This window comes from Alcanivorax sediminis, assembly GCF_009601165.1.
Classification (GTDB): domain Bacteria; phylum Pseudomonadota; class Gammaproteobacteria; order Pseudomonadales; family Alcanivoracaceae; genus Alcanivorax; species Alcanivorax sediminis.
This window is the reverse complement of the sequence record NZ_WIRE01000001.1, coordinates 460,352-517,207: the sequence shown is the minus strand read 5'-3', so window position 1 is coordinate 517,207 and position 56,856 is coordinate 460,352. Positions and strand designations below refer to the sequence as shown.

Genomic DNA, 56,856 nt, shown 5'->3' with positions numbered 1-56,856 from the left:
GTTGCTATACACCAGCTCATTGATCAGCGGATCGTCGCTGACTTCCTCACCGGTAATGCTGCCGGTGCTGCCAGTGGCCTGGTTGTTGGATTTTTTTCCTGAGTCCTGGCCGCCGCCACTGCCACCACCACCGCCGCAGGCGGTAAGCGCAGACACGAGCAAGATCGCCAGAACATAGCGAAGAGTAGACATAAGCAAGCCTCGATCCATGAGTTGATATAGCGGCCCGGCTGTTTCATGGAAAAGCACCGGGCGGTCGTTCCCCTTTGGGCCGAGAGTATAAACGGCCTGAAAAGAAATCATCAGATTTGTGACACGGTTCCGTTGTTGCTCTGTAATGTTGAGGGCTGTGCATTTGCTTTTTAGGGATAAGCTGAATTTCTTATTTTCAAGAGGGTGCCTGGAAGGGCGATAACGCCACCGCGATAAAATTAAGGCATGAAAATGTGTTCGAAGATGCAAAATGCCACTAGGTAGAAATTGCTAGCCGGGCTCCGGCGTTGCTACCTGTGTCGGGGGACAAAGCCCAATTAAGTGGTATACATAAAAATAGAAAATGTTAACTTTGGCGCCGTCGTTCGGGCCTGGATTGTCTGGCAATCCAGGCCGCTTTCGAGCCGGGCAGGAGGGTGCCAGGGGGAGAAGGCGGCACTAACGTCGTCTGTGAGGTCAGGTGCGAGACCGGTGGCGCTGCTCGACGTGCTGCTTGAAATGGTCAAGGATGCCTTGCCAACCTTGGCGCTGCTGCTCGGCAGAATGTTCATCCTCAGCCTCAAAGGTTTCACTCACTTTCACACCACTGGCGGTTTCCTCAAACGTCACCCGCACCACGCGGTCATCTCCCAGTGTGAAGTGGATGTGCTGGTGGAGGGCGATGTCCGTGAAGGTGCCTTCGAAATCAAAACCCATGGAGCCATCCCTGGCCTCCATGCGGTAATTGAAGGTGCCCCCCTTCACCAGATCCAGCGTCGCCCGAGGGCAGCACCACTCTTCAATGGCGTAGTTCCACTGGGTAATGGATTCCGGCGTCACCCAGGCGGCCCAGACGGTCGCCATCGGGGCGTGCACTTGCGTTTCGATAGTGATTTCCATGGTCTCTCCTTTTGCTTGGCCGGGTTCGCGTTGGTGCCCGGCAGAAAGCCGACGCTTCTCTGTAACGTTTCAGCCGGGTTCTGCCGGGATATCGGGCTCCACCAGGTGGGCAAGTTGCTCCAGCGCACTCTTGTCGGTAAAGGCCCGATAGGCCCACTCGGTTGGGGCGCGTAATACCCGGTGCAGCCGGACCGTCCCTGTTTGATTCGCCATCGACTTGCCCTTTCATGTTGAGATTCTCTGCGTCCTCAACCTATCGTCGAACCTGTACGCGGGAAATCGACAAGGCCACAAAAAAAATCAAGAAGCGGGGCTGAAAAGAAGAAGTCCGGAATCAGTGGGCCGGGCGAATGTTTGGAAAGAAGTGGCTCGGTGGGCTCCGCTCTGGCGCCATGAGCTGGGCGGCAGGCCCTGCCACGGCGGACCGAGGGCAGGAACCCTGGCGCGCCGAACGTTCGAAGTGATTACTGGTAGAGCTTTTCAAACCCAGAAGGGCTGAATCCATTCATGCGCTGATTGCCGACCAGAATGATGGGCACCCCTTTGCCATTCAGCTGCTTGAAGCCTCGCTTGCCCTGTTCACTGGTTTCAATATCGTAATCCGTATAGGGGATACCTTTACGGTCAAAATAGCGCTTGGCTTTGGCGCACACGCCGCACCAAACGGCGGAATACATGATCACTTTTTTGGCTCGCGTGGATTTCGGCAAGGGAATGTTGAGGCTTTCGTAGGTGACGCTCTCGTAAGTATTGATTTTCAGCTGCAGAGATTCGGATTGATGCTCTTCAGGGGCTTGGTCAGAAAAATGGACTTTCCCCTGGTCGTCGACCCACCGATAAATCTCGGACGCACCTGTGCTGATCGTCATCATTAGCAAGAAAAAGGGAAGAATAAGTTTCATAACATTACCGACGTCAAAAGTGCATTCCTGAGTGTGTCCGAGCATGTTTACAGTGGCTGGTTTTAGCTAGGAACGAGCGGAGATTTGGTCCTGCCGCTTGTTATATTTTTTGGCGGAACTCATCACCATAGATGCGCTCACCAATCATAATGAGTACTTTCTCAAGACTCTCATCCCAGTCATTCAGCAACTGGAAAATATCTGCCTGCAGCGAAAGGTGCCCGCTCACGTGGTTGGCAGAATACCCTTCGACTCGGCCAACACGCATGGCGTGTCTGGCGAGGATAAAGCTATGCTGTTCGTCCCCCCTGCCACGGTTTGGTGAGTGAGCCGAAAAGCTGTTTCTGAAATTTACGATATCTGCGGTCTTAATTGGATCCAACCCATCAGTAACACCGAGCTCTCGGCACAATACTAGAGTAGCCTGCTGTTGCATGTAACAGGCGTTGAGAAGGCCGTAGTAGAGTAGATATAACGTGCCAAAGTCTGACTTTTGAAAGTCCGAACCCTTGAAAGAAACTTTCGCTAACTGCGTGTCCTCTAACAAGTAAAAGGCATCCAGAATGAAATTGTACGACCGTGAATCCTTGACACCGACAAAGCGATACAAATCACTGTCACCTTTATCGTGATCTGTTGCGATATCAGAGAGATCTGAGCGAATCGCCTGGACAACCTTGTCGATTGTGCTCATAACTTCCCTTAAATATAACGCTGCGGACACGCGCTTGTCGCGTGCTTGCCTTGTTAAGGGTTTCCGCAGCGGTTCTTCATCTTCATGTCGTTAAAGCACTGAGCGCATATGACTTTAACAGAAGCAAAAGCTTCACTCGTGTCATTCCAATCTCCTTCTCTAAGCAAGACCTTGTCACACTCATCACACCAGGCATTCTCTACTTGGGATCGATCAGGAGAGTCATCATCAGCCGCTAAGTAATAGGTCATTGGAGCATCGGAGCTGCATTGATTTGCAAGATGCTGGCAAACCAAGGCATACCCAGATGAGCCATGAATTCTGCAATTTACTTTTTCCATGCACCATCCTTAACGTCCGCGTAATAGGCGCGAGCTTGTGAGCGTCCTAATTGACGCGTTTGTTAGCTGTTTAGTCACTGAAACTTCTCCAGAAACTCTTGCAATGCCTTTTGGGGATGATCCTCTTTTGATGTGATCATATTTATACCCCACTGATCCAAGATTGCTTCTTGGATGGGGTTTGGCCTATGAGTGAAAACATATGATCGAGGCTGGACGCCACCAACATTGTTGGTTTTCCAGAGCTTTGCCAACTTATAAAACAAGAATCGCAAGTTTACATCCGTCAAGCTATAGCCGATAAACAAAACGGATTTTCCAAGAACATCGGACCTAAGTTTTATATCCAAAGGCGTTTCGAATTCAAGCCTTTCGAAGTAGCTTGATTCATCCAAAACGATTGTATCGTCGTTATCGAAGTCACCATGAAACTTAATAATCTGCGTGACCCTATCTTTGATAAGGGGGATGTCGGAAACTCCAGCTATTTTAGTAAATCGCTTTTGATAAAGTTCAAACGACTTTTCAATCCAGCGGTCATAGTTAGTCGTGTAGATAATGGGAAACTTTGAATTTGCAATTAGCTTGTGGATTTCGGAGTCTGCAAGATTCACTTTTTCGGAATGCCAGTTTGTATCCATCCAGCTCCTGAGAGGCCCGATACTTCCTTTTTTTACACGATAGTATTCAGCTAACGCCAAGCTTTCGCCAAAAGATTTATAAATTTCCGGATCATATCCAAGCTCTTTCGCGATGTGATCTATTAACTCTGACCAAGTTGGAAGACCAAGATTCTTTGATACGCCTGCGCCGACGAACAAAATTACATTTCTTTCTCGATAGGAGGAAATCAACTCATCCATTACAAGACCTCCTTCTGCAAGAATTCTCGAAACCGATCAAAGGCGATTTTTCTCATGGATATGTTATTCTTCTCCTCGCCAAGTTCTGCGAAGGTCTTGTCATAGCCTTTGGGTATAAAAACACAATCCCATTGAAAATCTCGGTTACCTCTCGGTTCTTTAGAAATATTTCCCTCTACTTCGCCTTCAAATACATGGATTTTTTTAGAATCACAGAAGGCGATAACGGTTTTCGCCGTTAATTCAGTATTCTCAAGACTCCCAAGTAATTTGGAAAAATTATCTGCCTTTAACTTATCCCAGAAAACCTGAGTCAAACCACCAGGAAAACCTTGCAAACTATTAATATAAAGCCCTGTGTGCTCTATAAAAACAGGCCGCCCTATCATATTAAAAGCCTTCAGAACCTTATCTCTGACTATATCCTGAATATCTTCGGTTTGAATTTCATGGATTTTTAAAGGTACATCTACGATCGAAACACCTATATCACCTAGAATCGCTTCAACCTCTCTCGCCTTATGAGGGTTCTTTGTTACAAATCTTATTTCCATTTTTTCGCTCGATATGCGATTTGACAGCTAACGCCCCGGGCAGCGGGCAAATTGGAGCGAGGGACGAGCGGAAATTTGATCCGCCTGCCGCGGCTTGTTATGCATTACGTATATCCACTTAACTTAAAGCCCCATTCAAACCCCACACTTTCCAAGTAACCAGAAAGATCAGCAGGAAATTTCGAAGCCCATATCGTTTAACATAGCTGCTATATCCTCAACTTGATCACTATCAGTGACCCCTCTAGATGCAAGGCATTTAACCAGCTCTTCAAAGCTCACCACTCCTGAGGCAGCCGCCTTGTCGATTATGGCCTGAAGACAACCTCCGTCTTCATCAAGATCAACAGCTAGTTCTGGCATGCAACACCTCACTCACGGCATAACGCCTTGAATAAGCCGCCGATTTGGAGCGACAGCGGAAAATCGGTCGGCTTGATTCACTTGTTAGGCGGACTACCAAGTTCGCCATTCCGATGCGACCCCATCCCCACCACCGTACTTTAATGGATCCAGACCCACGGCTTTTGCTATTTCATCATATAGCTCACACAAGGTCTCACGCTCACCAGTTTCAATTAGTGAAGGAACTTGGTCGCTGAGCGAGTTCATAGAAACAACAGAACTTTCAAAAGCCTGGATGATTTCCTTGTGGGTTAAAGAGTCTTCCTCCAGAACCCTGACCAAATTTAGGACGATACTCCTGGCTTTGTCACAATTCTCTTTTGAGTACTGCTCCATGCCAATCTCTTGGCCGTCCTCATACCAATAAGTGAATGTGGCATCAATTTCTTCTATCAATTCTTGAGGGATCAAACTCATGCTTTGAATCGCCTAACGCTGCCAACACGCGCATGTCGCGTGCTTGGTCTTGTTATACATTGAACAAACCCCTAATCCTGGATATTTCACACTCAGCTATACTGCGAAGGTGCTCAGGAGGACTTGCTGCGATGAAGCGCTGCGCATTCTCTATCGCCCCACGAGGGTTGTTATTTGCGAGAAGGTGCTGATTTTGAATGAGTAGATCTCCCAACTCGCGGTTGAAGCCGCCTTCGTTTAAATCTGCGCCAACCTGATTCTCGGAAAGATCGGGATTCTCATGATCTATCGCAGCGTTAATCTCAAATATGTTTGCTAGGGCTGCACCTATACGAAGCGTATGTGCTGATGGATTACTAAGCCCTGAATCGGCTATTAGTTTTTGCGCTCTACTGACAGCGTCAGCCGCCTCATCTAGTGCTGCTTTGAGAGCTTCTATCTTGCTCATGCGTATCCCGTATAACAGCGTATTAATTAGAACGTTCCGTATAACTCGGTTCTATATAACTCTGGAACCCTCGTACACACTCCCCGATAAAAATCCTGCCATAACAAAGGCTTGAGATGCTATAGCCAATCTCCTACACAGAGTTATAAGGAACCTTCCTTATAACTCCGGGCGGATAATTCTGGATACGGTCACAGCAAAGTGTTTGATTATAAAGAGAATTGCAAAGGCAGGCGGAGTCTGGAGGAGGGCTTTCCGTTGAAAACAGAAAAGCCCGCACAAGGCGGGCTTCGGGTGGTGAGCGCTTTTGATCAGGCCGCTTGCGGTTTTTCGTGCATGCGGTTGGCGCGGCGGAAGGTGCCGAGATCGTTGAAGCGTACGCCGTTTTCCTTCAACACCACATGGGCGCGCTTGGCGGTCATCTGGCGGATATAGAAGGGGTCGCGGACCACAAAATGGTGGATGGCGTGGGTGCTGCCGAAGTTGAAGCAGAACGCCTGCATGGGCCACAGCCACCACACATTCAGGACCTGACACTGTTCAGTGATCTTGCCCGGCTCATTGTCGCCATAGTAGTGCATGTTGGACGAGATGAAGTGCAGGCAGAAGGTGCGCAGCATGTTCGGGGCGATCAGCACCACGATCAGCGGGGTGATCCAGCTCAGCTGTGCGGTGACCACTTCCGGCCAGGCCACACTGGTGCCTGCCATCCAGGCAACGCCATTGATCAGGTGGTAGAGCACAAAGAAGTGCCAGATCGCGTGGGTCGCGATGCCCAGCGGGCTGTAGCTGACCAGGCTGATCAGGCGGAAGTTCTTCAGGTCCTGTTTGGTGATCAGGCCGCGACGGTAAAGACGCGTGGGTTCGGTGAGGTATTTGCCCACACGCAGGTACACGGACAGCATGCCATCACCCACCATCAGCAGACGCTTGAGACCCCACTTTTCACCGTTGGTGATGCCGCGCTCTTCCAGATCGGTTTCCATGCCGGAATGCTTGTGATGATGGAAATGCAGGTGACGGCGAATCCACGGATTGATGACGTTGGGGCGCAACAGGTAGATGCCGGTCATCATCAGGTTATGCATGAACTTGTTCTTCTTGAAATACATCAAGTGAATCAGGTCATGTTCCAGTTCATGCAACAATGAGGTCCAGAAGGCGGTGAGCACAATCACGGCCCAGGCTGGCATGATACCTTGCAGGTAGAGCACGGCGTTGACCACGGTGCCGATGACTGCAAGGCTGAAAATGCCGAAGCCGATGGCGTTCTGGTGCTTGAGCCAGCCGTGGCGTTGCCGTATATCATCACTGATGGCGATGATTTCACGCTGTATTGTTTTATCTGTTGCGGACTTGCCGCGAGCAGGTGCTGTAGCCATGGGAAATCTCCATTTCTCGATGGAGACCACTTTAGGTGGGGCCGGGAAGAAAAACTCGGCTTTGCCCGCCAACCGTTTGACCGGGGACGCCAATGTCAGAAAAAAAACAGGCGACAGCGCTACTCATGGGGCCATTGCTCCATTTGTTGCATGAACGTGGCCTGGATGGGGAGGCGATTCTGCGTCGCAATGGCCTGGATCCTGCTGTTATTCGTGATCCGGAAGCCAAGCTGGATGCGGCCATTACCACGGCCTTGCTGGATGACTGTCTGCAGGAGCTGGGCGACCCCGGAATGGCCATCGAGGTGGCGCGCCATGCGGAGTACAGCACTTTCGGGGCGCTGGGCCTGGCGGTGGCAGCGGGGGGCGATCTGTACAGCGTGCTCAACCGTATCACCCGTTTTCACCGGCTGATCAGTGATCTGGTGGTAACGGACCTGGTTGCCGACGATGACAGTGTGGCGTTGTGTTTCCGCTCCAATACGGACCATCAACCTCACCCCCAGGCGATTGCCTTTGTGATGGCCACCATTGTCCGGCTGCTGCGTATTCGTATTCATCGGGAGCATAACCCGGTGGCCGTATCCGTGCCGGAATGGGTGGAAGAGGGGCTGCGACAGGCCATGGCAAGGTATTTGCGCTGTGAAGTGACCGTGGCGGACCATTACACCCTGGCGTTCGACAAGGCCAATGCCCAGCAAATGCTGGCCGCCAGTGATACCCAGCTGGCCGCCATGCTGGATGCCACCCTGGCGCAGCGTCTGGCCGAGGCAGAGCAGTCTTCCCTGGCCAGCAGGCTGACCCTGTGGATCGAGCAACGGTTGCCGGATGGTGAGCCTGCCCAGGCGGATGCGGCAGAGGAGTGCTGCATGAGCACCCGCAGCCTGCAGCGCCGGCTGAGTGATGAAGGTCTGAGCTGGAAACAGCTGCTGGAAGATACCCGCAAGACACTGGTGGAGCGCCACCTGCGCACTCCGGGCATGACCGTCACGCAGATGGCGTTTTTGTTGGGTTTTTCAGAGGTGAGTGCGTTCTCGCGGGCGTTCAAGAAGTGGTACGGAGTATCGCCGAGCCAGTTCAAGTAGCCGGGCGATGTGCAGTTTGAGGTGCCTTGTTCGTTCAGCAAGCTGAATCTCCCACAGAATCACAGCCTCGGAGCTAAACAGGATGGGTTTCCTGTAGGAGGCTCAACTTGTTGAGCGAATGGGCCGTGGAATCGGGTGTGAGTAGCGAGTTATGAGTTACGAAAAACACCCCGTTCACAAAGCCGGACTGTTTGGCTTTTCGCAACTCGCAACTCGCAACTCGCAACTCGCAACTCAACACTCACCTATTCGCCCAGGCAAGCTGAGCTCCTGAATAAACTTTCAGGTTCGGGCGCGTTCTACCCGTTTATGTTGGGCGAGCAGGTGGCGGGCAAGATCGGTGAGTTCGGCGATGCTGCCGACCACGGCATCCGGGCGATGGGGGTGCTTGATGGTGTCCGGGAAAATCTTGTCCAGCCAGGCCTGGCCCCATCCGGCACCATTGTAGAAGATCGAGGTGATGCCGGCTTCCTTGGCAGCGATCACATCGGTGGTGCTGTCGCCGATATACCAGCAATCACGGGCAGGTTTCAGGTCCAGGTCGGCCAGGGCTTTGAGTAGCATGTCCGGGGCCGGCTTGCGTTCTGCCACATCGCTGCCGCACACCACCACATCAAACAGGTCTTCCCAACCAGTGCCATCCACCAGAGCCAATTCGTGCTCCAGGAAATCCCGTTTACGATTGGAAATCAGACCGGTTTTGATGCCGATAGCGCGAAGGTGCTCCAGCTGTTCACGAATGTCGCTTTCCAGAGGGAACACATCTTCCACGTACTTTTTATAGGCGTTATCGAAGGCCTGATGGGCACGGCCCTTGGCATCCTGATCACTACCGAACAGCACTTCAAAAATATCGGTGCGGGAAATCTTGCGCTGGGCGACGATTTTGGGGTGCAGACGCTGGTTGTCCTTCACATAGATCAGCAGCTTGGCGTCTTCAATGGTTTTGGAATCTTCCGGATCGAGCAGCCGGTCCCACAGGTTCAGTTCCTTGAGGTGCGGGAGCACATCGTCCACGGCGTGATACATGGCGTCGTGGGTATCTACCAGGGTGGCGTGCCAATCCAGAAGAATAACCTCCGGATGGGCGTCGGGTAGCTGCAGGATGCTCATGGACTAATCCCCACTCTCAAAGAATGCTTTTCTATAGTGAATACCGGCGATCAAGGTGCCGTCAAAGTCTGTTGTGACGCTGTTGTCATTATCTGCCAGGAATTTGATGGCAGGATCGTGACTACGGTTCAGATCTATGTTCATATCAGTGCAGGAAAAGATGCAACACGGTAGTGTCATTGCTGCTGATTCCGTGCCAGGGAGCGGCAGCGGTAATAAGGACAACCAGGGATGAACATCATGGGTAAAACCTTTCCTCTCAAGGCGCTCAGTGCTGCTGTACTGATGGCGCCTGTCGCTTGTGTAGCTGCGGATTCCGACTCCTCCTTTGAAGTGTACGGCTTTGGCATGGTGGATTATGTTCAGGGCTTCGATCGTGTGACTCCAGAATGGGAAGACACGCTCAGACCCGGTCGTATCCCCTACGATCAGGATACAGTTGGCAGTGATGGCCAGGCAGTGCTCAGCGTTCGTCAGAGTCGCCTGGGCGTGAACGCCAGTACCATGGCCGGCGATGCGCCGCTGACCACCAAATTCGAATTCGACATGTTCGGTGTTGGCCCTGATGAGGGTCAGACCACCATCCGCTTGCGCCATGCCTACGGTGAGTGGAAATCCATTCTTGCCGGCCAGACCAACAGTGTCTTCATGGATGGCGATGTGTTCCCCAATACCATCGATTATTGGGGCCCGTCGGGCATGGTGTTCCTGCGCAATCCGCAAATTCGCTGGACGCCGGTGAAAGGTGATTCCACCTTTGCGGTGGCCATCGAAAACCCGGGCAGCGGTGTGGATGCCGGCAATGATCCCAATACCGTTTCCGGTGATGACGAATACCCGGATCTCACCGCGCATTTCCGCCAGGTTGGTGACTGGGGGCATTTCCAGGTAGCCGGTATCCTGCGTCAGGTGGGCTATGACTCCCCTGGAAACCTGGATGCGGAGCCCGATGACAGCGAACTGGGCTGGGGGGTAAACCTGACCGGCACCATCAACATGTTCGAGAAAGACCGCATTGTATTGGGCGTAGTGCACGGTGAAGGCATTTCCAACTATCTCAATGACGGCGGTGTGGATATGGCACCGGACGGTGATGCCGCGGACCCGGACTACCAGGTGGTTCCACTCACCGGGCTGGTGGCCTACTACGACCACTACTGGAATGACCAGTACAGCTCTTCCATCGGCTATAGCTCAACGGAAATCGACAACATGGATTTCCAGACCGCCGAGGCCTTTGAGAAAGGAGAGTATGCCTCCGTCAACCTGCTCCATACCCCCAACGACAAGGTGTTGATGGGTGTGGAATACCTGTTTGGCAAGCGTACCTCCAACGATGGCACTACCGGTTTTGACCGCCGTGTTCAGTTCAGCGTGAAGTACAGCTTTTCCAGTGGAAACCTGCTCTAGAAAGCAGGGCATCTCATTCAGAGGGAGCACGAGCAATGCAATATTCACGTAAGTTTTTCAGCCTGCTGTTCGCCGGCATGCTGGCCATGGCCAGCGCCAGCTGTTCGGCCGAGCCGGGTGCTGCGGCGCCCATGGACAGCAAGCTGACCGAAAAGAACATCAATGAAGCGCTCAAGAAAGCCTATGACAAGTACAAGGGCCTCAAGGAAGGCGCCAACGCGGATTACATCCCCGCGCTGGACAAGGTGGATTCCAATATTTTTGGCATCGTGTTGGTAACGGTGGATGGCAAGGTGTACAGCGTGGGTGACATCACCTCCGAGGTTTCCATCCAGTCCATCTCCAAGGTCTTCACCATGGCGCTGGTCACCGAAGAAAAAGGCATTAATGCATTGCCCGACAATGTGGGTGTGGATGCCACCGGCCAGGTGTTCAATTCGATCTATGCCATTGAGCAAAACAAGGGCCATGAGATGAATCCGCTGGTGAATGCCGGCGCGATCACCACCACCAGCATGGTGGCAGGAAAAAGTTATAACGAAATCTGGAACAAGATACTCGACTACTATGGCGAATTTGCCGGCCGCAAGCTGACGGTGCTGGAAGATATCTACCAGTCGGAAGCAGCCACCAACCAGCGCAACCAGGCCATTGCCCACCTGATGTATGCCTATGGTCATATCGAAGGGGATCCGCTGCAGGCAACCGACATTTATACCCGTCAGTGCTCCGTGGGCGTGAATGCGAAGGATCTGGCGGTCATGGCTTCCACTCTTGCCAATGCGGGCACCAATCCGGTAACCGGCAAGTCTCTGGTTAAAGCGGCTGACGTGCCGGAAATTCTGGCGGTGATGTCCACCGCAGGCCTCTATGATGACGCTGGCAAGTGGCTGTACAAGACCGGCCTGCCCGCCAAGAGTGGCGTTGGGGGTGGTATCATTGCCATCTCCCCGGGCAAGTTCGGCATTGCGGCTATCTCGCCGCCACTGGATGCCGCGGGGAACAGCGTACGCGCCCAGAAAGCCATTGCTGATATTTCAGCGGCGCTGGGTGGCAACCCCTACGAGGTTCAACCCTACGGTAAGTAATGTCTGATGATCGCTTCGCCGGGCTGATGTTGTCAGCACCGGCCCGTGCCTGCGTTTCAACCGCGGGATTCCGCAAGGCAGCCATCCTGGCTGCCTCTTTCGTTGTGTCTGCGTTGCCTGTTTGTGCATACGCGGAGCAGACCTTCGACAGTGCCGCAAGACCACCGGAAACCTGGACGCCGCCTGCATTCGATGTGCAACAGTGGGACTGGATTCAGGTGGATACCGGCGAGTGGGTAAAAGGGCGCCTCAAGGTGCTGCACGATGAGTCTGTGGAGATCGACAGCGACCACTTCGATCTGATCTCCATCGACTGGGAAGACATTACCTATATCCGAACCGGGCGAGTCATGTCGGTGTTGCTGGAGGGCGGCGAGGTGGTTCTGGGTCGGCTGACCACCGAGAGTGGCAGATTGATGGTAGGAGGCGAACCGGTAAGGTTTGCGGACGTGGTCGGTATTGCCACGGCTTCACCACGGGAGTTTGACCTGTGGTCAGCGGATGTCTCCGTGGGCATGAACTTTCGTAGCGGCAATGTGGAACAGAAAGACATCAATACCAAGCTGGTGCTCAAGCGGCGAACGGTAAAGAACAACACAAGAATGAGCTACACGGGTAACTACTCTGAGTCATCTTCGGAGCAGATTGCCAACAACCATACCGCCGAAGTGACGCATGATTACCGGGTCAGCAATCGCTGGTTCTTTCGTCCGGTACAGGCGCAATACTATCGTGACCCTTTTCAGAACCGTGCAGCAGAATGGACGTTGGGTTTTGGTGCCGGTTTTCAGATATTCGATAGTCCCAAGCTGGACTGGAGCATTGCGGCCGGCCCAGGTTATCAGCGTACTGAGTATGTGGACGTGGCGCCCGGAGAAGACAGAACCGTATCCACCCCCGCCTTTCTGATCGGCAGCTTTTATGACAGTGAAATCACGGAGAATATTGATTTCCTGGCCGAGTATCAGGTGACGTTGACTGAGCCCAAGGGCGGAAGAGCCAAACATGATTTTTATATGGCCCTGGATGTGGACTTGACCAGCCGCCTGGATCTTCGCCTGGCCGGCACCTGGAAGCGTATCGAGAGTCCGCAGCCAGACAGCGATGGAATTACCCCGGAAAAAGATGACTTCACGGCCACGTTAGGGCTATCCCTCGAGATCTGATTTCGCCTGTGTGTGTCGCGTTATCGGAAGTGGCGTTGAAAGCCCTCGCTGATGTGCGGCTCACAGCGCCTAATCGTGGTTAAAGGCATTGCTCACCAGCAGGTTGTTCATGATACCTGGGTATAATCTTCAAGATTTCCAAGGACATTCTTCTGGTTAGGAATTTCTGATTTCCTTTCTAGCATACAAGTTAAAAATCATCTCAAATCAGTGATCTGGTTCACTTCTCGATAGATGCGCCAGCATGCTCGTTCTATTCTCGGATGACATTCCAGGCGCCATATCGGGAGGCGTTGTCATGGGCAGATACTTCAATCAAGGTAAACGCTGCGCGTCTATTATTCTGTTGTGGGTGGCCAGTGGAAACCTGATGGCCGCCATGGATTTTCAGGTCCGTGTCTTTGCCGTTGGGGAAGGCAATGTGGTCCCCCCCAATGAGCCTTTTCCCATCCGTTATGAAGTGACCGGTGATAGCAGTTCTGACCACTACTATTATGTGGATGGCAGTCTCAAGAAAACCCGCAGCAACAGCAGTGCCGGCTCCCAGGCGGGAGAATTTTCGGTGACGTATCCCGGCGGTTTTTCCAACGGCGATCGCAAGACCATTGCAGTCTGTCTTGATCATCAGGGTGATCTGGTATGCGATGACGTGAGTGTGCGAGCGGGATCGGTGTTGCAACTGGACCAGGCAGTGGAAGTGCATACGGTGGGCATCAATAATCATGTCCCTGCCGGGCAGAAATTCGACATATTCTATGACGTACTCAAACCCACCAGCTCCAGCCATTACTATTATGTGGATGGTGACCTGGCGGCAACGCAGAGCAAGGGATCGAACAAGGACGGTGAGTTTTCGATTACCTATCCGTGGGGCCTGGCCGTGGGCGAAACCACCCATGTGGAAATCTGTGTCGATACGAACACAGCACAGGCCTGTGGTTCAAAACTGATCACCGGTGGCCCTGCACCCGCCGGTGGCGATGTGCCGGATCCTTTCGACAGCACGGTAATGGGCGATCACTTTGTTACCTATGGCAGTTGTGATCCGGTATGCGGTTACTACGAGAATATTTATTACGGAGACAGCTCGGTGAGCTGGCTGCCCACCGTTGGCCCGGACAGTGAACCCAATGGTTTGCGCATGGATGTGTATTACCCGACGGCAGATGGCCGTGTGCACAGCGGTAGTGAGCGCAATACCCTGGTGATCTATGCGCACTCAGCCAATCACAACAAGGAAACCATGCTCGGCCCAAAAAAAGGGACGTTGGCCGCTTATTTGGGTATCGAAGGGGGTGGGTCGGGTGGTGTTACGGTCGCTGCACTGGATTTTCGTCATCCCGCCAAGGATGTGGACGGAAATATGTATCCGGTGTCAAAAGATGATATGAGCCATGCGGTCCAGTTTTTTCGTTATTACGCGGATGTATTCAAGATTAATCCTGATGATATTTTCATTACCGGTTCTTCGTTGGGTGCTGGGGCGGGCATTCATGCAGCGGTGAAAGAGGTGGCTAACCCGGATGATCCTTATCTGGTAAGGCGTGTCTCGTCACGCATTCGCGGGGCGTTCCTGGCAACCGGCCAGAGTTCGTTCTCACCACAATGGTTTAAACGCAATTTTCTGGAAGAGGAGATCTGGCCATATTACCTTCCGGATTTTCATGATGACGAGGAGCGATCCATTTATGGCCATGCTGTGGCCAATGTGGATGAGCATGCCCCGATACTGGAACTAGCCTATGAGCAGGACTTTATCAGCCACAAAGTCACAGCCAGCGAAAAAACCAGTAATGAAGTGGACGTCACGCATCTACCTAACTTTGGATTGGCCCTGCAGAACCAATACAAGCTTCATGGCATTGGTGACCGGATAATGGTGCGGGAAAGCTACGGAGGGTCTTTCGGTGGTGACTCGACGCGATTCATCGAACGAAACCGGTTATCAGGGAATTGATAGACTGTTTGACGTTGAACTTGATGCAGAACGATTGAGAAAAAGGCGAACCGGAAACACATAGTCGAAGAGCAACGGGCTACGCGTTCCGGTCTAACGTAAGCATCAGGCTTCAGCCATTATGACAGTTGTGCCAGCACGGTTTCTGCGCTGCTTTTGTCCACGCCCTTGTCATCAATACCGATATAATCTACGACGCCATCGCTAACGATCATGGCGAAACGTTTGCTGCGCGGTCCCATGCCAAAGCCGCTGGCGTCCAGTTCAAGTCCTAGCGCCCTGGTAAATTCCGCATTGCCATCCGCAAGCATGGTGATGCGCTCTGCATTCTGGTTTTTCTGCCAGGCATCCATCACAAAGGCATCGTTCACGGCCATGCAGGCAATGGCATCTACCTTTTCCAGGAGCGCATCGGCATTCACGACGAAACCGGGCATGTGGGTGTTGGAGCAGCCAGGGGTGAAGGCGCCGGGCACAGCAAACAGGGCCACCTTGCGGCCCTTGAAAAAATCACCGGTGTTCAGGTCTTCGGGGCCTTTGGCACCGTTGGTCTTGATAGTGAGGGCAGGAAGAGTATCGCCGACTGCAATGGTCATGATTCGCATCCTTCTGTAAGTGGATGTCCACTGTAACAAAGACGCGGTGACAGGAAAGGGGGTGGCGGGGCAGAAACAAAAAACGCCCCATTAAAGGGGCGTTTCCTGTGGTGCTTGATAACAGATTAGCCGAGCAGGCCGAGCAGGCCATCCAGTACCGGACCCAGTACCGGGATGCTGGTCAGGGCGTCGCTCAGCGGGGCCAGCAGGTTGCCTGCTTCACCTTCACCCAGCAAGGCGACAAGCAGGTTGCCGATCAGATCAGCTACCAGCGGAAGTTCTTCCACCAGGGCGGAAACGGTATCCAGCAGGTTGCCGTCCTGATCCATGATGCCGTCGAGCAGACCGGAAGGGTCGCCGCTCAGCAGGCCACCCAGCAGGCTGCTCAGCAGCTCACCGAGGAGTGGAATCTGTTCCAGCATGGCCAGATCCGGGGTCAGCATGTCGCCACCGGCGCCACCTTGCAGGGTGGTGAGGATCTGGTTGAGCAGATCACCCAGTGCCGGGATCTCGTTGAGCATCTCGGCGCCTGGCAGAAGCTCGCCGCCAGTGCCGGCACCGGTCAGGGCGGCCAGCAGGCCGTTCAGGACGTCACCCAGTACCGGGATCTGTTCCAGCAGGCCGGTGAACTGTTCCAGTTGGCCGGCGGCGTCGGTCAGGCAGTCCAGCGGGTTGGCAGCGTCGCAAGACGCGGCGCCGAGCAGCTGATTGACCACGTCACCCAGTACCGGCACGTTGGCCAGCAGGTCGGTCACCATGCTCAGCTGGTCGCCTTCCAGGGCACCCATCAGGGTTTCCAGGCTCAGGGCGTCGGTGGGCAGGCCACCGCTGTCGCCACCGGCAACAGCGTTGAGGATGTCACCCAGCACAGGCAGTTGTGTCAGCAGGTCGGGCAGGGATTGCAGATCGCCAAGGGTGGCAAACAAGTCGCCGCCGTTACCCAGCAGGCCGGCCAGCAGATCGCCCAGTACCGGGATCTGTTCAAGCATGGCCGGCAGCTCGCTCAGCAATTCCATGTTGCCAGGCTCGGCGAGGCCGGCTAGCAGGTCTTCCAGAATGGCAGGGTCCAGCGGGCTCTCACCCATCAGCTCGCCAATGGGGCCCAGGTTCTCGCCGGCAGCCAGCAGACAGGTGAACGGATCTGCGCCTTCCGGGCATAGCTCGCCCAGGCCGCCGGTCAGGTTGAGGATGGAGCCCACTCCGCCCAGCACTTCGGTAATACATTCTTGCGGGGCGAATTCATCTGCACCGGTGGCAATCGGGCAAAGGGCCAGAGACAGGCTGTTCACGGTGCCGATCAGGGGCTCGCCCATGGCCAGGTTGTCAGCGACCTGGGTCAGGCAGAGCTGTGGGTTGAGTGCGTTGTCGCAACCCAGGTAACCCAGCACGCCGGCCAGGGTACTGTCTGGAACGCTGCTGAGGGTTTGCACTACGCACTCCAGCGGGTTTTCAGCGCTGGGGCACAGCTGCTGACCGATAGCGCCGCTGTTGTCCAGGATGCCGCCCAGAGTGTCCACCAGGTAGGGGACGCTTTCTTCCAGGCAGGTCGGCAGGAAAGTCGGCTCGGTGACGCTGCCAAGCAGGTCGGTATCGGTGGCGGCAACGGTATCGGCGCAGAGCAGGCCGAGCACATTGTCGTTGCCAAGAGAGATGTTGGTCAGTGCTTCATTTTCGCAGGCCAGTACATCAATCACGCCGCCTAGCTGGGTGCCCAGCAGCGCCTGTGGGCATACGGAGGCGGTGAAGTGGTTGTTGGTGTCGACCAGGGTCAGAAGCTGTTGCTTCTCTTCCTCGGTGAGTGGCGGCGTCTCATCGTCGCCACCGTCTTCGCTGTCGTTGTCACCATCGTCAGTATCGCTACTGTCTTCAGCGCCGGTGTTGGCGGTTTCTTCACTGGTGTTGCCGTTATCGTTGGCTGGGCTGCTGCCACTGCTGCCGCCACCGCAGGCGGCCAGGGTGACGAGCAGAGAACTCATCAGCAGGATTCTCAAAAGATGTAGCATGGGTACTTCCCCCCCCTCTCTTCCATGAACACAGAAGTGTGTATGACTGGCGTATCAGCGCGATCCACCCGGATGCGCACTATATAAAATTCATTGCGCTGCCAATGTTGATCAAAAGTGTCGTTTTGTATCTGACGTTGCCGTGTTTTGTAATGCACGCTAGTAGTGCTTGGATGAAATACGGACTTAAGTGGTTGGGATATCAATAGAAAGGAGACGGTAATGACGCGGACAATTGTAATTACTGGTGCAAACCGGGGCATCGGCCTTGCCATGGCAAGCATCTGGAAAGCACGGGGCGACAGGGTGATCGCCACCTGCCGGGAGCCGTCCGCCGTGCTGGACAAGCTAGGCGTAGAGATGATCGATGGCATTGATGTGAGCCGGGAAGACGGCGTGATCAATCTGCAGAGCGGATTGGGGGATACATCCGTGGATGTGCTCTTCAACAATGCCGGCATCATGCTCAGCGAAACAGTGGACCATATGAGCTATGACCAGATACGCGAACAGTTCGAGGTGAACACCCTGGGGCCTCTGCGTGTCACTCTGGGTTTGCTGGATAACCTTCATGCCGGCAGCAAGGTCGGGTTAATGACCTCCAGAATGGGCTCCATTGCTGACAATACTTCCGGGGGCAAGTATGGCTACCGGATCAGTAAGGCCGGGCTCAATGCGGCGGGTAAATCTCTGGCGCTGGATCTCAAGCCGAAGGGTATCGCCGTGGCGATCCTTCATCCCGGCTGGGTGCAGACCGACATGACCGGCCACAGTGGCAACCTGACCGTGGAGCAGGCGGCCAGCGCGCTTATTGCACGAATGGATGGTCTGACCCTGGAGAACACCGGTACCTTCTGGCACAGCGATGGCTCTGAGCTACCCTGGTAACGCCTGGCGGCTAATTCTGAGGCGTTAGCAGGCTGCAAAGCTGGTGTAGCGCCTCGAGCCCGTTTTCTGCGAAGCGGGGCTCGTGCTTGATAATGTCCTCGTTGCTGACGACGGCGATGTTGTAATGGTCCTGGTACAACGCGGTGATTAGCGCAAGGTCCACTGAGAAGGGCGGTCCGTCCATGCGCTGTTGATCATAACTGAGCGTGATCAGCAGTTGGGGAGCGGCATTGCTCAAGCTGACAAGTTGAGCGGCATAGCGATTGCGCATGGCTTCAGGCAGGGCGATCAAGGCGGCACGATCATAGATGGCATCAATGCGACCGAGGCTGTCCGCATCCAGGGCGAAAAAGTCGCCCTGGAATACGGTCAGCGGGCCATGCTGATAGCGCTTGCCGCCTGCCCAGTCGCTGCACTCAGGGGCGACGCCCCGCTGTTCAAACAGGGCATCAACCGCCCTGTCGGAAAGCTCCACGCCAACCACCTGCAGCCCCTGGTCCAGCAGGTAACCCAGATCCAGACTCTTGCCGCACAGGGGCACCAATACCCGTTGGCCGGCAGCCAGGTTAAGGTCAGGCAGAAAGCGTTTCAGCAGGGGGTGAACCTGTTCGAGATGAAAACCGATTTCACCCTTGTGCCATTTTTCCTGCCAGAACTCTGCGTCCATCCTGATGGCTCCCGGTCGATTAATGTTGGCGGCGGCGATGGCCTGCCACCAAGAGTATCAGGAACGGCAACATTGCACCGAGGCCCAAAGCACCACCGCCACCACCACCGCTGAAAGAAGGGCGTGGGGAGGTGTACATGGGCTGTGCGGTGTCCGCCCGGTTGCTGGTCGGAGGCGCCGCCTGGCGTTGGCCCTTGGCCAGTTTTTCCAGCTCACGGCGTTTGGCATTACGGCGCTCAATGCCGTACTGGGCGAACATCTCATCGCGCAGCACCACCATGGAGGTGTGGTTGGTGACCAGACCGTATTCAATGGCCAGATCGACAATGCCATTCTGCAGATCCCGGTCTTCACCAAAGTTATCGATTTCCCGCTGCATCTGCAGAATGGTGGCATAGGCCCAAAGCCGTTCCAATTCCGGATTGGCACCTTGCTGTTTCGGGAAGTCGAAGCGGGTGCGATAGGTTTTTTCTTTCCCGGCCACATTGGTTTTCAACGTGATTTTGGCCGGGCCATCGCCCCAGTAGTGCCCCATCAGAATAATCTGCCTGCCATGATAGACGGTGCCAATCTGTTGCGGTTTCAGGTCTGCGGTGCGCACGCCATCGATATCAATACGCACATCGTTCATTGCCTGATGAGTCAGTTTGCTAGTGGCGGTGAGAATCTGCCCGACGATATCGTCGCTATTGGAAACACTGATGGCGAAGCCGTTGCTGGCATCGGTCATGGCGGATAGCAACGGCCGGTTGGCGCTATTGCCCATAACGAAGGTAAACAGGCGCACGTCATGCTTTTCCAGCAGTTCGAGAAAATCTTTCTGGTGGGTTTTTCCCACATTGGCGACGCCATCCGTGACCAGCACGATGCCAGTGGGGCGGTCTGCATCCAGCGGGTTGAGTGCCAGGCTCAAGCCACCAAACAGGTTGGTGCCGCCTCGGGTTTGCAGCTGGGCGAGTTTGCCAATGTAGCGTTGCACAGATTCCGGTGTGGCCGTCACAAAGCCCGAGGTCATTTCTTCAGCACGGTCATCAAAAAGAATAATTCTGAAGCGGTCGTCGGGACGCATCTTGCCCAGGGCCTTGCTGACGCCGTCTGCGAGAGTGGCCAGCTTGCCATTCATGGAGCCGGAAATATCGAGCACGAAGATCCAGTCACTGCCGCTGGTGATCGGCGGCAAGTCATCGCCCGGCGTGAGTGTCATCATGAAGGTACCACGGTCCTTGCCGGGTTCCTTGTAAGCCACCAGATCCACCGCACCAGGCAGGCCGCTCTGGTGACGCCAGTACACCACGATGTCCTGATCCAGACGAAACGCCGACGCGGCTGGACTGGCCTGGGGTTGCCCTTCTTCCGTTATGGCGGGCTGGTTATCGATCTTAACGGTCCACTGTTGTGCGGAATGGTGGGTAATCTGTGCCTGGGGGTGGGCCGGCAAGCGCACAGCATCGACGGGATAACCGCTGCGCAGATTCAGTGTGAAAGTGAAATGCTCACTGACGGTTTCGTTGGCCGTCCAGAACGCGAGTTTTTCTTCATCCACACCGCCTTCTTCCAGCGGATACACATAACGGCCGATGCCGGTATCCATGAACGCGGGTTGTAGATACACCAGTCGCACGCGGGTGTCCTGACCTGCACGCACCGGGCTGACCAGCACATCAAAGGCCTTGTAACTGTCCTTCTCAGTGAGGCCTGTCTCGCGGCCAGCCGCTTTTTCCTGCTGATAAACCTGCCGGGCCTGTTTGCGTTCCAGTACTTCGCCGGTGACCGGTTTGCCATCAATCCACACGGTGAACTCTGCCACCGTGCCTTTTTCCGGAACAGGAAAGCGGTAATACGCTTCCAGATCCTGATCATTCGGGTTGTGGAAAACCTGCTCCACTTCGGTGATGGCGTAGCCATCTTCCACGTCTACAGTGACGTGCTGCTCGCGAATGGACAGTGATGGCAGCGCAGAGTTGACTGGCTGCATCAAGCCGGCAGCCTGCAGGTTTTGGGTAAGGGTTAGGGGCAGCAGCAGCGATAGCCCTGCCAGGAGACGTCCGAGTCGTTGTTGTAAAGCCATGAGCTGGCTCCCTGTTGTTGTCATCAACATCCGTTGTAGACGGGGGCCGGCGTTTTGTTAAACGATGTTCATTAACAGGATCTTTCCCGGGGTGTTCAATAGAAATTGTTACAAGCTCGGGATGGCAGCAAATTGCCTATTCAAAAACCGACGCAGCGAGGCGCATTACTGCATACCGTTTTACGACGCTTTCTTTATGAATTGCTGCGCGGTTTAGCGAATTGTAGTGGTTATGAAAATGCCGGATGCACCGTTCTCAAAACAGGAGTTTACTATTTGCTCGGGCTGACCCTGTGTGCCTTGCACCGCCATGTTGCCCGTTCTGTTGCGCGCGTTAAGTGCCGCCTTGGGATACCGAAGAGCCAGAGCATAAAGGAAATGTGCCCAGGCTCCCCAGCATAAGGAGGTGCAAGATGCGACGCTTTCAATTGGTTTTAAAAACGCTTTGGCTACTACCACTGATGACAGCAATGGTGTTGGCTATCCCTTCCATTTCCCAGGCCAAAGGGCCACCTTCAGGTAAAGGTGGCGGCAGTCAGACAACTACTTACAGTGGTGACGCCACTGCGGTAGACATCACGCTCAATACCTTTCTTCTCGGAGAAACAAAGATTGTCCTCAGCGATACCGGCCAGCTACCTCCCTCGGGCGGCATGCTGGAAGATGGCATCAGTGAATCGGTGAATACCGGCCTGGTCGATCTGGGTGTGAGTATCCTCTCAAGCTCTGTCACCGGGAGTGGCGATCTTACCCATGCCAGTGCCACCGTAGTCGGGCTGGAGTTGTCAGTGATGGATGCCCTGACTATTTCGGCATCGGTGCTGCAGGCCAACTCTTCTACCCAGTGCCAGTCAGACGGTCCGCAGGGCAATTCACATATCGCCCAGTTGGTGATCAATGGCCAGGACATCACCGTCTCCGGTGAGCCTAACCAGACCGTCAGCATTCCCGGCGTGGCCAGCGTGATCATCAATGAGCAGATTCTCTCCGGCAATACCATTGAAACCAATGCATTGCATGTGACGTTGCTGAGCGATGGTGAGCCCGTGCTGGGACTGCTGGATCTTGGGCTTGATCAACTGGTGTCTGCCGATGTGATCATCAGCCATACCAAGGCCGGTATTACTTGCGGCGATACCTATGTCTGTCCAGTGAAAGATTTCGTGACGGGTGGCGGCCAGCTGGAGGTGGCCGGCGGCAAGATTTCCTTCGGTATGGTGGGTGGTCTGAAGCCCAACGGATTGAGTGGCCATTTCAATGCGGTGGATCACCGCAGTGATGGCCCTCATATCAAGGGAAGCAGTGTGTCTGACTATACCCTGGTCGATGAGGTAACTCGCCGGCTGGTCTATAACTGCACCGGCACCAATAACAGCACCTGCACGGTAACGGTGGCAGATCGCGGTGAGCCCGGCGTCAACGATAGCCTGATGATTAATTCAGGCACCTATGACGAAGGTGGCACTCTGGCGCGCGGCAATATCCAGCTGCACAAGCCTGGTCAATGTGATGGCGGCGCCACGGATGGCGGTGGTTCCGGTAAGGGTGGCGGAAAAGGAGGAGGCAAGAAAAAGTAGCAAGTAGACGAGGGTAACGAGTGGCGAGTCGAGAAAAGCCTTGGGAAACTGATCTCAGCTTTGGGTTTTCGAAACTCGCTTCTCGCAACTCGATACCTTTGCCCCGCGACAATGGTTTCCCGTTATTGAAAACGCTATGCCCTGTGCAATTGCGACACCGTCTCCCTGATCAGCGTAGCAAAGTCGGGTTTGGCGATAACGGCAAGCACCAGGGTATAGGTCCCGTTCAGCAGCGCCAGTTGATAATCTGCCTGTATCAGACACAGTGCGACCACGATCATGGAGACCGCATCCAGCATGCCAAGCAGCATGAACATGCTGGCCTGGGTTTTGCCGATGGCGGATGTGTTGGCATCACTATCGGTTGCTGCGCCTTGTAATGGCCGTGCCGCGATAGCGGAGGGAGAGAGAATGATATTTCGCAACGGACGCGAGCAGATCAGCATCAGCGCCATGGCCCCCAATGCCGCGGTGCGCAATTGTTCCTCAGGCAAGAGCATCGCCGGCGCCGTATAACCTCCCACCATCACCATGGCAGTGAGAGCAATGCCAATCAGTAGCGGTGCGCTGAGCACCGAAAACCAGAGTAATGTCATGCGCTTGTGAGCGCCTGTCAGGTCGGCAATCATTCGTTATCCTTGTTGTATGTCAGTCTGCGGCAACGCTAGCAGAGCGAAGGGGGATAAAAAAGTGAATTCTGTTTCTGTCATACAGGGACATTATCGTCCCGGTTTCCTTGTCATCCCTGCTGTTCATCGACATGGTTAGCTACATCAAGAAATAACCAGTTTTATGCCAGTGAAGACGCTGTTTCGATAAGTCGTTTCGACAACAAATGTACTAGAACTGCTTGAGGTTCGTACCTCGAGCGGTGCTCTGCGACAACGTTGCGTTTTGCGCGGCATTCCCGTTTGCAAAGAAACGTTTGGGAAGGCTCTGGAATCTGTTCTGTCCGAGGGTGGACAGTGCCAATCGCCATGCAAGCATGGGCTCCTACAAAAACCGCCAAGCGCGCCTCAAACCGCAAGAGGCCGCGCCCTGTTCCAGGTGCGGCCTCTTGCGTTTCAGCTACTCACCGCTTCAATCGCGTTTTAGCTTGTAGCTTTTTTCTAGTTTCTGAAGTTATTGAACTGCAGGGGAATTTCCAGCTTGGACGCTTTTAGCAAGGCGATGGCTTCCTGCAGATCGTCCCGTTTCTTGCCGTTGACGCGAACCTGCTCGCCCTGAATGGAAGCCTGCACTTTCAGCTTGGCATCCTTGATCATTTTCACGATCTGTTTGGCGGTGGGCTGGTCGAGGCCTTGCTTGAACGTCAGGGTCAGTGAAAAAGTCTTGCCGCTGTGTTCCGGTTTTTCAGGGCGGTCGGCGCCGGCCGCACTGATACCCTGCTTGACCGCAGCTTTGGCAAAGATATCTTCCAGCTGCTGTACCTGAAAATCAGAGACGGTTTTCAGGGTCACAGTGAGCCCTTTCTGCTCAATGCTGGCCTCTACCCCGCGGAAGTCAAAGCGGTTGCTCAGATCTCGGTTGGCATTTTCCACAGCATGGCGCAGGGCCACTTCATCGATTTCGGAAACAATATCAAAGGACGGCATGGCGTCGGCTTCCCTCGGTTGTTCAAAGGTTGCCAAGTATACCTTCTGATGGCGTGAGGTGCAGGCTGCAACGGATGTCACATTCCTGAAAATTGGTACCTTTGAAGCATATTAGTGAACGGCCCTCAGGTTTATGTTGCCTGTGACGCACAGGAGTGTGTGCACTTACAACAAGCCAGGAGGCAACATCATGTCACTCAAGGAACGGCTGTCGCCGGACAGTCTGTTGGAATCCCTGCCCGTTTCACGGGATCTGCTTACCCGCCTGGGCCTGCTCGGTGCCCAGGTATCCCGCAAGATCGCCATCGACCAGGTCAGTGTGGATTCGGGCACCCTGTCCAATCTCAAGGTAGAAAAGGTCACGCTGGGCAGTGCCAGCATCGGCACGCTGAAGGTGACGAATTCGTCAGCCAGTGTGGATAACGCCACGGCGGTGCTGAACCAGGTGAGAACCCTGGTGGAGCTGGGTTTTCGGCTGGACTGGAAAATCGATCTGGGTTGGATCGGTAGCTGGGACGGCAGAGAGGACCTGGGCAGCATCGATATTCCGGTGGATCTGGGCACCATCACCATACCGGATCTGGGTGATATCGACCTGCAAATCCCGGCCATCGATATCCCCGGTCTGGTGGCCGAGATGCAGCCCATCAATCAGCTGGATCTCGGCGCGCTGGAAATCGCCGGTGTGCGTCTGGACAAGCTGGGTCTGCCCAGTACGGGTTTGTCCATTACCGGGATGGGCGTGGGTGATCTGACCCTCAGCTCGTTGACCGTCCCGGCCGCTGACAGCGAGGCGCTGCGCATCAACCGGGCGGCGCCGACGGGCACCCTCAATCTGCCGGGGGCTGCGTTGCAGAATGTTTCGATCCCGGCGATCAGCATGCCGGAAGCAACCAGTGCGGCGTTCGCCGCGGATGCCGAGGCGTCAGAGAAATCCCTGTCGGTGAATCTGGGTATTCTCAAGGTCACCATTGCCGTGATCCCCAAGGTGCACCTGAATGTGGGCAGCATGACCCTCAAGGATGCGAAGTTGGCTGCGGAGTTGGGTAACGTGTCCATCAACGACATCAGTCTGCCAGTGGCGATGGAAGGCATTACCGGTGGTGAACTGGGTCTGAACAGCATCAGCGTCAACAAGCTGACATTCTGAACAAGGAGAGAACGATGTCATTGAGTCATAAGGAATTTGAGAAACGTTGGGAGCAGGCACACCGTCAGCAGAAGCCGAAACAGGTAAAACCCTCTATCGCGCCGGTGATCCATCTATCGGTGATTTCGGTGCTCGACAACTACATGGCTCAGCTGCACAAGGCTGTGGAAGGGCATGCGTTGAGCAAGGAAGAATGCGACGAAGTCTGCAAGAAAATTGCCGAGCTGAAACCGTTGGCAAAAAAGGCTGACACCAAGGCGGCCAAGTACCTGCGGGTGTAATGTAGACCGGCGCCTGGCGATCCGGACCTTTGCGAGGTAAGGGAAACCAGTTGCGAGTGACGAGTTTCGGGTAACGAAAATCAAAAATCCGGGCGCAGGATCCGGTGTTGTTTTTGTCTTTCGGTACTCGTTGCTCGCTACTCGAAACGCTTTCCTCGCGGTCGCTCGGATCGCCTGCTGGCAGGCTCCCGCAGCAGCATTGGCAAGTGCTTTGCCTATCTAGAACGCCAATACCATATCCGTAGTAAAGGCCCAGCCGTTGGCCCCCACCTGGAAGGGCACACTGCTGTAGCCCACCGGAGAATCTTTCAGGTACAGCCCCTGCACGTTGAAACGGAACTCCTTGCGCTTGAACGGGAACCAGTTGAAACCCACGCTCAGATCATGGGGGGTGCCGTATTCGCCCTGGATTTCCGAATAGGCCACATAGGGTTGCAGTACCTTGGGAATGGCCATCATGGCCGCCTGAACCTGATAGCCCTTGTCATCCAGTTCATTCACTGGAAGTGGGCCGGTGGCATCAAACTTGTCTACCCAGCGATGATAGTACTCAGCCTCGAGGAACCAGCCACGGTATTTGAAGCCGGCATTGGCGGCAGCCATCTGGTAAGTGGCCTGATTAATGGCACTGCCATTACCAAACGGGTTGGCCTGGAAGATCAGGGTGCCGTCAGAGAGCCGGATCTGGGAGTTTTCGAATGAGTTGGTACCCGGTTGGGACTGGGCATCCTCTCGGCTATGGGTGAAGTGAACGCCGAAGCGAGTGGCGAGTTGCTCATGGAATTCATAATCCCCCAGGCCCTCGCCGGGGCCGAACTCGCCGGTAGTGGGCATCCACCAGAGTGAACCGGATGCCGTGTTGAGGCCGTCATCGAGCTGGTTACCGCTAACACCCAACTGGCTCAGGTTATTGCCAAGCATGGCGCGGTACATCAAGCCGTCAGCAATCTTGCCTTCGGCCCAGATGCCGGTGGTGTAGGAACCACGGAAAAACTCATCGGCAAGGGTGCGATGGTCGTTCTTCAGCCAGTTCGGGAAACTGTAGTTGGTGGAGCGGGTGGAGGGCATGGATCCAATGCCCGCATACAACTTGAATGCAGGGTTGAAGTGGTAACTCAGGTTGCCGGCCACCACCACCTGGGCCGGGTCGCCCTGGCTGGTATTGGAGGTCCAGGTGTAGAACAGGTAGTTCAGCTTGGGATCGAAGATCCACCCCTTGAAGCTGATGTTGACCTTCTGGAACTGGAAATCATTGCGCGGATCAATGTCCGAGGTGGCGCCGAAACTGTTGGTGTAGGTGCGCTCAAAATCTTTCTGATTGAGATAGCGAGTATAGCTGAATACTCCAAAATTCACTTCACCCCTATCCGAGTTGAACAGGTTGAAGCCCTTGCCAGGACGATAGCCAAGGCTGCGCCCAGGATTGTCGGCGGGAGCGGCAGCAGACGCTGCACTTTCGCCATACAGTTCGGTTTCCAGCTGCTGGATACGCAGGTCGAATTGTTGGCTTTGCTGTTCCAGGTTTTGGCGCAGTGTTTTCAGTTCCTGGAGCTGTTGCTCCACGTTAGGCGAACCGGTTTCTGCTGCGGCAGTGGATGCCAGTGTGGCGGCGCAGAGCGCTGCCGAAAAGGTGGCTAATTTTCGCATTCCCGAGTCCCTTCTTAATCAGCGGTTGATGCCTGCCGGGCAGACAGTAGGGGCGTGATAATCCAGCTCCATCAAACGGAAGAAGTTATCGCCCAAGGCGATATTCTGGAAGGCCTGGTCATCCAGCACCTTGAGCACCCGGCTGGTCACGTCCAGCTCTTTGGCGTACTGGTCATCCGGCTTGTAGCCAGCGGCGACAAAGTCCGTGCCGGGGAGAATGCGGGTGGAGTATTCATTGAGGAACGGCACATAAATATCGCCCCACTGATGATATTCGTTGTAGAGCACGTCCCAGGAGATATCCAGCATCAGGTGCGGATAGCTGTCCAGCAGTTCCTTCATGATGGCCACATGTTGTCTGGGGTTCATGTGGCTCAGTTCCTTGGACAGTCCCATGTGTGCCCAGACGATCTTGTTGTCGGGGTAGGTCTCCAGCACATGTTTCATCAGTGGCAGGAACTGGGTGGGGTTGGCATCGTTGCCCAGGTCCGAATGCAGTGTCACGGGGATGCCGCGCTCTTCCAGCACCGCCATGAACGGCGCCCACTGGTCGATGCTCTCCAGGGTGGCGGGCTCATGGTTGTTCTTCAGCAGTGCCTGCTTCATCACATTCAGCTCGCCGCTCCAGCTGAACATGCCGGGATACTCGCGATCGTAAAGCTCGATCAGTTCAACGATGTTGTCCGGGTGCGCCAGGTCCATGAACGTCATCGACAGGGTGATGTGCAGGTTGTCACTGGGGTAGGCCACGGTTTCCATGCCGTTGACGAAGTCATTCTTGATGCTGGGCATGGCAGTGACGCCCGGACAATCCAGGTAGTAGCTACAGCCGGAATCCATTTCCAGGATCTGGCCGATGCCAAAGTAATTCACGAAACGGACCCCCTGGGACTCCAGCATGGCGTGCAGTTTTTGCGGGGGAATGGCGGCACCGCCAAAGGGGCGCGGGTGAAAGTGCGCGTCCACCAGTGGGGTGAAGGGCTCCCTGTCACGGTCGTAGCATGCCTGCTGGTCCACGGGCAGGGCCAGGGACGCCAGCGTACGCGGGTTGGCGCTACGGGTGTCCGGGGTGTCTGCGGAGTTTGTGGTGGCGCAGCCACTGAACAGGGCGGCAGCCAGCGGCACGGCCAGCACGGGTCTGCCAAGGCTTTTCAGAACGCGTGAAAGAGGGAGAATATCCATATTCATCATGCCTTGATGCGTGTTTGAGCGGGGAACGAGTAGAAGCCACCTGCCTGAGTCTGTCTGATACTAAGTGAATTGGGTGTCGCCTGCCATGAGTCCGACCCCGTGTACTCCGGAATGGCGGAGACACCGTTGGTTGGAATCTATTCGTGCCAAAAATATACAGCATGATCAGTGATGTTTCTTTTACTGCCGCTGCCATTTATCCATGTGGTGTTTTTGGTCAGTTGAATGAAACTAATCTCATGGTGCGGTTTTGATACCCGTGAAACACTCTGTCTCCAATTGCAGTGATTGCAGGCATATCAAGGAGGCAAACCATGGGTGCGGTACTCGACGACAAGACCATCAATCAGTCCCAGGACTGGGCGGCAGACGCGGTCGCCAAACAGCGCCGTTATTTTGAATCCGGTGCCACCCGGAGCTATGAGTTCCGTATCCAGCAGCTGAAAAAGCTGAAAAGTGCGTTGGTGAAGTACCAGACTGACATTCAGGAAGCACTGAAAGCCGATATCGGTCGTCCGGAGTTCGAAGCCTATATCGAAATCAGCACCGCGTACGAGGATCTCAAGCACACCATCAAGCATCTCAAGAGCTGGATGAAACCCAAACGCGTGGCGACCACTCTGTGGGCACAGCCGGGTCGTAGCCGCATTGAGTCCGTGCCTCAGGGTGTGACCATGCTGATGGGGCCGTACAACTATCCTTTCCTGCTGCTGGTGCAACCGCTGATCGGTGCCATTGCTGCCGGTAACACGGCAGTGCTCAAGCCGTCTTCCCTGAACCCCTCTGTAGCGAATGTGGTCGAGAAGATGATGAAGGAATGCTTCAACGATGAGTTTGTGGCGACCTTCAAGGGCAGTACCGAAGTGACCAATGCCCTGCTGGGGCAGCGCTTCGATCACATCTTTTTTACCGGTAGCCCGCGTGTGGGCCGTATTGTCATGGCGGCTGCAGCAAAGCATCTGACCAAGGTGACACTGGAACTGGGCGGCAAGAGTCCGACCATCATCCACAAGGATGCCAACCTGAAGATCGCTGCGCGCCGGACCCTGGCAGGCAAGATGATGAACGTGGGTCAGACCTGCGTGGCGCCGGATCACCTGCATGTTCACAAGGACATCAAGGAAGCCTTCGAGAAAGAGTTGGTGGCGACCCTGAAGGAATGGTTCGGCGATAGCCCGCTGCAGAGCCCGGATCTGGGCCGCATGATCAACGACCGTCATTTCGAACGTGTTGCTGGCCTGATCGACAAGAGCAAGGTGCTGGCGGGTGGTCAGACCGATGCCCGTCAGCGTTTTATCGCCCCGACCCTGCTCAAAGATGTGACCATGGATGATGCCGTCATGCAGGAAGAAATCTTCGGTCCGGTACTGCCCATGCTGACGTACTCCTCTATGGAAGAGTTGATCGGCAACATCAAGAAGTTGCCGGAGCATCCATTAGCACTTTATCTGTTCACCGAAAGCAAGGATGTGGAGCAGTTCGTGTTGGCCAACACCCAGTTCGGTGGTGGTTGTATCAACAACACGGTGATGCACGTGGCCAACCCGAATCTGCCGTTTGGCGGGGTGGGTGAGAGCGGCATGGGCGCTTACCACGGCAAGAGCTCGTTCGACGTGTTCTCCCATCAGCGCGGCATCCTCAAGGCGACGACCCTGTTCGATATCAAGATGCGCTACGCGCCGTATCTGGACAAGGTGAACATGATCAAGAAGATGATCAAGTGATTGTCTTTTAGCGCCCACAAAAAAACCCGGCAAATCGCCGGGTTTTTTGTGGGCGCTAATAGACGCAACATGCAGCACGCTTTACGCAACAGGCTTTAAATTTCACAAGCGCACAGGCCGGGTGCATTCGTAACGGATGGGGATGCGGCGATCCAGGATGCCGCTGTAGGAGCTCTCTGTGCTCGTCAGGGTATGCCTGCAAGCGATCCGATCCCCGGCCAGGTAAGGATTCCAGAAGCGAGTGACGAGTAACGAGTTTCGAAAATCCAAAAACGGCGGCCAGATACGAGTTTAGGGGTTTATGCCTTTCGAAACTCTCTTCTCGAAACTCGATACTATTATAACCCGCTAAAGCTCGGATCGCTTGCAGGCAGACCCTGACGAGCACAGAGAGCTCCTACAGCGGCTTCGCAGTGATGGCAGTTATCGGGTAAACACAATTCTGATAGCTCGTAGCTCGCTCATCCCTCCCACTGCGCCAACAACTGCTCAATCTCCGGCGAGGTTCTTGCCTGCTTCAGCCACGCCACAGCCTTGTCTCGCTGCCCCACACTGTCCAGTGCCACTGCATAGACATACTGGTAGCGGCTGTTCTGTGGCTGCCCTTTGGCTGCGTCGTGCAGGTATGGCAGGGCGGCCTGATATTGCTGCTGGCGGACTTTCAATAGACCCAAGGCGAACAACAGGTCCGGTTGTACCGGTTGCAGCTTGAGGCCTTGTTGAAGCAATTGTTCACCCGCCTCATCGTTGCCATGGCTGCGGTAAAGATCTGCCATGTTGACGTAGGCAGCGGTCCAGTGTGGATCCAGTTTCAATGCTTGTTGATAAGCCTGTTCAGCCCGGTCGGGGTAACCCTGTGCCAGCAGGAAGTTGCCCAGTTTCACTTGTGCGCCGGGGGTGTCGGCATTGTGTGTCTGGGCCTGCTCGAACTCATTGAAGGCATTCATCAGCGGGCGCTGCAGGGCAGCTGGCACCTCATTGACCGGCACGTCCGCCAGAGCTTCGGCTGCAGTAATGCGCACCACCCTGTGCGAATCGCTCAGCAAGGGGCTGAGCAGGGGCCAACGTTGATTGAGGGGCAGCGGCTGCAATGAGGTGATGGCGGCCTGACGAATCTGCGGGTTGTCATTGTTGAGTGCTCGCGCCAGGGCCTGTACTGCCTCACCAGTGAGTTGCGGTGCCAGCAGACGTGCGGCGGTGGCGCGGGCAATATCCGGCTGGCCGGGGTTGCCGAGAAGGCCGGTGAGATCACGTACGGATGCTTCACCCTGGCGAGCGGCATGCAGTATCCCGGCAAACTGTTGATGTCCTTGTGGCAGATGCCCGTACCACTGCTGCAGTTTATCTTTGGCCCAGCTGGCGTCCTGCTCGGTATGGCACTGGTTGCAGGCATTGGGTGTGGCCAATGCCTCGCTCAGATCCGGGCGCGGAATCTGGAAACTGTGATCGCGACGGGCGTCCACCTGCATGAAGGTTTTCGCTGGCATATGGCAGTCCACACACTGGCTGCCTTGCCCGTTTTGTTCATGGAAATGATGCTCCGGTGTGCCATAGACAGGTTCATGACATTGCAGGCACAGATTGTTGCCGTCAGCTTTGAGTTCAAGGCTGTGTGGGTTGTGGCAGTCGCTGCAGGTAACCCCCTTGTCATACATCAGGCTCTGCACGAAGGAGCCGTAGACGAACACTTCATCGTCCACCTGGCCATCGGCATGATAGAGGCCCTCATCCAGAGTAGCGGGCAGGAAGCTGTCCATCAGCGGTTGGCCGGTACGGTCATCTTCGAAGGGTTGCGAGCGACGGGAGTGGCAGGCGGCGCAGGCCTGGATCTCGGTTTCAGTGGTGAGAGGGTGGCTGCGCACCGGTTTGTTGTTGGCACTGCGCTGCCATTTCACGCCGTCCCTTTCCTGAAAAAGATGGGTGAGTCCAAGGGTGTCACCGAAATCGTACTGCGCTCGCTGCTGTGGATCACTCCACAACAAATGGTTGGAGGCAGGGCCATGGCAGGCTTCGCAGGTGACATCGATATCGGACCAGGTAGTGGCGTAGCTGTCATCTACCGGGTTGTAGTTTTTTTCAAGATGGGTGGAGTGGCACTCGGCGCACATGAAGTTCCAGTTCTGTGAGCGCTGGGTCCAGTGCAGGCGGTGCTCGTGATTCACGCCCTGATCCGGGTAAAGCTGGAACCAGCGCTGACCGCCCTCTTCGGCTGCGCGACTGTCCCAGGCAATGCCCAGTACCTGCAGTCGGCCGCCGGGAAACTCCACCAGATATTGTTGAAGCGGATCGGCGCCGAAAGTGTAGCGCAGGGTGTAGGTCTGCAACGAGCCGTCAGGGCCATCGGTGCGCACCTTGAAGTCGTTGCCATCGCGGAAGAACTGGCTGCGCACGCCGTCGGCAGTAAAGGTGGTATCGGAAAAATCGCCAAGCACCGTTTCGCTGTTCACCGGTTGCATGGCCAGATCATGATGCGAGCCCTGCCAGTCTTCCACTTCGTTTTGGTGACACTGGCCACAATGGGCTGCGCCGGTAAAGCTGGCTTGCGGCGGCAGGGGTTTATCCGACGGAGTCGTTGCAGGCTTGTTTGACGTGGTGGAGCTATCGGAAGCGAAAAAATCCCGGGGCAGTACTGACACCATGATGACGCCTGCCAGCGCCAGCAGTGCCACCAGCAGCAGACCTTTCTGTAGGGGCGACACCTTCATGCCGTTATCTGTTGGCTCTGCATTGGGTGAGCTGTTGGTTTGCTTCTTGTGGCGCTGCGCCTTGCGCTTGGACATGAACGAACCTGGTAATGAAAGACGAATCAGAAAACCAGTATTACAGACCTGTCGGGGAAAGGGGAATGGCAGTCGAGCGTGTGGATGTGTTCTGTGGGAGCGGTGGTTCCACCGCGAAAGCCTTCTCGACTTAGGGGGCCTCTGAATAACTCCTTGCACGCTGAGCACGCAAGGCGTTATTCAGAGGCGCCTTCGCGCCAGGGATGCCTGGCGCGAAGGTTTTTCGTGTTGCATGTTGCGTGCAGCCTGTGGCGGCCGCAGAGAGGCTAACGGCTGTGGGACTGCTCGCTGATCATTTTGGAAATGTCAGTGACCTGAACCGACATGCTTTCCTGGGTGGGCGGGAAGTCCTTGAAGGACTGCACGAACTGCCCGATCTGAGCTGCCGCGGGGCCAAGAATCCAGCTGCGGTTTTCGGCCCACTCATCATAGCCACGGGAATGGATAAAGCGCTCGAAAGGGTCCTGCTTGAGGTTGATGATGAAGGGTGAAGTCAGCGGAACCTGCTGGCCGCGGAACCATTCTTCCTGATCGATGAACAACAGTTTCCAGTCGCCATAGCGTAGACCGTGGAAGGTGGTCTCAGTGAAATAGTAGAACTCCTTGCGCTTGGTCTTGCCCTTGTTCAACAGCAAGTCGCTCTGGTCGTAACCATCCAGATGGACCTTGTACTTCTTGCCGCCCACTTTCTTGCCCTTGAGCAGCGCTTCTTTCAGATCCGGTTCGCCGACCCAGGACATGAAGGTCGGCAGCCAGTCTTCCATGGTCATGAATTCCCCGGTGGAAACGCCGGCAGGAATATGATCTTTCCACTTCACCAGCATGGGCACACGGAAGCCACCTTCCCAGCCACCGACACCTTTCTCACCGTGGAACGGCTGATTGCCTCCATCCGGCCAGGAGTTGGATGCGGCACCGTTATCGGTGGAGAACATGATGATGGTGTTGTCGGCCACGCCCAGCTCTTCCAGCTGATCCAGCAGGGCGCCCACATCATCGTCCATTTCCATCATGCCGTCGGCGTAAATGCCATACCCGCTTTTGCCGTCATAGTCCTTGGTCAGGTTGGTGCGGTAATGCATGCGGGTGGTGTTATGCCACACGAAGAAAGGCTTGTCGGCCTCCACTGCATCCTTGATGAAGCGCTGGCTCTGTTCCAGTACTTCCTGATCCAGAGTGCGCTGACGCTCACGACCAAAGGGGCCAAGATCTTCAATCTTCTGGCTGCCATCTTCCTGAGCCCAGGAATGGGTCACGCCGCGCAGCTTCATGTTGTATTTTTCGGGGTTCTTGGGGTAATCAACCTGCTCTGCGTATTCGCCGGCATTGAGGTGATAGAGAATGCCGAAGAATTCATCGAAGCCGTGGGCGGTGGGCAGATGCTCGTCACGGTCGCCGAGATGGTTCTTGCCGAACTGGCCGGTGACATATCCCTTTTCCTTGAGCAGCTGTGCCAGTGTGACATCCTTGGCCTGCAGGCCCTGCTCGGCGCCGGGCAGGCCCACCGTGCTCAGGCCGGTACGCATGGGGTACTGGCCGGTGATGAAGGCTGCTCGGCCAGCAGTGCAGGAGGCCTGGGCATAGTGATCCATGAAGATCATGCCGTCGTTGGCGATGCGATCGATGTTGGGGGTGGTGCCGCCCATCATGCCGCGATGGTAGGCGCTGATATTCCACATGCCCACATCATCACCCCAGATCACCAGGATGTTGGGGCGCTTTTCTTCGCTGGCGGTGGTTTCTGCACAGGCGGTATTGGCTATCCCCAGCAGAAGCATAAGGGGAAGGAGTAAGGTTCGTTTGAGCATGGTTACGCTCCTTGCGGGTAGTGCGCATTAAACGATGGACTGGCAGGTGCCAGCCGCCAGCTAGACTTATTGCTTGCCCTTGTTGATGAACTCTTCGACCACGTTGGACATGTCAAAACTCTTGCCGCCTTGCACCGGCGGGTATTTGGCCAGGCTTTGCAGATGCTGTCCCATCAGTTCTCCCATGGGCTGAATCAGCCACGAGACTTTCTGCATGAGGTGGCCGTAAGAGTCAGAATTGTCATAACTCTCGAAGGGATCCATCCGCAGGTTGAAGACCAGCGGTACGGTGCGGCCCACCACATTGGCGTAATAGTCTTCCTTGGTGGAGAAGTGGAATTTCCATGGTCCCATGCGCACGGCGGTCAGCTTGGACTCGTAGTAGTAAAAGATGTGGTTGCGAGCAGACTGATCTGCTTCGCCCAGCCAGTAGGGCAAGTTGTTCTCGCCATCAATGGGCTGTTTCTTGGCCTTCATCACCTGGTCTTTCACATCATCCACGCCTGCGGCGGCCGCCAGGCTGGTGAACATGTCCATGTGGGATTGAATGCCATTGAGCACCTTCGGTTCCTGAATGGCTTGAGGCCAGCGCAGCATGGACGGCACCCGGACACCGCCTTCGTAGGTCGTCATCTTCTCGCCGCGGAACGGGGTGGTGGCGCCGTGGGGCCAGGAGCTGTGCTCGGGGCCATTGTCGGTGGAGTACCAAATGATGGTGTTCTCATCCAGGCCATTATCTTTCAGCCATTGCAGCACCATGCCGATATCGTGGTCGTGCTGCAGCATGCCGGAGCCATGATAATCCGCTTCAGAGGTGTACTCTTCAGCAGCATAGCGCCACTTGTCATCAAGGCGGGTATAGAGATGCATGCGGCTGGTGTTCAGCCAGACGAAGAACGGCTTGTCGTTGTCCTTGGCCTGCTTCATGAAATCTTCCGCTTTGGGAATCACTTCCGCGGCATCGAAATTTTTCATTCTCTCCTGGGTAAGAGGGCCGGTGTCTTCACACTTCTGTTTGCCCATGACGCCAAAGCGCGGATCCTTGCTGCCGTCCTTTTTGTCGGTGGCAAAGCAGTGCAGCACGCCACGGGTACCGAATTTTTTCTCATAGCTTTCCAGGTCACCGGAATAGGCCTTGGCGAAACGCTGGTAATCCCGTTGCTCGGCCTCTTCCTGGGTGTTCAGGTGATAGAGATTGCCAAAGAACTCATCAAAGCCATGGACGGTGGGCAGGTGCTCGTTGCGGTCGCCGAGGTGATTCTTGCCAAACTGGCCGGTGGCATATCCGGCGTCCTTGAGTACTGCTGCCAGCGAGGGTGACTTGGCCTGCAGACCCAAGGAATCGCCAGGCTGGCCCACGGTGGTCATGCCAGAGCGGATCGGGTACTGACCGGTAATAAAGGCGGCGCGCCCGGCGGTGCAGGAAGGCTGGGCATAGTGATCAGTGAAGCGAATACCTTCCTTGCCGATGCGGTCGATGTTTGGCGTCGTGTAGCCCATGGTGCCCATGCCGTAGGCGCTGACATTTTGCCAACCGATGTCATCGCCCCAGATCACCAGGATGTTGGGTTGCTTTTTCTCGGCCGCGGCTTCTTCTGCGCCGGTGGTGCCGGATAATCCCATCAACATCAGGATGGGCAGCAACAAAATCCTTTTTTTCATGGGCACTCTCCTTTTTTGTCGAGTTTTTATCATTCTTGGTATCGGTCTGGCATTGTGGCAGAGCGATGAATTTTGTTCACTTGAAAAACTTGCGCTTCAGGCTCTCCCGGGTGCCCTGCACGATGGCATAGAAGGCAGGAATCATCGGGGTTCCAATCAGCAGCGCTGCCAGCATGCCCCACATCACGGTATGACCGAGTGAAAGCTGGCTGAACATGCCCGCGCCGCTGGCAAAGGCCAGCGGCAGGATGCCCAGCACAAAGGACAGGGCGGTCATGCATACGGCCCGGAATCGCAGTCGCCCGGCTTCGGCGGCGGCTTCGAGGATCGACAGCCCCTCCTGCTCTCGTCGCTCGCGGGCGAACTCCACGATCAGGATGGCGTTCTTGGCGGCGAGGCCAATCAGCAGCACCAGCCCCACCTGGGCAAACAGATCCAGCGCTCCCAGCTGCGGGATGCCAACCTGCCCCACCATCAACAGCCCGCCAATGGCGCCCGCCACGGCAATCGGCACCACCAGAATGATGGCGGCGGGTACCGACCAGCTTTCGTACTGGGCGACCAGGAACAAATAAATGAAGACCATGGCCAGAATGAACGCGATGCCAATCTGGTTACCGGCCTTCTTCTCCTGATAGCTCTGACCGGTCCACTCCACCTGATAACCCTGCGGCAGTACCTGCGCAGCGATTTTTTCCAGCGCCTGCATGGCATCACCACTGGAGACGCCAGTCACCGGTGAAGCCCGCAGGATGGCAGAACGGTAGAGGTTATAGCGGTTGCTGATGTCCGCGCCGAGTACCGGGCTCACCGTGAGCAGGGTGGATAGCGGCACCATGTCACCGTTGCTGCTGCGGGCATACAGCTGCTCGATATCTTTCAGGTCAGAGCGGTAGTCCGGGTCGGCCTGCATCATCACCCGGAAGGTGCGGCCGAACAGGGAAAAGTCATTGATGTAGCTGGAGCCCAGCTGGCTTTGCAGCACAGTGAAGACGTTGGTCAGGGGCACCTGCAGGGTTTTGGCCTTGTTGCGGTCAATGTCGATACGATACATGGGCACATTGGCGCGGAAGCTGGAATAGGCGCTGCTGAACAGGGGGGACTCGTTAGCGGCCGCGACCAGCAGTTGCATGGCTCCGGCCAGCTCCGCGTGGCTGCGGCCGAGGGTGTCTTCCAGTACCAGCTCCAGGCCGCCAACGGCCCCCATGCCGGGCACCGACGGGGGCGGGAAGGCCTGAATCTGCGCTTCAGGGATGGTCTTGTAAGCTTGCTGGGTAATCCGCGCGGACACGGCCAGGGAAATGTCCTTGAAGTCCGGACGGTCATCCCAGTGCTTGAGTACCACGAAGCCGGTACCGCCATTACTTTGCACGCCGCCGGTGAGCATGGAAAAACCAGCGATCATGGTGGCAGATTCCACGGCGGGATCGGCAGCCAGCATCTTCTGTACCTCTTCCACCACCGCTTCGGTACGGTTGATGGAGGCGGCATCGGGAAGCTGTACGTTCACCAGCAGCAGGCCCTTGTCTTCCATCGGCACAAAGCCGGTGGGCACGGCGCGTGCACCGAAGAACAGCCCGACCATGAGCAGCGCATACAGCGCCAGTGTCAGGCCGCGGCGGCCCAACAGTCCGCCGACAATACGGGAGTAGCCGTCGGTAACCTTGGCAAAGCCCTTGTTGAACAGCCGGTACCAGCCGGCCTCCGCCTTGCCACGGCGCAGCACCAGGCTGGCCACCGCCGGGCTCAGGCTCAGTGCGCATACGGATGACAACACCACCGCCACACAGATGGTGACGGCAAACTGGTTGTACATGATGCCGCTGATGCCAGGCATCAGCGCCACGGGAACGAACACGGCGAGCAGTACCAGGGTGGTGGCAATGATCGGGCCGGTGACTTCCTCCATGGTGCGGCTCACCGCATCACGGGTGGACAGGTTGGGATCTTCGCTGAGGTGGCGGTCGGTGTTTTCCACCACCAGGATGGCATCGTCCACCACGATCCCGATGGCGAGGATCAGGCCAAACAGGGTGATGGTGTTGATGGTCATGCCGGCGACCAGCATAACGGCCAGGGTGCCGATCAGGGACACCGGAATCACCACGGTGGGAACAAGCGTCGGGCGCCAGTCGCCGAGGAAAATAAACGTAATCAGAATCACCAGTCCCACCGCCATCAGCAGCGAGCTGGTGACCTGGCGAATGGCCACTTCCACATAGCGGGTGGTGTCGTAGCCAATGGCGTAATCGAGGCCATCCGGGAAGGTGGTGCTGAGGTCTTCCAGTGCCTGCTTGAGGGCGTCACCGGTGGCCAGGGCGTTCGCACCGGGAGACAGGTAGGCCGCCATCACCGTGGTGGGATGGTTTTGATAATTGGCCGCAATGCTGTAGGAGAGCTGACCGAGCTCGATGTGGGCGACGTCACCCAGGCGCACCATGCCACCGTTTTCATCGGCGCGCAGGATAATGTTCTCGAACTCTTTCACGTCCTTGAGGCGGCCCTCCATTTGCAGAGCATATTCGGTACTCAGCTTGCCCTCGAAGGGCGGCGCGCCGATCTTGCCTGCCGGGGTCTGTACGTTCTGCTCGCGCAGGGCATTGCCAATATCGTCCGGGGTAATGCCCAGTGCGGTCATCTTTGGCGGGTCCATCCACAGGCGCATGGAATAGTCCGCGGCACTGAATACGCTGACATCGGCAATGCCGTCCACCCGCTTGAGCGGGTTCTGCACATTGAGCAGGCTGTAGTTGGCAATGAACAACTCATCAAGGGAGCCGTCCGGCGAGTAGAGGTTGATGGTGAAGAGTATGTCCGGTGAGCGCTTGTCGATGGTCAGGCCCTGGGCGCGCACTTCCGCGGGCAGGGACGGCTCGGCCAGCTTGACCCGGTTTTGCACGCGTACCAGTGCCATGTCCGGGTCTTCACCCACTTCAAAGGTGATGGCGAGGCTGTAACTGCCGTTGTTGGAGGAGCTGGACGACATGTAGTCCATACCTTCCACCCCGTTGACCACATCCTCAATCACTTGCCCCACGGACTCTTCCATGATGGCAGCGGAGGCGCCGGGCCAGCTGGCGCTGACGGAAATCTGCGGTGGCGCCACTTCCGGGTATTCGGAAATTGGCAGCAGTTTCATGGCCAGCAAGCCGGTGAAGGTAATCACCAGCCCCACCACCATGGCCAGTTTGGGACGCTGAATAAAAACGTCACTGATCACGGGGCATCACTCCCGTTGCTGGTTTCCTCGTCGTTTGTGTCTGTCGCGGGTATCGGCTGGCTTCCCGTGTGGGCCTGGGTCGCCGGCTTGTAGTCGGATACCACGACTTCACTGCCGGGGCGCACTTTCTGGATACCCTGCAGTATCACTTTGGCGCCCGCTTGCATGCCTTCCGTGACCAGAACGTTTTCGCCAAAACGCTCGCCAGTTTGCAGGTTGGTGCGCAGCACCCGGTTATTCTCATTCACAGTGAAGACATAGGTGCCCTGTTGGTCCACCTGAAGTGCCGCCTGGGGAATCATCAAGCCACTCAGGCTTTCCTTGAGGCGTACTTGCGCCTGCACATACATGCCGGGGCGCAGCAGATCTTTCGGGTTGGGCATGGCGGCGCGGACTTCCACTGTGCCGGTATTGGTGTTCACCCGGTTAGACACATAGACGATGTTGCCGGTGTACGGATACTCGCTGCCGTTAGGCATGATCAGGCCCACTTCGATGTCGCTGGCCTTGGGCTGGTTGTCGCTCATGGCGGCGTCGGTGAGCAGTCGTTCCGGAATCTGGAATACGGCCTGCATATCGTTGCCCCCCACCAGCGTGGTGAGTGTGCCATAGGAAGGGCTGACCACATCACCCACGGAGGCCACAGAGCGGCCGACGCGACCTGCCTGTGGCGCCGAAATATGAGTGTAGGAGAGATCCACCTGGGCACTTTCCATCGCCGCTCTGGCAGATTGTTCTGCCGCTTCCGCTTCCAGCTTGCGGGTTTTCAGCGTGTCGTACTCGGAATCTGAGATGTAGCCCTTTTCGATCAGCTTGTTGGCACGTTGCAGGTTGCTCTTTGCATCTGCCAGGGTGGCACGAGCCCGCTCCTGTTCCGCCTTTGCCCGGTCCAGCGCGGCCTTGTAAGGCGCCGGATCGATATCAAACAGCGGTGCCCCTGCGTCCACATTGTCCCCTTCCCGGAAATGCACGGCGGTGAGTTTGCCGGACACCTGGGCGGTGATATTCACGTCGCTGCGGGAATCGATCCGGGCTGAGAAGGTGCGTTCGGGTTGATAAGGTTGCTCGCTGGCGGTGACCACAAACACTTCTGGAGGGGGCGCTGCTGGTGGCTGTGCGTCGTCGCACGCGCCGAGTAGAAGGGTGGTTAGAGGCAGGCCCAGTTTGATCCAGCGCATGGCAGAATTTCTCCGTATGTTTGTCGGTGAGCGTCACCGAATCCCTTTTCGCCGGTTCACTCTAGCATGAAGCGTATGACAGGGGAGAAGCCCAACGGATCGGGCTGCGGCAGCTTTCATGGCGGTGGGGACGTGACCATTGATTGCCCCGGTGTTTTTTGCTTTGTGGGCAATCCACACCGCTTTTTGATGGGGGGGGTAAAACGCTTCGAATCAATACAATGTCGTGACGGAAGAGCTCTGCTCGACGTGTCATGAATCGATTTTGCTACGCCGCAATGTCCAAAGCAGGGCGTTGCGAAGGGTTTTTAGAATGGGATAAAGAAACCCGGTCAAGCGCCTCGATTGAAACAGGCACGCAGTCGCCCGGTTGAACCACCCAGACCGGTTGGCCAGCAGGGCCATCTGGTGAATCGCATCAGCACCGTGAAAATAGCGGCCGGCATACACCAGTACCATGCCATCATCCAGGGGCATGCCCTGCAGCCGTAAATGCGCCACCCACTCGTTTGCTTCCCTCGCATTAATCAGCTCTACCACGCCAACAGCATCGCGGAAGCGCACAAAGCGGACATAGTGACGGCAGGCCGGGCAGTCACCGTCATACACAAGGTACGTGCGGGCCGTATCCAGCGTCGGTGTGGTATTGGCTTGGGCATCACTCATCCCGGAAACATAACAGGAAGTCCCTGTAATGCTCTCAAGAAATTCTGCTGGATGAAGATCGGGTGCCAAGTGAACCATGGCCTGGGAGGTGATGCGGGAGAGGAGGCTTGGGGTTTGTCATGGCCAGGGCCAACGACATTGGCGCCTTGCGCTGTCTGAGAGGGGCTGGGCGGCAGGCACAAAAAAAGGCGCCCGAAGGCGCCTTTTTTTACTGGAACAGTTGCTTACAGAGCAACAATGTTCTCAGCCTGCGGGCCTTTCGGGCCCTGAGTCACGGTGAACTCAACTGCCTGACCTTCGGCCAGGGTCTTGAAACCGGAACCAGTGATGGCGCTGAAGTGAGCGAAAACGTCCGGGCCGTTTTCCTGCTCCAGGAAACCAAAACCTTTAGCTTCGTTGAACCACTTAACGGTGCCTTTAACTGTAGACATAGCAATATTCCTGAGAATGAAGTTTATAGGTGTAGCTGAAAAACGGTGACTTGGACTTCAGGACTGCAGGACGAGTTATACAGAGAAAACAACGAAATGGAGTACGTGATTCAAGCGCAATCTTTTAGCTAACTGGTAAGGTATAGGTATTCTGCGTGCCTGTCCATCTAAATTCATGATATCGGATGGTCGGTAACCGCTCGCGGCGTTGCCCATGTGTTGTGCCGCTGGCGGCTTCGCTATGCTGATGACACTGTACCCGGAAGGTGAAACGACCATGTCAGAAGAGAAAGACCCCCGAGTCCTGTTTGCGGCAGAGCGCACCCTGCTGGCCTGGAACCGCACCAGCATTGCGCTCATCGCCTTCGGCTTTCTGGTGGAACGGTCCGGCATGCTGATGCAGATGCTGGCGGCTGAGTCACCAGACCGGCTGCCACAGAGCATCACGGTGCTGGTAGGGCTGCTGTTTATTCTGATCGGCGCGGGGGTGGCGATCTTTGCGTCCCGCCAGTACGCGCGCTTCCTGTCGACGCTGAAACCTTCAGACTTTCCAGAAGGGTATGCGGCCCGCTGGGGTATCGTGGTCAATGTGGGCGTTGCCCTGCTGGGGATGCTGCTGGCAGTGGCGCTGTTCCTGGCGCAGTAGGTTCTGGCGCGACTGGCGCGGAATGTCTGGCGGGTTCAGTGCTAAGCTTGGTGGATTACTAAACTGCAAGGTGTTTGTGTGCCTGATCTGGCCTGGCTAAAGAAGGTTCGTCCACAGAAACTGCCGTTTCGGCGTCATGTGACCCGTGCGGCAGTGGCGCTGGTGCAGCGCGATGATCCCGGGCAAGAAGCATTGCTGTTTATCCAGCGGGCGCGCCGGGAGGGGGATCCCTGGTCGGGTGATATGGCGTTTCCCGGTGGCCGTCTGCAGGCCAGCGACACCTCCAGCCGTGACACCGCCATGCGCGAAACGCGGGAAGAAACCGGCCTGGATCTGTATGCCGGAGGGCGCTACCAGGCCCGCCTGTCTGACCTGCTCACTCGTCACCACAGCCGTTGGCGCCCCATGGTCGTGACCCCGCATGTGTTTCGCTGGCAGGGTGATGCGGCTCTGACCCTCAACCACGAAGCCCGTAGCGGGGTATGGATACCGCTTGATTACCTGTCGGATCCGGTGAATCACTCCACCCTGCCGGTGAATACGCCGCTGGGGACGCTGACCTTTCCCTGCTGCCGCTATCAGGATTACTGCATCTGGGGGCTCAGCTACAGCATGATGCAGGAGTGGCTTGCTCTGGCCGGTTGATAAAAGATTCCACTGGGAAGATGCCCCCTTACTTTCCCTCAATGCGCAAACCGGTTCGGATCGGTACACTTCATTTTTTGCATACCAAAGGCAGTCATGTCGTCATCACAGCTATCTAGAAAGACGCGTACCCCGCTGGCTCAGATCATCGCTCAGGCCTTGTTGCGCCTGGCTGGCTGGAAAGCGGGCCCCTTCCCGGATATTGATCGAGCGGTCATCGCTGGCGGCCCGCATACCTCTAACTGGGATGGTGTCATTGCACTGGTTAGCCGTTCGGCCCTGCAGAAAGATGTGAACATCATGATCAAGCACAGCCTGTTCAAGGGGCCGCTGGGCTGGCTGCTGCACAAGCTGGGCGCCATGCCCATCGAGCGGGGGCGGGCTGGAGGCGTGGTCACCCAGACCGTGGCTGAGTTCAAGAGGCGCGACAAGCTCCTGATCGCAGTAACGCCGGAAGGTACCCGCAGCAATGCGGCGGAATGGAAGCTTGGTTTCTATCACATCGCCAAACGCGCCAACGTGCCGATCATTCTTGCCTTGGCCGATTACGAGAAGAAGACCTTTTCGTTTCCGGTAGTCATTTATCCCGGTGATGACATGGAGGCAGACCTGGAGGAGATCTATAAACATTTTTCCGGTGTGACTCCCCGTCACCCGGAAAAGTTGTCCGCTCCAGTTCGGCGCCACTATACCGGCTGAAAAGATCAGAGAATGCGTATCAAAATAAAGGCGCCGCGGATGGCGCCTTTGTTTTGTCTCAGTGATCAGTGTCAGCAATTTTCGCACAGCTCGTTTTGGTTGGCGGGCAGTCAGGCAATAGAGATTTCAGGCTCGAATCGCTTTGCTGGATAAAAGCCTTTTCATACAAATGCAAGGTTATAAACTTTTCCTTAAATGAGGCATTGTTATCCGGGTCATAATCATTGTTAAAAATGGCATTATTGAATTTTTTCTGATTTTTGCCTTCAGCCAATCTTGACGCAGAAATTCACCTGTAAAAAAATCCCGTTCCTTCGTTTTTCCGTTTTCAGATTTCTGCCTGAAAAAAGGTGGTTGTCAAAAACAAATGCCGTATAAGGCAAAAAGGAATGGGGAATGGACAAAAAAATAGTAAAAGAAATTATTCCTGAATGTGCACGGAAGTTCTCCTTCGGTAAGTACCGTTACTATATCTTTAACAAGCCGGATCTTGTTTTTAGTGACAATCATAAGATGGAGCTCTTCGAGTTCACTGCAAAACTGATCCAGGAAACCTTCGAGAAAGAAGACCAGAGCTACTTTCGATCAAGAAAAAATTATTTTGGTGATATTGATCAGTACTGGCTGGTACTTGACAAGGGAGGTGAGGCGGTCGGTTTCTGTGGGGTCAAGAAGTTGTGTTACGAGGGGCGGGATGCCATCTATCTGGATACTGTCAACATTGCCAGAGAGCACCAAGGTAACGGCATTGCTTCGATTATGGTTTGCCTGACCTGGCTACTGAACTCCATTAGCTCAAGAAGTTTTGTTCCCTTTGCCATGCGCACACAGAATCCTGCGGTGTACAAGAGCATCATTCGTATGGTTGAGCCTAATGTGATTCCTGAAATTGATTATGTGTGCGAAAGAAAAGTGCGCCAGCGGATCTATGGTTTCGCCAGATATGTCGCTGAGATGATGTCAAAAGGTGCGGAGGTGGATTACGACGAAGAAACCTCGGTTTGTCGATCTGCCTATGGACGAAATCTTTATCGCAAGGGCTTTCGCTTTTCCAGTGAAGACAGTGTGACACGATATTTTGATGCGGTGCTCAATCGTGATGCAGGTGACACCATGATGGTGGTGGTATGGCCACGAGTGACGCCTTATCGCTTCCTGAGAATGCTGGCGCTAATGGTGCCCAGGTCGGTGCCCGTGCCCATGCTGAAATCATCTCGAAGTAGCCAGGCATGACACCCCTGTTTCATCCCTTTCCATAAAAGAATAACAACTGCATGGAGTTACCCGTGTTTGATCACTATGACATCAAGGAAGACATGATGCGTGGCTTCGAGCCTCTGGAGGCGATTCTGGATCGACAGCCACTGAAGGGGGTTAATGCGTGGAAGTTGAAACTGGCGTCAGTCGTATTCTCCTTGCTCAAGTATTCGTATTCTCCGGTAAAAAAACTGGTCGGAGCTGATGTAAATATTACCGAAGGCATGGAAGACAAGCGCAATCTGGGTATGCGCATCCGCGGGCATCGTCGGCAGGAAACGGATGGTGGTTATTATCTGAGTGAAGAGGAGGTAAAAACCTTCATCAGAGATGGCATTCTTGGCCCTTATCCGCTGCTTTCTGCCTCCCACGCCGATGCGCTGAAGGCACACATCTATGCACTTCAGGCAGGAGACTTTGGCGGTGAAATGCTTTTTGGCAATGCTCGGGCGCGAGACGTATTGAAACGCCACGGCATGTGGAACCTGAATTACAGTGGCTTGTATCAGGCCCTGCGTTACCACGAGCTGTGGGATGTACTTTCCGCCAAGCCGATTACACAACGAATGGCCAGCCTGCTGGGCGATAACCTCCTTTGCTGGCGTTCCCAGTTCTTCGAAAAGCCACCGGGTGCAACGGGGACATTCTGGCATCAGACCGGAACCTTCCGCGAATCATCGATCAGGCCCAAGCTCGTGCCTACCCGTGACACGGATGAGAGTATGGTGCAACTGACGGCCTGGGTGGCATTGACAGATGTGACTATTGATAACGGCTGTATGCGTTTTGTTCCTGGCTCCTATCGGGATGGTCGCTTTGAATATCTGACCTACCAGATGAAGCGTCATGCGACCAATTATCTGATGACACTGCCACGGAAAAAAATCGAACGATTAATCCATGCAGCGCGATTCACGGCGGGTAACTTTGTCAAAGTGCAGGCCGCCTATGAAATGATTCTCGACGAAGTGCCCGATCTGTTCGATGGATTTGAAACCCGCTCTATGGAGATGAAGGCTGGGGAATTCATCATTTTCACCTCGCTTAACACCCACGCCTCTCACCCCAACATCACCACCGACGATACCCGGTTGGCCTTTGCCGGACGCTACACCACCACAGATGTGAAGGTGTACAACGGTTTCAGGAAAGATGTTTGTGCTACCCCGGAAGGTGAAATCCCCTTTGATGTCTCCCGCTGCGCATGCATGCAAGTGATGGGCGAAGACCACTACGGTTATAACCAGATTTTGTCACGACCGCTGCCGTGATGCCGCTACTGGGTAGCCAGATTTTCTCCCGGGCACTCCGATAGCCCTATACTAGATGCAAGGCCTGTCTGTGGAGTGGGGCCCTTGCCACCGTATTGCCAAACTCTGGGAGTGATCTATGTCCGGCTGTGACTGCAGCTTCGAAGCCAACAACCGTGATCAGCGCCGGGTACTGAAGATCCTGTTGGCGATCAATGCGACGATGTTTGTCATCGAGCTGGTCACTGGTTGGCTGGCCCAGTCCACCGGGTTGCTGGCGGATTCCCTGGACATGTTTGCCGATGCGGCGGTTTATGCGATCAGCCTCTCCGCCGTTGGGGCCGTCATGAGCCGCAAGGTGCGGGCGGCCCGCGTCAGTGGTGTGCTGCAGGTGCTTCTCGGCCTGGGGGTAGTGATCGAGGTGGCCCGCCGGTTCTGGTTTGGCAGCGATCCCGAGGGCACATTGATGATTGCCATTGGTGCTCTTGCCCTGGCGGCCAATGTGACCTGCCTGGCCCTGCTGGCCCGCCACCGCGATGGCGAGGTGCACATGCGCGCCTCGTGGATTTTCTCTGCCAATGATGTGCTCGCCAACCTGGGCGTATTGGCTGCCGCCGGTCTGGTGATGCTCACCGGGTCGCGGCTGCCCGACCTGATCATTGGCGCCTTGATTGCCGCGATCGTGATCTACGGCGGCATCACCATTCTGCGTGAGGCGGGTGAGTCGGCGCAGGCGGATGCCTGTGATGATGACAAGGCGGCTTGCGATCTCGAAAACCATTCCGGCGAGGGTTAGCCGGCAGGCGCAAGCAGGAGAGAGGCTCCCCTCTTTCCTGCCATCATCCGTTTTAGTCTCGCACTATCTTGCCACTGCAAGGGTAATGCTGATTGGTCTGCACCTCGCTGACGGCGGCATGGGTGCCCATCCGGGTGTCCTGGTTCTTCTGGTAAGGGCTGGGCATGGCGTAGGCGCTACCCTGTTTGACGCGCAGCATCTTCCCGTTGGTCCCCATGCTGAAGAAGAACTCCTTGCCACCGGAGTTAGGCGGGCAGGAAGTCCTGCCGCTGTTTTTCGGATAGAAAATCACGGGCTCGCCGTCCTTGACCATCACAAAGCGATAATTCTCTGGTGTACGCGCCGCATAGCCGTAATATCCATCATCCAGCGCGGTTTCCAGATGGTAGCTGAGCGTTTCTTCGGCGTGAGCCGGGCTGTCAATAAACAGGGCAAGCAAAAACAGGCGAGCCAGGTTCGAAATCTTCAGAAGCGCACTCATGGATCAGGTACTCTTGGCGAGAGATGGTGATCCAGTATTATTGAGCAAGTGGATCCTGTCATACCCAACATGGGGGAGTCGCGGTGAAGGCCGGGACAAACCACAAACGCGCAAACAACCGCAAAGGAGCCCATGAAAACCCCAAAACGCCTCCAGCCCCTGGTCGATGATGGCCTTGTCGACGAAGTCCTCAGCCGCCTCATGAGTGGCAAGGAAGCGGATGTCTATGTGGTGCGCTGTGGCGATGAGGTGCGTTGTGCCAAGGTCTATAAAGAGGCCATGCAGCGCAGCTTCAAGAAAGCCGCCCAGTATCAGGAAGGCCGCAAGGTCCGAAACTCCCGCCGTGCCCGCGCCATGGAGAAGGGCTCCAAGTTTGGACGCGAGCAGCAGGAGAAGGTCTGGCAAAGTGCCGAAGTGGATGCCCTGCGTCGTCTGGCGGATGCGGGCGTGCGGGTGCCCCGCACCTACGGCATGCTGGAAGGGGTGTTGTTGATGGAGCTTGTCACCGATGAAGCCGGTGATGTGGCGCCACGGCTTGGCGAGGTGGTCATGGATGCGGAGCAGGCCCGCGAAGATCACCGTCTGATGATTCGCTATATTGTGCGCATGCTGTGTGCCGGCCTGATCCATGGGGACCTGTCCGAATTCAACGTGCTGGTGGATGAAGATGGGCCTGTCATCATCGACCTGCCCCAGGCGGTGGACGCCGCCGCCAACAACAATGCCCGCGCCATGCTCGAACGCGATGTGAACAACATGCGGCGCTATTACTCCCTGTTCGCCCCGGAGCTGGCCGACACCCGCTACGCCAAGGAAATCTGGGATCTCTACGAAGGCGGTCTGCTGCATCCGGATGCGGAACTCAGCGGTGATGCCGAAGAAGACACCCACGAGGCCGACGTGGATGACGTCCTGGCTGAGATCAAGGCGGCCTTCGAAGAAGAGGAAGCCAGACGCCAGCGGGCGAGGGACGCCGATTCGCCGGACTGACCTCGCTTTCCAGGGGCCGGGCAGAGCCAGCCCCCCCCCCTCATTTCATTTCCTGTTATCCCCCGCCAGGCTCGCGCTAAATTTCGGGTAGACGAGAAAATCTGACGAGCGGTTTTTGCGGCCTGTGGAAGACGCAAAACCTTTGAGTTTCAAGGCGGTCCCTCTCTCCGATAAACGGTCACTGGCGCACGAAATACGCTGGCGTAATCCGCATTCCTACAAGGTGTAGGAAATGGCGTACAACGGAATGGTGAAGGGTTGGCTAGGATTATCTGGCGACAACGTGAGGCAGTAAGGGAAGGGATGTTTTCAGGCACTGCCGGTTTGTCGCTGGGGATGGTCCGGGAGGGTCCGGGGCATCCAATACTCAGGATGAGCCAAAGCACAGGGGGTGCATATGAATCGGTTATTGGTGGTTACCGTGGTTGGGGTGTTGTCACTGGGCGGGGTTGCCCATGGCGAGAGTGTACAGATGAAAAAAGCCGTGGATAGCTGTATTGCAGAAACCATGGCTTATCAGCGCGAAGGGCTGAGTGACAGGGAGCGTCAGGTGCTGGAGACCCGTGTTAAGCAGGAGTGCAAGCTGATCGTTCAGCGCGAGTGTAGCAACACAGCAAGCCCGCTCTGTCAGCACTTCTCGGGCATGCAACTGGCGGATGTTGATCAGGGGTTTTCGCGGAACACCGTGCATGCGACTTTCCGGCCCTGATCGGGTTGAGACACCGGCCATCTGGCCGCGCACCTGAATGTCAGTGTTTCGGAATTGAAGCGAAAGGGCCGCCATGCGGCCCTTTTTCTTTGCGGCCTGTGCCGGTTGTGGAGGCATTTGTCGCCCCTGAGGCGTCATATGTCACCCCGGTATCTTTCTACCTGTGCGGTATAAATTAAAACGATCGTACCAATTTGGCGATCGCGTGTACCGTGCCGGCCCGCAATGTGGGCAACCATAACAACAAGATACCCGAGTCCCATTATGAGAATAATCAAGCCGCTCACCCTGGCAGCGCTCCTGCTTGCCAGTTTGTCCCCCCATGCCCAGGCCAACCGCCCCGACATCCGTGTGATGGGCTACAACATCATGCAATTGCCGGTTCAGGACTGGGATCAGGATGCCCGTGCCGACCATCTGGCTGACGCCTTGCGCACCTTGCCGGCCCTGCCGGATGTGATTGGTTACTCCGAGGTGTTCACCGATTACGCCTACGGCAAAGTCACCGGCATGCATGAATACAACTACGCCACCCCGGTACTGGGCCTGACCTGCTCCGGTGGTGGCTGGAATTCCATCAGTGGTCCCTGTTCCAACATGATTGGTGTGGTGCGCGGTGGCGTCACTGTCGTATCCCAGTACCCGATTCTGGAACAGCACGCGCTGGTGTTTGCCAACTATGTGCCCAACTCCTGGGATGCTCAATCCAACAAGGGCGCGGTGTACGCCAAGATCGAGATGGGGGGGTACAACTACCATGTAGTCGCGACGCATCTGCAAGCCACCCATGATGAAACCGACGACACCGAACATGGTGTGCGCATGGCACAGTTGCAGGAGATTCACGACTGGCTCGACAGCTTCAACATCCCAGCCGACGAGCCGATCATTCTGGCCGGTGACATGAACGTGCCGTTCAGCCTGTCCAGCCAGGTCAGTGAAATGCTGTCCGTGTCTGAGGGTGCGATGAATTTCCCCAATAACGATGGCTTTGGTTCCTATCCGGAAAACAACTGGATGTCCCGTGCCTACAACTATTACTGGGGTTACGACATGTGCTACGACGACACGCTGGATTACGTTTTCCATCGTGACGATCACCTGCAGCCCGTGACTACCCCGGAAATGGATGTGATTGCCCTGAAGAGCCCGAACAGCTGGTACTGGTCTTACCTTTACGGCAACTGGCCGTTGTGTGGCGGTTCCACCTGGCATAACGGTTACACCACGGACATCTCGGACCACTACCCGGTCATGGCCACTTACCGCTATCCGGAAGATAACAATCCTGCGCCGGTGGACAGTGACAACGATGGCCTGACCGATGACGAAGAAGCGCTGCTCGGCACCAATCCGGCAGTTGCGGACAGCGACAATGATGGCCTCGACGATGGCGCGGAAGTGAACACCCACAGCACCGATCCGCTGAATGCCGACACCGATGGCGATGGCTACAGCGATGGTGATGAAGTGACGGCGGGCAGCAATCCCCTGGATGGCAACGATCCCGCCTCTGCAGTGCAGCAAGTCAGCGGAAGCTGGGCCAGTTCAGGTGGCAAGAGCACCTCCAGCAGTGGCAACCCGCATTATCAGCTGACGCTGGGCCAAAGTGGCACGGTGACTCTGGATCTGACCTCCAGCGTGGATAACTACCTGTACCTGCTGGACAGTAACGGGGTGATTATCTCGGAAGACAACAACAGTGGCGGCAACAAGAACGCGCGAATTACCGTCAGCCTGGCGGCGGGAAACTATGACGTGGTCGCGGCCACCAGCCGCCCGAACAAGTCTGGCGGCTTTACTCTCTCCGTTAGTCAGGGCAGCCTCAGCGCCCTGTAACCTCAAGGGCGATGCGTGTTCTCGCATCGCCCGCTTTTTCTTTCTTTTGAGATCATTGCACCGCGTTGTCGGGCTGGGGTGACGGCAATTCTCCCTTCTGTTCGGTCGGTGGGGCTGGCTCGGGTCGTTGCCATTCCGGTGTGGCCCACAGATGTTTCAAGCGCAGCCACAGCGGGCCCGGCTTGGCCATATCCCTGAACAGTGCGATGAACTCATGCAGCGTCAGGGTGATCGGGTTGTAGCTGTGGATCTGGCGGGTGATGCCGTATTCCGGCGGCAGGTCATCGCGCTCTTCCACAAAGGTGCCGAACAGCCGATCCCAGATAATCAGGGTGCCGCCGAAGTTACGGTCGATGTATTCCGGGTTGCGGCCGTGGTGCACGCGGTGGTGTGACGGTGTGTTGAGGATGAACTCGATAGGGCGCGGCAGCTTTTTCACCCACTGGGTATGAATGAACCACTGGTAGGAGAGGTTCAACGCCAGGGTGAACAGCCCCCAGGCAGGATCAAAGCCCAGCCATACCGGCGGCACGAAAAACAGGAACAGGCCACTGAAGGCATACAGGGTGCTCTGCCGCCCGGCGGTGGTGAAGTTCATGTGCTCCGAGGCGTGGTGTACCACGTGGGTGGCCCAGAACCAGCGCACCTTGTGGGCGGTTACGTGGTAGGCATAAAACAGGAAATCCACCATCAGGAACAGCAGAACGAAGGTCAACGGGGTAATGCTGATGTCCATCAGTCGGTGGCTGTACACCCAGTTCAGAATGGCGAACACAAACAGGGCATTCACCACCACTTCCAGCAACACATAGCTGGCGCCCAGCGTCATGCTGGCGAGTGAATCCTTGAGGTTGTAAATGCCGGTGCCACGGAAACGCCAGGCTTCAATGACGATAGTGAGGCCGAACAGCGGCATCATGGCTACCAGTAGCAGCTCCTTGATGTCGGCGTTCTGGTAGGTCGTCACGGCAAAGTCGATCAGGTTCATGTTGCTCCTCCCTGTGGGCATCGGGCCTGCTAAATCAGGTTTCTGATGGTGCCATGCTAGGCAATGGCAACATTTCGTGATTGACGAATCATGCCAAGCTGTTATCCAATCACGCCATGAAGGCAAACTATCCCGATCCCACCGCGATTCGTGTCAACGGCTCCTATGCCCGTGTGCTGCTGGACTGGCTGGACCAGCACCAGCTGAATGCGCCTACCCTTCGCGCCGCGGTGTCACGACTGGGGCCGGGCGAGCAGGTGCCCCTGTTCCAATGGCTGGAGTTGCTGCGGCGGGCCTGGGAGGTGCACCCCGGTGATGGCCGTGGGCTGGAAATCGGCGCCTGTATCACCCCGGATCATGTGGGGGTGCTGGGCTATCTGGTGCAAGCCAGCGACAACCTGGGCCAGGCCCTGTATGCCTACCAGCGCTTCGAGTCCCTGTTCTACGGGGTGCAGATGGCGGAGGTGACGATAAAGGCGGACCAGGCCGAGATCGGCTGGCCCCGGTTCGGCGGCCTGAGTCTGGGCTTGTTGGTGGATGAGACTGCCATCTCGGCATTGATCAGCTTTCTGCGCAAGATCGTCCCGGACGCCCCCAACCCTGCGGAAGTGACCTTCTCGTCCCCGGCCCCGGACAATCCCGCGGTGTATGAGGCCTTCTTTGGCTGTCCGGTACGCTTCAATGCGCCCTATGTGTCGGTGCGCTTCCCGGCGGATTACCTCAGTATCCCCTTGCCTACTGCCAATCCGGCCCTGCGCCAGATTCTCGACCGACAGTCCGATGCTCTCTCCAATGCGCTGCCGGGCAACGACCCCTTCGCCTTTCAGGTGCAGCAGGTGTTCCTGCGCCTGCTGCCGGATGCACGGGTATCGCTCAGGGAAGTGGCCAGCGAAATGGCCATCTCCGTGCGCACCCTGCAACGCCGCCTCTCACAAAGCGGCCAGACCTTCCAGGGCCTGCTCGACCGTACCCGCCAGGAGCTGGCGCAAAGCTACCTGCGTGATCCGTCCCTTTCCCTGTTCGAAATCACCATGCTGCTTGGCTTTGCGGAGCAGAGTTCATTCAACCGGGCGTTCAAGCAGTGGGTGGGGGTGTCGCCGGGGGCCTGCAGAGGGGGAAGTTGACGCGGGCCATCCCAGCCGCCGCCCCGTCGCGATGCACCGGGTTGCAACCCGTTCGCAGGAGAAGGATAGTCCCAGTGTCGGGGCGCCTCCTCCTTTCGGGTGTCCTCTGCGCGACTGAATGACTGACCGGATGAAACGGCCATGGAAAAAGACTGGAAGCTGGATATCGTTTTTTCCGACAGTGTGGCCATCTTTCGTGGTCATGTGGGCCCCAACAAGCCGCACAGTCACTGGGCATCCCAACTGACCATTGCGGTGGAGGGTGAGCTGGAGTTCGAGGCCGGTAACTCCGGGCGACGCCATGCCCAGGCAGTATTCCTGTCGTCGAACGTGAAACACCAGCTGTATTCCGGTTATGTCTGCTCCATTTACTTTGATCCTCTGGCCCGATCGCCACTCACGGCGCTGGGTGAGCGCAGTGAAGCGGGCTGGGCCGCCTTGACGGCGACAGAGCTGCCTGCCCCCCTTCGCCAGTTGTCCGCGGCCAGTGACCTGCGCGCCCTGCTGGAATCGGACCTGCTGAGGGTGGCACCTTCCGATGCGTCAGCCGACGTGCGCTTTCGGGAGACCGTTAACGAGATCACCAGGCAGCTGCGTGCCGGGAACGATCCCGATCGGGAGGAGCTGGCGGCCATGGCGCACCTTTCGGCCAGCCGCTTTTCCCACTGGTTTGTGGAGCAATCCGGTATTCCGCTGCGCAGTTACAAGAAGTGGCTCAAGCTGAGGATGGCCATGGATGCGCTGCTGGACGGCAACAACCCGATGGATGCCGCCATGCAGGCGGGCTTCAGTGATTTACCTCACATGAGCCGTGCTTTCGCCGAATCATTTGGCCTCACCTATATGGATGCCCTCCACGCTTTGCAGCAAGCCCGGCAACAGTAGCTGTTTCGTTCAATACGTCTCCTGCGTTCATCGCTACGCTTATCCCGAACAGTGGCCGCTGCCATCAGATAGCGATCGGGAGAGCGTATGAATGTAAGAGAAGGGTTTGTCGACATCGAAGGCCATCGTCTGGCATACCTGGCCGTGAATGAGCATCTGGCACAGCCCGACGAGCCCGCGGAAGTGTTCATTCATGGGGTACTGGCGTCGGTGAACTTCTGGCGTGCGGTTCTGCCGGCGGAATATCGCGACACGCGCGCCTGGTACGCCCTGAGCCTCCCTGCCCATCCGCCGTCCACCGCCCCGGCGGACTTTCAGCCGGAGCAGGTGGACGATGCCTGGTTCTACCGGATCATGAACGGGGCCCTGGCACAGCTGCTCAAGGGCCGAAAAGCCATCGTGGTGGGGCATTCTACCGGTGGGTTCGCCGCCCTGAATCTGGCCATTCATCATTCACCCCAGTTGGCGGGCGTCGTCAGCGTTGCGGGTTTTCATAGCGGGCAGTGGGGTGGTGTGGAAGGGTTGCTGGTAAAACTGGCGGCGCTGGGGCAATGGGGGCGGCCGTTGTTTGCGGCCAATCTTGCCATTGCCCGACACAGTCGCGTTGTGCAGAAAACCTTTGCCAGTCTGCTGGCTCGCGATCGCAAAGCGTTTCTGCGTCATCCCCTGAGTCATGCCATGCTCGAGCATCTTCGCACCGATACCGAGGCACAGGATGCCAGGGCCCTGTTCTGCCTGTTTAACGGCATCAGCAAGCTGGAAGTTGGCGACCGGCTGGGCGAGATCCGTGTGCCGTGCCATCTGTTTATCGGCACCCACGATCCGGTGGTGCCCACGTCCCAGTCGGTACTCCTGGCGGCCCGAGTGCCCGACGCGCACACGGAGGTGTTCTGGAATGTGGGCCATATGCCCTTCATGGAAAGCACCGAGCACTTCGCCACCGCCCTGGTGCAGGCGATCACCGATATCCACCAACGCAACCATCGGGCAGCCCCCGCTGCCTGACTCGAGGAGAACCCTGATGAGCTACCCCGAATACCAGGCTGACCTGCAGCGAATCCATGAATCGGAGGTGTACGGCCGGGCGGTGTTTGATACGGCCGCCCGCCTTACCCGTCACCGGGGGCGCAAGGCAAAATGGCTGGCGCTGAAGGCGCTGGAGGAGCAAACCCTGCAGCGCTATCTGGACTACATGGCGCAAACCGGCCAAAGCGTGATTGAGCCCACGGGCTGGGCCTTGAAAGGCAGGGCGGAAGGCGCCGCCCTCGCGGCCATGCCCTGGCGCCTGGCCATGACGCTTGTACGCAATGCCACGGGACCATTCCAGGAGAAGTTCCTGCGCCTGAAGGAGCATGCCAAGGAGGAAGAACGGGCGTTCTTTGCCTATGTGTACGCCCATGAGAAAGCCCTGGAGGCGTTTGCAGAAAAGGAACTGGCCCGGGACCCGGACAGCCTGAAAGCGGTGGAGAGTCTGTTGGCGGGTTGAACGTCCAGCCTCACCGCTGGATAGCGAGTTCTGGTATGGGAATGAGCCGGGATTAATTGCAATTTTTTGCCCTGTGGGTAGATTGGAGCCTGCAAGCCCTCCTGGGTGGAATAAAAAAACAGACAAGGGATTTTCTGTGAAAGCATTATTGGGTGTTGGCCTTGCGTGTGCCTTCTCTCTAACGCTGTGTGCTTGCGGTCCGGACTTCAATGATGCGACAGCGACAGATGAGAGTGAGGGGACGATCGAAATCGAGGCTTCCTCCTGGGAGAGCTTCAATCGCCTTTCCGATGAAGACCGGCTGCGTCAGGCGACCGCATTGCTGGTTATCCGGTATGACATTGATGATCTGGGCAAGGTTACCCCTGTGGTAACACATCGTAAAAGCCGTCTTGGTAATGATAATCCCCCGTATCAGGAGGGGGATGTCTATCTCCCGGAAAGTCAGCAGGATTTTCTCAGCGTGCTGGGTGACGAGCCCCGTCATCTGGGTGACGGTGCGGTGGTGCTGTTTTCCGGTAATCCGCCGCAACCACGTGGGTTTAGCATCATTCGTGATGGTGCGATTGGTGGTGTAAGCAAAATTCCGGTGGATGCCGTGTTGGTAGGGTTTGACGGTGCATCGGTAATTAATGGGCTCCCAGCCGAAGTGCTGACGCTGGAGCCGGACCTGTCAAAGGGCGAAACGGGGCCTGCCAAAATAACACTTTCAAAAGACGAGAAAGATATTCTTGTCCGGATTCTTGAGCGTCGTGAGCTGCGCAATGAGATTGTGCCTCAGGGGGATGAGTATGTCGTTGGGTGGGTTGGTATGGACGAGGACATGATGCAGGTGATGGATGAATTTGATGCTGCCTGCGAATAGAACACTGTGCAGTGTGTGTCGCTGAGCGGAGGCACGGCAATGATTTTGCTCTTGAGACGATTCAGTCTTAAAGAAAAGCGCGATGCGCGGTTAACAAAAAACGATGGCGTGGGTTGCTGCGCCGATAAAGATATAGAGGCACGGATG

At 56.1% G+C, this 56,856-nt stretch carries 55 protein-coding genes (2 of these 55 only partly in view); 25 read left to right on the top strand and 30 right to left on the bottom strand.

Going from position 1 to position 56,856, the window contains the following annotated elements:
- The 12 genes from GFN93_RS02160 to GFN93_RS02105 all read right to left on the bottom strand — a co-directional run.
- Window positions 1-192 carry the 5' end (the start) of a hypothetical protein gene (locus GFN93_RS02160; RefSeq protein ID WP_153498782.1) on the bottom strand. Its footprint begins 1,590 nt before the window's first position, so 192 of the gene's 1,782 nt are visible here — the first part of the coding sequence; its start codon is at window positions 190-192; the stop codon falls past the left edge of the window.
- Window positions 193-669: 477 nt separating this feature from the next.
- Entirely contained in the window at window positions 670-1,092 is a 423-nt protein-coding gene (locus GFN93_RS02155) for an SRPBCC family protein (protein ID WP_153498781.1), read from the bottom strand.
- Between the two features lie 69 nt (window positions 1,093-1,161).
- A complete protein-coding gene (locus GFN93_RS02150) occupies window positions 1,162-1,305 on the bottom strand; it encodes a hypothetical protein (RefSeq protein WP_208993711.1) in 144 nt (47 codons plus the stop codon).
- Window positions 1,306-1,556: 251 nt separating this feature from the next.
- Entirely contained in the window at window positions 1,557-1,994 is a 438-nt protein-coding gene (locus GFN93_RS02145) for a glutaredoxin family protein (protein WP_194285731.1), read from the bottom strand.
- A gap of 100 nt (window positions 1,995-2,094) precedes the next feature.
- Window positions 2,095-2,688 carry a hypothetical protein gene (locus tag GFN93_RS02140; protein WP_153498779.1) on the bottom strand — a complete coding sequence of 198 codons (594 nt, stop codon included), beginning with the start codon at window positions 2,686-2,688 and terminating at the stop codon, window positions 2,095-2,097.
- Window positions 2,689-2,741: 53 nt separating this feature from the next.
- Window positions 2,742-3,029, bottom strand: a complete 288-nt coding sequence (locus GFN93_RS02135) for a hypothetical protein (protein ID WP_153498778.1) — start codon at window positions 3,027-3,029, stop codon at window positions 2,742-2,744.
- Window positions 3,030-3,103: 74 nt separating this feature from the next.
- A complete protein-coding gene (locus tag GFN93_RS02130; RefSeq protein ID WP_153498777.1) occupies window positions 3,104-3,892 on the bottom strand; it encodes an SIR2 family NAD-dependent protein deacylase in 789 nt (262 codons plus the stop codon).
- Entirely contained in the window at window positions 3,892-4,446 is a 555-nt protein-coding gene (locus tag GFN93_RS02125; RefSeq protein ID WP_153498776.1) for a non-canonical purine NTP pyrophosphatase, read from the bottom strand. Before GFN93_RS02125 ends, GFN93_RS02130 begins: the two co-directional genes overlap by 1 nt.
- A gap of 168 nt (window positions 4,447-4,614) precedes the next feature.
- On the bottom strand, window positions 4,615-4,809 hold the full coding sequence (locus tag GFN93_RS02120; protein ID WP_153498775.1) for an RNA polymerase sigma factor region1.1 domain-containing protein: 195 nt from the start codon (window positions 4,807-4,809) through the stop codon (window positions 4,615-4,617).
- A gap of 93 nt (window positions 4,810-4,902) precedes the next feature.
- Entirely contained in the window at window positions 4,903-5,268 is a 366-nt protein-coding gene (locus GFN93_RS02115; protein WP_153498774.1) for a hypothetical protein, read from the bottom strand.
- Window positions 5,269-5,320: 52 nt separating this feature from the next.
- A complete protein-coding gene (locus GFN93_RS02110; protein WP_153498773.1) occupies window positions 5,321-5,716 on the bottom strand; it encodes a hypothetical protein in 396 nt (131 codons plus the stop codon).
- A 311-nt stretch (window positions 5,717-6,027) separates the two neighbouring features.
- On the bottom strand, window positions 6,028-7,098 hold the full coding sequence (locus GFN93_RS02105; protein ID WP_153498772.1) for a fatty acid desaturase: 1,071 nt from the start codon (window positions 7,096-7,098) through the stop codon (window positions 6,028-6,030).
- A 92-nt stretch (window positions 7,099-7,190) separates the two neighbouring features.
- On the opposite strand from GFN93_RS02105, the gene GFN93_RS02100 reads away from it, so the two are divergent.
- Complete coding sequence (locus GFN93_RS02100) at window positions 7,191-8,183, top strand: helix-turn-helix transcriptional regulator (RefSeq protein WP_153498771.1); 993 nt, start codon at window positions 7,191-7,193, stop codon at window positions 8,181-8,183.
- 282 nt (window positions 8,184-8,465) lie between these two features.
- Here GFN93_RS02100 and GFN93_RS02095 read toward each other — a convergent pair whose 3' ends face one another.
- On the bottom strand, window positions 8,466-9,296 hold the full coding sequence (locus tag GFN93_RS02095) for an HAD family hydrolase (protein WP_153498770.1): 831 nt from the start codon (window positions 9,294-9,296) through the stop codon (window positions 8,466-8,468).
- Window positions 9,297-9,536: 240 nt separating this feature from the next.
- Between GFN93_RS02095 and GFN93_RS02090 the strand changes: the two genes are divergently transcribed.
- From GFN93_RS02090 to GFN93_RS02075, 4 genes are all read left to right on the top strand, one after another.
- A complete protein-coding gene (locus tag GFN93_RS02090) occupies window positions 9,537-10,706 on the top strand; it encodes a DcaP family trimeric outer membrane transporter (protein ID WP_235901623.1) in 1,170 nt (389 codons plus the stop codon).
- Window positions 10,707-10,741: 35 nt separating this feature from the next.
- On the top strand, window positions 10,742-11,794 hold the full coding sequence (gene glsA, locus GFN93_RS02085) for a glutaminase A (RefSeq protein ID WP_153498769.1): 1,053 nt from the start codon (window positions 10,742-10,744) through the stop codon (window positions 11,792-11,794).
- A complete protein-coding gene (locus GFN93_RS02080; protein ID WP_153498768.1) occupies window positions 11,794-12,960 on the top strand; it encodes a DUF481 domain-containing protein in 1,167 nt (388 codons plus the stop codon). The genes glsA and GFN93_RS02080 overlap by 1 nt, the downstream gene beginning before the upstream one ends.
- Window positions 12,961-13,258: 298 nt before the next feature.
- Window positions 13,259-14,917, top strand: coding sequence for an alpha/beta hydrolase family protein (locus GFN93_RS02075; RefSeq protein ID WP_153498767.1), 1,659 nt, complete (start codon window positions 13,259-13,261; stop codon window positions 14,915-14,917).
- Between the two features lie 119 nt (window positions 14,918-15,036).
- Here the strand turns inward: GFN93_RS02075 and GFN93_RS02070 are convergent, their stop codons facing one another.
- Together GFN93_RS02070 and GFN93_RS02065 are read right to left on the bottom strand one after the other, a co-directional pair.
- The gene (locus GFN93_RS02070; RefSeq protein ID WP_153498766.1) at window positions 15,037-15,513 is read right to left on the bottom strand and encodes a peroxiredoxin; all 477 of its coding nucleotides are present in this window, start codon (window positions 15,511-15,513) and stop codon (window positions 15,037-15,039) included.
- A gap of 125 nt (window positions 15,514-15,638) precedes the next feature.
- Window positions 15,639-17,489 carry a hypothetical protein gene (locus GFN93_RS02065; RefSeq protein WP_235901622.1) on the bottom strand — a complete coding sequence of 617 codons (1,851 nt, stop codon included), beginning with the start codon at window positions 17,487-17,489 and terminating at the stop codon, window positions 15,639-15,641.
- Window positions 17,490-17,738: 249 nt separating this feature from the next.
- Between GFN93_RS02065 and GFN93_RS02060 the strand changes: the two genes are divergently transcribed.
- Window positions 17,739-18,404 carry an SDR family oxidoreductase gene (locus GFN93_RS02060; RefSeq protein ID WP_153498764.1) on the top strand — a complete coding sequence of 222 codons (666 nt, stop codon included), beginning with the start codon at window positions 17,739-17,741 and terminating at the stop codon, window positions 18,402-18,404.
- 10 nt (window positions 18,405-18,414) lie between these two features.
- Here the strand turns inward: GFN93_RS02060 and tmpT are convergent, their stop codons facing one another.
- Together tmpT and GFN93_RS02050 are read right to left on the bottom strand one after the other, a co-directional pair.
- Window positions 18,415-19,071 (bottom strand): thiopurine S-methyltransferase, encoded by a 657-nt coding sequence (gene tmpT / locus GFN93_RS02055; RefSeq protein WP_153498763.1) that lies wholly within the window; start codon window positions 19,069-19,071, stop codon window positions 18,415-18,417.
- A 19-nt stretch (window positions 19,072-19,090) separates the two neighbouring features.
- On the bottom strand, window positions 19,091-21,139 hold the full coding sequence (locus tag GFN93_RS02050) for a VIT and vWA domain-containing protein (RefSeq protein WP_153498762.1): 2,049 nt from the start codon (window positions 21,137-21,139) through the stop codon (window positions 19,091-19,093).
- Between the two features lie 413 nt (window positions 21,140-21,552).
- On the opposite strand from GFN93_RS02050, the gene GFN93_RS02045 reads away from it, so the two are divergent.
- The gene (locus GFN93_RS02045) at window positions 21,553-22,716 is read left to right on the top strand and encodes a choice-of-anchor P family protein (protein ID WP_153498761.1); all 1,164 of its coding nucleotides are present in this window, start codon (window positions 21,553-21,555) and stop codon (window positions 22,714-22,716) included.
- 134 nt (window positions 22,717-22,850) lie between these two features.
- Here GFN93_RS02045 and GFN93_RS02040 read toward each other — a convergent pair whose 3' ends face one another.
- Both GFN93_RS02040 and GFN93_RS02035 read right to left on the bottom strand, forming a co-directional pair.
- The gene (locus tag GFN93_RS02040; RefSeq protein WP_235901621.1) at window positions 22,851-23,345 is read right to left on the bottom strand and encodes a hypothetical protein; all 495 of its coding nucleotides are present in this window, start codon (window positions 23,343-23,345) and stop codon (window positions 22,851-22,853) included.
- A 480-nt stretch (window positions 23,346-23,825) separates the two neighbouring features.
- The gene (locus GFN93_RS02035; RefSeq protein WP_153501777.1) at window positions 23,826-24,311 is read right to left on the bottom strand and encodes a YajQ family cyclic di-GMP-binding protein; all 486 of its coding nucleotides are present in this window, start codon (window positions 24,309-24,311) and stop codon (window positions 23,826-23,828) included.
- Between the two features lie 190 nt (window positions 24,312-24,501).
- Between GFN93_RS02035 and GFN93_RS02030 the strand changes: the two genes are divergently transcribed.
- Together GFN93_RS02030 and GFN93_RS02025 are read left to right on the top strand one after the other, a co-directional pair.
- A complete protein-coding gene (locus GFN93_RS02030) occupies window positions 24,502-25,461 on the top strand; it encodes a hypothetical protein (RefSeq protein WP_153498760.1) in 960 nt (319 codons plus the stop codon).
- A 14-nt stretch (window positions 25,462-25,475) separates the two neighbouring features.
- A complete protein-coding gene (locus tag GFN93_RS02025) occupies window positions 25,476-25,742 on the top strand; it encodes a hypothetical protein (RefSeq protein WP_153498759.1) in 267 nt (88 codons plus the stop codon).
- Between the two features lie 219 nt (window positions 25,743-25,961).
- Here the strand turns inward: GFN93_RS02025 and GFN93_RS02020 are convergent, their stop codons facing one another.
- On the bottom strand, window positions 25,962-27,389 hold the full coding sequence (locus GFN93_RS02020; RefSeq protein ID WP_153498758.1) for a hypothetical protein: 1,428 nt from the start codon (window positions 27,387-27,389) through the stop codon (window positions 25,962-25,964).
- A gap of 18 nt (window positions 27,390-27,407) precedes the next feature.
- Window positions 27,408-28,571: an amidohydrolase family protein gene (locus GFN93_RS02015; protein ID WP_153498757.1), complete on the bottom strand. Its 1,164-nt coding sequence runs from the start codon at window positions 28,569-28,571 to the stop codon at window positions 27,408-27,410.
- A gap of 323 nt (window positions 28,572-28,894) precedes the next feature.
- Between GFN93_RS02015 and GFN93_RS02010 the strand changes: the two genes are divergently transcribed.
- Complete coding sequence (locus GFN93_RS02010; protein WP_153498756.1) at window positions 28,895-30,304, top strand: aldehyde dehydrogenase; 1,410 nt, start codon at window positions 28,895-28,897, stop codon at window positions 30,302-30,304.
- A gap of 461 nt (window positions 30,305-30,765) precedes the next feature.
- Here the strand turns inward: GFN93_RS02010 and GFN93_RS02005 are convergent, their stop codons facing one another.
- From GFN93_RS02005 to GFN93_RS01975, 7 genes are all read right to left on the bottom strand, one after another.
- The gene (locus tag GFN93_RS02005) at window positions 30,766-33,084 is read right to left on the bottom strand and encodes a tetratricopeptide repeat protein (protein ID WP_153498755.1); all 2,319 of its coding nucleotides are present in this window, start codon (window positions 33,082-33,084) and stop codon (window positions 30,766-30,768) included.
- A gap of 266 nt (window positions 33,085-33,350) precedes the next feature.
- The gene (locus GFN93_RS02000) at window positions 33,351-34,892 is read right to left on the bottom strand and encodes an arylsulfatase (RefSeq protein WP_208993709.1); all 1,542 of its coding nucleotides are present in this window, start codon (window positions 34,890-34,892) and stop codon (window positions 33,351-33,353) included.
- 66 nt (window positions 34,893-34,958) lie between these two features.
- The gene (locus tag GFN93_RS01995) at window positions 34,959-36,554 is read right to left on the bottom strand and encodes an arylsulfatase (protein WP_153498754.1); all 1,596 of its coding nucleotides are present in this window, start codon (window positions 36,552-36,554) and stop codon (window positions 34,959-34,961) included.
- A gap of 76 nt (window positions 36,555-36,630) precedes the next feature.
- Window positions 36,631-39,774 (bottom strand): efflux RND transporter permease subunit, encoded by a 3,144-nt coding sequence (locus GFN93_RS01990; RefSeq protein WP_328594136.1) that lies wholly within the window; start codon window positions 39,772-39,774, stop codon window positions 36,631-36,633.
- Window positions 39,771-40,952: an efflux RND transporter periplasmic adaptor subunit gene (locus tag GFN93_RS01985; protein WP_153498753.1), complete on the bottom strand. Its 1,182-nt coding sequence runs from the start codon at window positions 40,950-40,952 to the stop codon at window positions 39,771-39,773. Before GFN93_RS01985 ends, GFN93_RS01990 begins: the two co-directional genes overlap by 4 nt.
- A 252-nt stretch (window positions 40,953-41,204) precedes the next feature.
- Window positions 41,205-41,618 (bottom strand): DCC1-like thiol-disulfide oxidoreductase family protein, encoded by a 414-nt coding sequence (locus GFN93_RS01980; protein WP_153498752.1) that lies wholly within the window; start codon window positions 41,616-41,618, stop codon window positions 41,205-41,207.
- Window positions 41,619-41,842: 224 nt separating this feature from the next.
- A complete protein-coding gene (locus GFN93_RS01975) occupies window positions 41,843-42,049 on the bottom strand; it encodes a cold-shock protein (RefSeq protein ID WP_007149147.1) in 207 nt (68 codons plus the stop codon).
- 241 nt (window positions 42,050-42,290) lie between these two features.
- Between GFN93_RS01975 and GFN93_RS01970 the strand changes: the two genes are divergently transcribed.
- The 6 genes from GFN93_RS01970 to GFN93_RS01945 all read left to right on the top strand — a co-directional run bounded on the left by GFN93_RS01970 (window position 42,291) and on the right by GFN93_RS01945 (window position 47,342).
- A complete protein-coding gene (locus GFN93_RS01970) occupies window positions 42,291-42,695 on the top strand; it encodes a YidH family protein (RefSeq protein WP_208993708.1) in 405 nt (134 codons plus the stop codon).
- Window positions 42,696-42,773: 78 nt separating this feature from the next.
- Window positions 42,774-43,340, top strand: a complete 567-nt coding sequence (locus tag GFN93_RS01965) for an NUDIX hydrolase (RefSeq protein ID WP_328594131.1) — start codon at window positions 42,774-42,776, stop codon at window positions 43,338-43,340.
- Window positions 43,341-43,436: 96 nt separating this feature from the next.
- Window positions 43,437-44,039, top strand: coding sequence for a lysophospholipid acyltransferase family protein (locus tag GFN93_RS01960; protein ID WP_153498750.1), 603 nt, complete (start codon window positions 43,437-43,439; stop codon window positions 44,037-44,039).
- 396 nt (window positions 44,040-44,435) lie between these two features.
- Window positions 44,436-45,272: a GNAT family N-acetyltransferase gene (locus tag GFN93_RS01955; protein ID WP_153498749.1), complete on the top strand. Its 837-nt coding sequence runs from the start codon at window positions 44,436-44,438 to the stop codon at window positions 45,270-45,272.
- Window positions 45,273-45,325: 53 nt separating this feature from the next.
- On the top strand, window positions 45,326-46,567 hold the full coding sequence (locus tag GFN93_RS01950; RefSeq protein ID WP_194285730.1) for a phytanoyl-CoA dioxygenase family protein: 1,242 nt from the start codon (window positions 45,326-45,328) through the stop codon (window positions 46,565-46,567).
- A gap of 118 nt (window positions 46,568-46,685) precedes the next feature.
- Window positions 46,686-47,342, top strand: coding sequence for a cation transporter (locus tag GFN93_RS01945; protein WP_153498747.1), 657 nt, complete (start codon window positions 46,686-46,688; stop codon window positions 47,340-47,342).
- A 52-nt stretch (window positions 47,343-47,394) separates the two neighbouring features.
- Here the strand turns inward: GFN93_RS01945 and GFN93_RS01940 are convergent, their stop codons facing one another.
- Window positions 47,395-47,823 carry a hypothetical protein gene (locus GFN93_RS01940; RefSeq protein WP_153498746.1) on the bottom strand — a complete coding sequence of 143 codons (429 nt, stop codon included), beginning with the start codon at window positions 47,821-47,823 and terminating at the stop codon, window positions 47,395-47,397.
- Window positions 47,824-47,955: 132 nt separating this feature from the next.
- On the opposite strand from GFN93_RS01940, the gene GFN93_RS01935 reads away from it, so the two are divergent.
- From GFN93_RS01935 to GFN93_RS17255, 3 genes are all read left to right on the top strand, one after another.
- Window positions 47,956-48,813, top strand: a complete 858-nt coding sequence (locus tag GFN93_RS01935; protein ID WP_153498745.1) for a PA4780 family RIO1-like protein kinase — start codon at window positions 47,956-47,958, stop codon at window positions 48,811-48,813.
- Between the two features lie 397 nt (window positions 48,814-49,210).
- A complete protein-coding gene (locus GFN93_RS01930) occupies window positions 49,211-49,522 on the top strand; it encodes a hypothetical protein (RefSeq protein ID WP_153498744.1) in 312 nt (103 codons plus the stop codon).
- Window positions 49,523-49,786: 264 nt separating this feature from the next.
- Window positions 49,787-51,361, top strand: a complete 1,575-nt coding sequence (locus GFN93_RS17255; RefSeq protein WP_208993707.1) for a sphingomyelin phosphodiesterase — start codon at window positions 49,787-49,789, stop codon at window positions 51,359-51,361.
- A 52-nt stretch (window positions 51,362-51,413) separates the two neighbouring features.
- Here GFN93_RS17255 and GFN93_RS01915 read toward each other — a convergent pair whose 3' ends face one another.
- Window positions 51,414-52,349 carry a sterol desaturase family protein gene (locus GFN93_RS01915; RefSeq protein ID WP_153498743.1) on the bottom strand — a complete coding sequence of 312 codons (936 nt, stop codon included), beginning with the start codon at window positions 52,347-52,349 and terminating at the stop codon, window positions 51,414-51,416.
- A gap of 80 nt (window positions 52,350-52,429) precedes the next feature.
- On the opposite strand from GFN93_RS01915, the gene GFN93_RS01910 reads away from it, so the two are divergent.
- The 6 genes from GFN93_RS01910 to GFN93_RS01885 form a co-directional block, all read left to right on the top strand.
- Window positions 52,430-53,473, top strand: a complete 1,044-nt coding sequence (locus GFN93_RS01910) for an AraC family transcriptional regulator (protein ID WP_194285729.1) — start codon at window positions 52,430-52,432, stop codon at window positions 53,471-53,473.
- Window positions 53,474-53,614: 141 nt separating this feature from the next.
- Window positions 53,615-54,358 carry a helix-turn-helix transcriptional regulator gene (locus tag GFN93_RS01905; protein ID WP_153498742.1) on the top strand — a complete coding sequence of 248 codons (744 nt, stop codon included), beginning with the start codon at window positions 53,615-53,617 and terminating at the stop codon, window positions 54,356-54,358.
- A gap of 87 nt (window positions 54,359-54,445) precedes the next feature.
- Window positions 54,446-55,363, top strand: coding sequence for an alpha/beta fold hydrolase (locus GFN93_RS01900; RefSeq protein WP_153498741.1), 918 nt, complete (start codon window positions 54,446-54,448; stop codon window positions 55,361-55,363).
- 16 nt (window positions 55,364-55,379) lie between these two features.
- Window positions 55,380-55,844, top strand: a complete 465-nt coding sequence (locus GFN93_RS01895) for a hypothetical protein (protein WP_153498740.1) — start codon at window positions 55,380-55,382, stop codon at window positions 55,842-55,844.
- A gap of 136 nt (window positions 55,845-55,980) precedes the next feature.
- Window positions 55,981-56,709 carry a hypothetical protein gene (locus GFN93_RS01890; protein ID WP_153498739.1) on the top strand — a complete coding sequence of 243 codons (729 nt, stop codon included), beginning with the start codon at window positions 55,981-55,983 and terminating at the stop codon, window positions 56,707-56,709.
- A 144-nt stretch (window positions 56,710-56,853) separates the two neighbouring features.
- Window positions 56,854-56,856: the beginning of a hypothetical protein gene (locus GFN93_RS01885; RefSeq protein ID WP_153498738.1), read on the top strand. The gene runs 1,401 nt beyond the window's last position; the window shows 3 of its 1,404 coding nt (coding positions 1-3); its start codon is at window positions 56,854-56,856; its stop codon lies off the right edge, out of view.

Bases quoted from the DNA above. Each gene is read 5' to 3' on its own strand.
- GFN93_RS02135 (WP_153498778.1), bottom strand. From the start codon at position 3,029: ATGGAAAAAGTAAATTGCAGAATTCATGGCTCATCTGGGTATGCCTTG.
- glsA (WP_153498769.1), top strand. From the start codon at position 10,742: ATGCAATATTCACGTAAGTTTTTCAGCCTGCTGTTCGCCGGCATGCTG.
- GFN93_RS02000 (WP_208993709.1), bottom strand. From the start codon at position 34,892: ATGCTCAAACGAACCTTACTCCTTCCCCTTATGCTTCTGCTGGGGATA.
- GFN93_RS02120 (WP_153498775.1), bottom strand. From the start codon at position 4,809: ATGCCAGAACTAGCTGTTGATCTTGATGAAGACGGAGGTTGTCTTCAG.
- GFN93_RS01985 (WP_153498753.1), bottom strand. From the start codon at position 40,952: ATGCGCTGGATCAAACTGGGCCTGCCTCTAACCACCCTTCTACTCGGC.
- GFN93_RS01895 (WP_153498740.1), top strand. From the start codon at position 55,380: ATGAGCTACCCCGAATACCAGGCTGACCTGCAGCGAATCCATGAATCG.
- GFN93_RS01930 (WP_153498744.1), top strand. From the start codon at position 49,211: ATGAATCGGTTATTGGTGGTTACCGTGGTTGGGGTGTTGTCACTGGGC.
- GFN93_RS02140 (WP_153498779.1), bottom strand. From the start codon at position 2,688: ATGAGCACAATCGACAAGGTTGTCCAGGCGATTCGCTCAGATCTCTCT.
- GFN93_RS02010 (WP_153498756.1), top strand. From the start codon at position 28,895: ATGGGTGCGGTACTCGACGACAAGACCATCAATCAGTCCCAGGACTGG.
- GFN93_RS01915 (WP_153498743.1), bottom strand. From the start codon at position 52,349: ATGAACCTGATCGACTTTGCCGTGACGACCTACCAGAACGCCGACATC.
- GFN93_RS17255 (WP_208993707.1), top strand. From the start codon at position 49,787: ATGAGAATAATCAAGCCGCTCACCCTGGCAGCGCTCCTGCTTGCCAGT.
- GFN93_RS01935 (WP_153498745.1), top strand. From the start codon at position 47,956: ATGAAAACCCCAAAACGCCTCCAGCCCCTGGTCGATGATGGCCTTGTC.
- GFN93_RS02145 (WP_194285731.1), bottom strand. From the start codon at position 1,994: ATGAAACTTATTCTTCCCTTTTTCTTGCTAATGATGACGATCAGCACA.
- GFN93_RS01960 (WP_153498750.1), top strand. From the start codon at position 43,437: ATGTCGTCATCACAGCTATCTAGAAAGACGCGTACCCCGCTGGCTCAG.
- GFN93_RS02100 (WP_153498771.1), top strand. From the start codon at position 7,191: ATGTCAGAAAAAAAACAGGCGACAGCGCTACTCATGGGGCCATTGCTC.
- GFN93_RS02115 (WP_153498774.1), bottom strand. From the start codon at position 5,268: ATGAGTTTGATCCCTCAAGAATTGATAGAAGAAATTGATGCCACATTC.
- GFN93_RS02110 (WP_153498773.1), bottom strand. From the start codon at position 5,716: ATGAGCAAGATAGAAGCTCTCAAAGCAGCACTAGATGAGGCGGCTGAC.
- tmpT (WP_153498763.1), bottom strand. From the start codon at position 19,071: ATGGACGCAGAGTTCTGGCAGGAAAAATGGCACAAGGGTGAAATCGGT.
- GFN93_RS02075 (WP_153498767.1), top strand. From the start codon at position 13,259: ATGGGCAGATACTTCAATCAAGGTAAACGCTGCGCGTCTATTATTCTG.
- GFN93_RS02050 (WP_153498762.1), bottom strand. From the start codon at position 21,139: ATGGCTTTACAACAACGACTCGGACGTCTCCTGGCAGGGCTATCGCTG.
- GFN93_RS02125 (WP_153498776.1), bottom strand. From the start codon at position 4,446: ATGGAAATAAGATTTGTAACAAAGAACCCTCATAAGGCGAGAGAGGTT.
- GFN93_RS02080 (WP_153498768.1), top strand. From the start codon at position 11,794: ATGTCTGATGATCGCTTCGCCGGGCTGATGTTGTCAGCACCGGCCCGT.
- GFN93_RS01995 (WP_153498754.1), bottom strand. From the start codon at position 36,554: ATGAAAAAAAGGATTTTGTTGCTGCCCATCCTGATGTTGATGGGATTA.
- GFN93_RS02060 (WP_153498764.1), top strand. From the start codon at position 17,739: ATGACGCGGACAATTGTAATTACTGGTGCAAACCGGGGCATCGGCCTT.
- GFN93_RS01945 (WP_153498747.1), top strand. From the start codon at position 46,686: ATGTCCGGCTGTGACTGCAGCTTCGAAGCCAACAACCGTGATCAGCGC.
- GFN93_RS01975 (WP_007149147.1), bottom strand. From the start codon at position 42,049: ATGTCTACAGTTAAAGGCACCGTTAAGTGGTTCAACGAAGCTAAAGGT.
- GFN93_RS01940 (WP_153498746.1), bottom strand. From the start codon at position 47,823: ATGAGTGCGCTTCTGAAGATTTCGAACCTGGCTCGCCTGTTTTTGCTT.
- GFN93_RS02020 (WP_153498758.1), bottom strand. From the start codon at position 27,389: ATGCGAAAATTAGCCACCTTTTCGGCAGCGCTCTGCGCCGCCACACTG.
- GFN93_RS02150 (WP_208993711.1), bottom strand. From the start codon at position 1,305: ATGGCGAATCAAACAGGGACGGTCCGGCTGCACCGGGTATTACGCGCC.
- GFN93_RS02040 (WP_235901621.1), bottom strand. From the start codon at position 23,345: ATGATTGCCGACCTGACAGGCGCTCACAAGCGCATGACATTACTCTGG.
- GFN93_RS01955 (WP_153498749.1), top strand. From the start codon at position 44,436: ATGGACAAAAAAATAGTAAAAGAAATTATTCCTGAATGTGCACGGAAG.
- GFN93_RS02030 (WP_153498760.1), top strand. From the start codon at position 24,502: ATGTCACTCAAGGAACGGCTGTCGCCGGACAGTCTGTTGGAATCCCTG.
- GFN93_RS02105 (WP_153498772.1), bottom strand. From the start codon at position 7,098: ATGGCTACAGCACCTGCTCGCGGCAAGTCCGCAACAGATAAAACAATA.
- GFN93_RS01970 (WP_208993708.1), top strand. From the start codon at position 42,291: ATGCTGATGACACTGTACCCGGAAGGTGAAACGACCATGTCAGAAGAG.
- GFN93_RS01905 (WP_153498742.1), top strand. From the start codon at position 53,615: ATGGAAAAAGACTGGAAGCTGGATATCGTTTTTTCCGACAGTGTGGCC.
- GFN93_RS02155 (WP_153498781.1), bottom strand. From the start codon at position 1,092: ATGGAAATCACTATCGAAACGCAAGTGCACGCCCCGATGGCGACCGTC.
- GFN93_RS01980 (WP_153498752.1), bottom strand. From the start codon at position 41,618: ATGAGTGATGCCCAAGCCAATACCACACCGACGCTGGATACGGCCCGC.
- GFN93_RS02065 (WP_235901622.1), bottom strand. From the start codon at position 17,489: ATGAGTTCTCTGCTCGTCACCCTGGCCGCCTGCGGTGGCGGCAGCAGT.
- GFN93_RS02015 (WP_153498757.1), bottom strand. From the start codon at position 28,571: ATGGATATTCTCCCTCTTTCACGCGTTCTGAAAAGCCTTGGCAGACCC.
- GFN93_RS01900 (WP_153498741.1), top strand. From the start codon at position 54,446: ATGAATGTAAGAGAAGGGTTTGTCGACATCGAAGGCCATCGTCTGGCA.
- GFN93_RS02090 (WP_235901623.1), top strand. From the start codon at position 9,537: ATGGGTAAAACCTTTCCTCTCAAGGCGCTCAGTGCTGCTGTACTGATG.
- GFN93_RS02035 (WP_153501777.1), bottom strand. From the start codon at position 24,311: ATGCCGTCCTTTGATATTGTTTCCGAAATCGATGAAGTGGCCCTGCGC.
- GFN93_RS02025 (WP_153498759.1), top strand. From the start codon at position 25,476: ATGTCATTGAGTCATAAGGAATTTGAGAAACGTTGGGAGCAGGCACAC.
- GFN93_RS02070 (WP_153498766.1), bottom strand. From the start codon at position 15,513: ATGACCATTGCAGTCGGCGATACTCTTCCTGCCCTCACTATCAAGACC.
- GFN93_RS02095 (WP_153498770.1), bottom strand. From the start codon at position 9,296: ATGAGCATCCTGCAGCTACCCGACGCCCATCCGGAGGTTATTCTTCTG.
- GFN93_RS02045 (WP_153498761.1), top strand. From the start codon at position 21,553: ATGCGACGCTTTCAATTGGTTTTAAAAACGCTTTGGCTACTACCACTG.
- GFN93_RS02130 (WP_153498777.1), bottom strand. From the start codon at position 3,892: ATGGATGAGTTGATTTCCTCCTATCGAGAAAGAAATGTAATTTTGTTC.
- GFN93_RS02005 (WP_153498755.1), bottom strand. From the start codon at position 33,084: ATGTCCAAGCGCAAGGCGCAGCGCCACAAGAAGCAAACCAACAGCTCA.